Origin of the sequence: Pediococcus cellicola (assembly GCF_001438655.1) — a bacterium.
GTDB classification, from domain to species: Bacteria; Bacillota; Bacilli; order Lactobacillales; family Lactobacillaceae; genus Pediococcus; species Pediococcus cellicola.
Window position 1 is genome coordinate 1 of record NZ_JQBR01000001.1, and the last position, 57,671, is coordinate 57,671.

The following is a 57,671-nucleotide window of genomic DNA, read 5'->3' on the forward strand; positions in this document are numbered from 1 at the left end:
AGATGGGCCAAAGATGCCAACGATTACGGAAACTGATTTGACACAGAAGGTTACTCGCACGATCACTTATAGTTTTAAGGACAGTAATGATCCAAACAAACCAGCGACTCCAACAGCCGTAACGCAAACGACTGAGTACAAACGTTCCGCGTTGGTTGATTCCAAGACCGGTGAGTTACTTGGTTATACAGCTTGGGTCGTTGATGGTACAAACCAGTTTGCGGAGATCACAAGTCCGGTCCTTGAAAACTATCAAGCAAGTCCAACCAGTGTTAAAGCCATGAGCCTTACAAGCAAAGACGTCGAGGCTGTTCGAGCGGGAACCTATGCTAGTTTGAATCAAACTGTTGTTTACACCTTTGTTGGCAAAGTAACGACAACCAAAGATCCTGATGGCGGTACGACAACCGTTACCAAGAATCCAAATGGCGAAGTTACCGATGTAAATAAGACTTGGCCAGATGGTGATAAGACACATGTACATGTCGATGTGGATACCGGTGTCGAGCACGTCACGGAAACGCCTAATGGTAAACAACCATTGCCAATTGTGACGGTTAAACCAGGTCAAACTGTCACAGTTGGAAAGACAAAGATTCATAACGATGAGCCAGATGGTGTTGTGACATTAACGCATGATTCTGGTGATAGTAAGGGATCGTTAGTCACGGTTATCGATAAAAACGGCGAACCAGAATATAGTTACTTGAAAGAACAAACAGGCATTTCTTATAAGCCAGAAGTTCAAAACAGTGGATCTGAAAAAGTGACGCAAGTACCAAAACTTTCAACCGTTAAAGTTACGAAGACTTCTGAAAAGAAGCAGGCAACTACCAAGAAAGCGACGTTACCGCAAACTGATGAACAAACTGATAAGACAAGTGCTGTTGTGGGGATGTCGTTATTAGGCATGATTTTAAGCTGGGTAGGTTTGAAACGTCGAAAACATGACGCAGACTAGTTTCAATTCTCTTAGCATTAAAAATCAAAAAAACAAGTTTGGATGCAAAATCCGAACTTGTTTTTGTATACATATAATTAAATTTTCGGGTAGATTATTTGATTAAAGATGGAAAGATAAACAAAAAGTATGAAAATTGAAGAAAATGCGAGAATCTCTTTATGGTTGTCAGATGAAATACAATAATTCATCTGATAGGCATGGAGGAATATTTATATGCCCAGAGCTAAGTACACAGCTACGAAAAAGTAGGCTATATTAAGGGAATTTAAGCAGTCAGAGGTGGCAATGAAAATACAATTGCAACGGAAGAGAGCAAAAATGATGTCATGAAAATACATTGTATTACAAGTTTAATGTGACGGTCAAGGCTACTAATTGTACGGCAAAAATTAACATAATTCCTTTCGTTTCTATCAAGATTAATGAAGATACTGGGACCTGCTCGATAAAGCTAACCCAAGTGACTTTGAAAAAAGATAATTATACCTTTACGGGTACGAATGTCAATTTGATGAATGTCGGAACCTATACCATTAAATTAACGCAAAGTGCCAATTTAACTGATGTTTCAGGTATGTACACGATTGCGTAACGACCGGCTACCATTACCTTAACTGCAGGGCAAAGTAAGGAGTGCGAAACCAGCGATCCCACTAGTTTTTCATCAACAACAAGTCATGTTTCAGATGACGATCATTTGAATTATGACACCACCTGTGTTCCGGGCAAAAACGTCGGGCATTATGATCTGAATGTGGCATTAGGAAGTAAGCATAACTATGCAGTTAGAGTGGTAGATAACACATTTGTGATCATACCAGTTCAAGTGAGTGCCGTAGTTGTATCTGGATCAAAAATTTATGATTGAAAAACAATTAGTAGTGATTTTACCCCAACGGTCACATTAACGCGAACCGGAAATGGAACTAATTTATTCGCAATTAATTGGGAATATTCTGGCTTTCCCTATAAGAAGATTGCTAAAGTGATCAGAAGTCAACCTTCTCTCCTGATTTCGATTACCAAATTTCGAATACAGAAAAGGGCTGGGAGTTTTTCTCAGCCTTTTTTGTGTGCGTGAAAGTTATTTTTGTTTTCTTTTAAAATGGTTATTTTTTTAAACAATCAGACTTTTTCTTAATTTTTGCCAGCGGTTACGTATGCTATAATGTTCAAAGTTAGCACGTTTATTTTCTCAAATAAGGTGGGTTCTCTTTTAATGAAAAAATTTAAATATTTAGATTATTTTATTTTGGTTCCGTACATTATCTTATGTGTATTTGGCGTTATCATGGTGTACTCTTCTAGTGCTGATTATTATATTATTAATGGAATCCGCGCAAGCAGTTATCTTTTTCGACAATTAGCCTATGTCATGGTTGGTTTATTGATTGCCGGAACTGTATTTATTTTAAAATTAAGCAAATTACGTAGTCCAACATTTATTAAAATATTTACGCTGGCTATGCTAGTGTCATTTTTTTACCTGCTGTTCTTTGGGCGAGTCATTAATGGAGCTAAGGGGTGGATTGAGGTAGGGCCAATCAATATTCAACCTGCTGAGGTTGCCAAAGTTTATTTAACCTTATATTTGGCTGATATGTTATCAAAGCACAATGATCGGTTAGAAAAAGATCCAAAGTCTTATTATCGTGCACCATTGATTATGACTTTAGTTTTTGTGCTTGCGATCCTTTTACAGCGGGATTTAGGTGGTGCAACGATCAACTTTGCCATTGCGCTCATTATCTTTTTTGCGAGTGGTATTGACTACCGCAAGGGAATTGGCACACTTTTGCTTGGGGCTTCTGCATTCATGTTCGTTATTTTGCCGTTAGCATCTAAAATAAATGTCAACACAAAAAATTATATGCTGCAACGAATCGTTGGGTTTGCGCACCCGTTTGAATTAGCCAAAGGAGCTGGCAACCAGTTAGTTAACTCGTACTATGCTTTAGGAAATGGGGGCGTCTTTGGTGTTGGTTTGGGGAACAGTATTCAAAAGAAGGGATACTTACCAGAAGCCAATACCGACTTTATCATGGCGGTGGTTTCAGAAGAACTAGGGTTGGTTACAGTGACCTTAATTCTAATTTTGTTACTGGTCATCGTCGGTCGTGCCATTTGGTTAGGAATTCATGCTCATAATATGTATGAAACTTTGGTTTGTTACGGTCTTGCGACTTACCTTTCTGTTCAAACATTCTTTAATATTGGTGGCGTAACCGGTATTTTGCCAATTACCGGTGTAACTTTTCCGTTCATTAGTTATGGAGGGTCCAGTATGTTAGTACTGTCAGTAGCGATGGGAATCTTGTTAAACGTAAGTGCTAATGTGCAACGAGAACGTATTCCTGACCTTAAATTAGTCCGTGAGTAAGCATTGGAGGGATCATTGTGAAAAAAGTATTAGTTGCCAATCGTGGGGAGATTGCCACACGTATTTTTCGGGCTTGTAAAGAGCTGTCATTACAAACAGTGGCCATTTTTGCAAAAGAAGATGCGCTTTCGGTGCATCGTTTTAAAGCGGATGAGGCCTACGAGGTAGGTGTCGGGAAGAAACCTGTGGAAGCCTATTTGGATATTGAAGATATTATTCGCATTGCAAAGGAAAACCATGTGGATGCCATTCATCCTGGTTATGGTTTTTTATCAGAAAATGAAACGTTTGCCAAGCGCTGTGAAGAAGAAGGCATTACCTTTATTGGGCCTAAGGTCGCCCATTTACAAATGTTTGGCGATAAACTAGTGGCGAAAAGCGTCGCTAATAAGGCGGGGATTGCGACGATTCCCGGCACAAAAGATCCTGTGACTAGTTTTGCGCAAGTCGAAGCTTTTGCTAAACAACACGGGTTTCCCATCATGTTAAAAGCCGCAATGGGCGGTGGTGGCCGCGGAATGCGTATTGTTTATGACCAAGATAGTCTAAAGGAAAATTACACGCGTGCTAAAAGTGAAGCCATGCAATCATTTGGCAGTGATGAATTATACATTGAAAAATATTTACAATCGCCAAAACATATTGAGGTGCAAATTTTAGCTGATTCATTTGGCAATGTGTTGCACTTATTTGAACGCGACTGTTCCGTGCAGCGACGAAATCAAAAGGTGGTCGAAATTGCACCTAGTGTGTCTTTACCAACTGAATTACGGCAACGAATTTGTGCGGCCGCGGTTCGTTTGATGCAGTCTGTGCATTATATCAATGCGGCCACGGTTGAATTTTTGGTTGAAAAAGATCAGTTTTACTTTGTCGAGGTTAATCCACGTGTCCAAGTTGAACATACCGTAACGGAGCTCATTACGGATCGCGATATTGTGCAGTCGCAAATTCTGATTGCACAGGGCAAAAACCTGTTTACGGATTTGCATTTCCCTCAACAAAAGGATTTAACTTATCAGGGTGCGGCCATTCAGTGTCGGATTACGACTGAAGATCCTGCCAAAAACTTTATGCCAGATACGGGTACGATCGAAACCTATCGTTCGCCAGGTGGTAACGGGGTTCGTTTAGACGTCGGTAACGCCTATTCCGGCGCAGTGATTACACCTTTCTTTGATTCTCTGTTGGTTAAAGTCTGTGTGCACGACAGCAATTTCCACAATACGGCCCAAAAGATGCTACGAGTATTAAATGAATTTATGATTAGCGGCGTACATACCAATATTGGCTTTTTAAAAAATGTCATTAGTCATCCTGTTTTTCAATCAGGAGAAGCAACGACCACATTTATCGATGAAACTCCCGAACTATTTGAAATGACAAATCATGCAGACTCAACTAATAAATTGTTGACATATATCAGTGATATCACGGTTAATGGGACGGACGGAGTGCCACGTCATGAAAAGAAATACTATCCAGAAGCACTAGAAAAATTACAAATAAAAACTGAAAAGATGCAGACAGCTAAGGATATCCTAGAATCTGGTGGTGTGTCGCAATTGCAGGATTGGATTCAAGATCAATCGCAGTTATTATTAACGGATACCACGTTGCGAGATGCCCATCAAAGTTTATTTGCGACTCGCATGCGGACACACGACATGCTCCCTATTGCTAACCAGATTGATCGGGGACTACCGCAATTATTCTCTGAGGAAGCTTGGGGTGGTGCTACTTTTGACGTTGCTTACCGCTTTTTACATGAGGATCCGTGGCTTCGGTTACAGGCGCTTCGCAAACGTATGCCGCACACTTTGCTACAAATGTTGTTCCGAGGGAGTAATGCGGTTGGCTATCAAAATTATCCGGATAATGTGATTCAGGAATTTATTCGGCTGGCTGCTAAAAATGGCATTGATGTTTTCCGTATTTTTGACAGTTTGAACTGGGTCCCTCAGTTAGAAACGAGTATTCAGGCTGTCCGCGACACTGGCAAAATTGCTGAAGCCACTATGTGTTACACCGGTGATATTTTGGATGCGAGTCAAAAGACATATACTTTACAATATTATTTAGATTTAGCACAAGAACTTGAAAAAGCAGGTGCCCAAATTCTTGCCATTAAAGATATGGCTGGAGTTTTGAAACCACAAGCGGCGTACCGGTTGATTAGTTCATTGAAAGATCGAATTTCGATTCCGGTTCATTTGCATACGCATGACACAACTGGAAATGGTATTGCCACTTATTTGAGTGCGGCAAAAGCTGGTGTAGATATTGTTGATGTTGCTGCTAGCAGTCTGTCTGGAACAACGAGTCAACCAAGTTTAAGTAGCTTATACTATGCGATGGCTGGTGTTGAGCGTCAACCACAACTTAATATTCGAAATGTTGAAGAGATTAACCGTTACTGGAAAGGCGTTCGTCCGTTTTATCAAGACTTTGAAAACGGGATGACGGGTTCACAAACGGATATTTACCAAACGCAGATGCCAGGTGGTCAATATTCTAACCTGCAACAGCAAGCACAAGCGTTGGGGCTTAAGGGACGTTTTGAAGAGGTCAAAACAGCATATCGCCAAGTAAATCAGATGTTTGGTGATATTATCAAAGTGACACCAAGTTCCAAAGTAGTTGGTGATATGGCCTTATTTATGGTTGAAAATGCCTTAACGCCGGATGATGTGCTTGAATCAGGGGAGCACTTGGATTTTCCGAAATCGGTTGTTGATTTCTTTGCGGGTAATCTGGGTCAACCTGTCAATGGGTTCCCATCGACCTTACAAAAACTAGTTTTGAAAAATACCCCAGCAATTACGGTTCGACCAGGTAGTCTGGCTAAACCAGTCGATTTTGCGGCCGTTAAACAGTCATTAATGGATCACTTGAAGCGTCCAGTGATGGATGAAGAAGTGATTAGCGGCATCCTTTATCCTAAAGTTTTTGAAGATTTTGAAAACTTTGTTGTCCAAAATGGTCCGGTGAGTCGTTTAGACACGCCAACCTTTTTCCAAGGCATTCGGCGTGGCGAAACAATCGATGTTGAAGTTCGGCATGGCTATCATTTGATTATCAAGTTAAATCAGATTGGTGAAGTTGATGAGCAGGGCCGACGTACTCTTTATTTCGAAGTGAATGGTCGTAAACAAGATATTGTGGTTCGGGATCTAAGCGTTCATGAAACGGCAATGGCGAAACGGAAAGCTGAGCCAACGAATCAAAATGAAATTGGCGCGACAATGAGTGGTTCAGTTTTAAGTGTCGCAGTTAAAGCTGGCGATCAGATCGGTAAGGGGACAAATCTGCTGGTCACAGAAGCCATGAAGATGGAGACGAGTATTCAAGCGCCATTTGATTGCGTGATTAAGCATGTTTACGTATCAGCAGGTGATGTGGTAGATACAAATGATTTATTAATTGAGATTGCACCACAAAAACTATGATGTCATACAAGCGAAATAGGAGGCTTTTATGGAATTTGCATTACAGCCAAGAGAAAGTATTACGATTAATCTAGCTAACTTTCGACAAGTGAAACAATTAAAAAAGTTCGGTCATCTAACCTATGTTTCTAAAAGTATGAAATATGCCATATTGTATGCTAATAAAAGTCAAGCTTTGAAAGTGTGTGCAGAAATTAGTAAGTTATCCAGTGTGCGACGGGCAGAAATTTCTCCGCGGGCCTCTTTAAAAGCTAATTTTGATGAAGAACAAGCTGCAGAATTTAAACGAACGAGCGAAGATTAGGTGAAGAAAAATGCGAATTGTATCAGGAGATTTTGGTGGCCGCCGGTTACGGGCAGTTCCAGGTGTAAAAACGCGCCCTACCACTGATAAAGTGAAAGAGTCCATGTTTAATATGATTGGTCCGTACTTCGACGGTGGACAGTCGTTGGATTTGTTTGCAGGCAGCGGTGGCTTAAGCATTGAAGCAGTATCGCGAGGTATTGAAAAAGCTTATTTAGTGGATAAAGCGCGCCCAGCTATTCAAACAATTGAGCAAAATATTGCGGTTACCAAAGCAGTCAACCGTTTTGAAGTGATTCGCCAGGATGCACGACGAGCGTTGAAAATCTTGGCCGAACAACAAGTAAGGGTGGATTTGGTGTTCTTAGATCCACCATATAAATTACAGAAAATATCGAAAAATTTAGCAGAAATGGTCAGTTTGAATTTATTGAACACTGGTGCGGTTATTGTCTGTGAAACGGACCAATTTGCTAATTTGCCTGAAGAGATGCCAAGTTTTCGTCTCTGGAAACGCCAAGATTATGGTATTACTGAAGTGACAATTTATCAGTTTGAAGCGGGTGATTAGATGAAAATTGCAATTTTTCCTGGAAGTTTTGATCCGTTAACGAATGGTCATTTGGATATTATTGAACGATCGGCGAAACTTTTTGATGAATTAGTCGTGGCGGTTGCAATCAATACCAGTAAAAATGCGCTGTTTACGACATCAGAAAAGGTAACCTTGATTGAAGAAGCGACGCACCACTTGGCTAATGTGCAAGTGGTGCCTACTAAGGGACTTACTGTGACTTTGTTTAAACAATTAGGCGCAAGTGTATTGGTACGGGGATTACGAGACGAAGCCGATTACCGTTATGAACGACAAATTGCCGAAATGAATCATCAGCTAGATAAAACGGTAGAAACCATCTTTTTAATGGCAGCTCCGGATAATAGTTATGTCGCCTCTAGTATCATTAAAGAAATTGCCAAAATGCATGGCGATGTGGGGACTTTTGTTCCTCAAAACGTGTGCCGCGCTTTACAGGCTAAATATAAGTAAAGAAGATGTTAATGAATGTCACGAATACGACGATTTTTAAAAAAATATTGGGTGGTGTTCGTTGCCGTCGTCGTTTTACTGGTGTTCTTTTTATGGCCTTTACGTCTGTATGTGGAAGGACCAGGTACAGCAGATCGCTTAAGTCCCTACGTTAAGGTGGCACATAAGCAAGATCACCGTAAAGGCAGTTTTCGGATGACGACCGTTTCTTTAATGCGGGCAACCCCAGCTCTTTATGTGTTTGCCAAGGTGATGCCGGACTATGAAACGGCTTCTACGAGTGAGATCACTGGTAATCAAAACAGCGCTACCTATAATAAGGTACAGACTTTCTATATGAAAAGTGCCATTAATCAAGCCATTTATGCTGCTTATAAGAGAGCTGGTCAATCTGTCCAGGTTCATTTCAAGGGCATTTATGTGCTTGAAATCGAGAAGAATTCTGCATTCAAAAAGGTATTACATGTCGGGGATACCATTACTAAGGTTAACCAGAAAAAGTTAACAAGTGCTGAGGATGCCATGAAAAAAATTCAATCTCACAAGGTAGGAGAGCGCATCACAATTACTTATCGGCACGATGGTAAAACTAAGATCGCCGATGGTAAGTTAGTTCGTCTTTCTACTGGAAAAGCGGGCATTGGCATTGGTCTTACCGACAATAACCGTGTCACAACCAAAATTCCAGTCAGTATTGACCCTCATGGTGTTGAAGGACCTTCTGCAGGCTTAATGTTTAGTTTGCAAATTTACAGTCAACTTACAAAACGAGATTTACGCAAAGGGCGTACCATTGCGGGGACCGGAACGATTGGCATGGACGGATCTGTGGGCGAAATTGGTGGAATCGATAAGAAAATTGTGGCGGCCAAAAAGGCTGGCGCTAGCATTTTCTTTGCGCCATATTTAAAGCCTACAAAATTGGTTGAAAAATATGAGCCGGATCACCTGACCAATTACGAATTAGCGAAAAAAACGGCGAAACGCGTGGCTCCAAAAATGAAAGTGATACCTGTGAAAACGATTGATGATGCCATTCATTATTTGGAAAAGTCAAACTAACATATCCAAAGAGATTTTTATGAATTGTCAAAATGACAATTAAATAAAACATCTCTTTTTTGTTTGCGTATTTTTCAGATGAAGGGGTGTGAAAGGTGTGATTGAAGAAATATGGGAAAACTATAAAAAATATATTTTAATTGGTGCGGGTGTCCTTTTAGTCGGTGTAATTATTTGGGTGGTTACGACCAAGTCGACACAACCAGCAGATGCCAATGCTTTGCTTAGTAGTAGCAATGAGACGAATACAGCAAGTTCACAGAGTGAGTCACAAATGAGTTCAATGAATTCAACTTCGGTAACTAGTAGCAGTTCGGCTAGCTCGGAAAGCAATGCCTATATTTATGTGGATGTAAAAGGGGCGGTTAAACAACCCGGGATTTTCAAAGTGAAAGCTACGATGCGCGTCGATGATGTGATTAATCTTGCTGGGGGAATGGATAAGACGGCGGACCGGAAGCACATTAATTTGGCGCAAAAGCTCACTGACCAACAAGTGGTCTATGTGCCAATTCGAGGAGAGATTAAGGGTGCCCCCACAGGAACAGTGGAAGCACAGATGGACACATCGTCAGCGGAGCCGGCACCTACTGACGCGGCAACAACCAGCAGTAGTGGCACAACGGCGCAGGCCGCCGGGAGTGTCAATTTAAATACAGCTACTAAAGAACAGTTACAGACGTTAACGAATATTGGTGAGAAGAAGGCAGATCAAATTTTACAGTATCGTCAGGCACACGGAAAATTTAAAAGTGTTGAAGAACTTAAGGAAGTCCAGGGAATCGGTGACAAAACATTTGAAACACTAAAGTCACAATTAAGTGTGTAAGTTAGTAGCTTTTTTTTGGTATACTTTAATTTAAAGAAGGAAGGCGTTATGAATGAACGATAAAAGAATTCCATGGGATCAGTATTTTATGACCCAAGCCGTGTTATTATCTTTACGGAGCACGTGCACAAGGCTTTCAGTTGGTGCTACTATTGTGCGTGATAAGCGGATAATTGCTGGCGGATATAACGGTTCCGTATCTGGAGATGTGCATTGCATTGATGAAGGCTGCTATTTAGTGGATGGTCATTGTGTCCGAACGATTCATGCGGAAATGAACGCCATCTTACAGTGTGCCAAGTTTGGGGTTGCTACGGATGGTGCCGAAATTTATGTGACCGATTTTCCCTGCCTGCAGTGTACAAAAATGATTTTACAGGCAGGTATTAAAAAAATTCATTATTTACGTAACTATCATAATGATGCTTATGCGATGAGCCTTCTCAAACGGATGCATGTTGAAGTTCAACATGTCAAGTTTACTGAAGAAGAAATCGCAGCAGTATCGATGGATCGAATTTTACATCAAGATCAACTTTGAAAATTTTCCTTGGTTCTTCATTACGATTTTGGCGGTCTTATTGGATGCCGTAATCACCATTAAATTATGGTTCTTTTTAATTTTTGTCGGTTACTGGGTAATCCGCATTATTGGATTGCGCCAGCAAGGCTTCGTCTATGCTACGCTGATTGGTGGCATGTGCTTCAGCGTGCTATTTTTGTGGCATGCGACTACTTTAAAAAAACAGATTTTGATGCCTCAAAGTGCACGGCAGGTTGAGTTGATCGTCCAACCAGACGAAATTAACTGTCAGGGTGACTATTTTCAATTTGTGGGACGTGACCATCAAAAACATAAATTCAAAGTGACCGGGTATTTTAAAAGTCAAAGGGAGCAACAACAGGTACTTGCTATTAAAAGTTCTGTAGCAATGACAGTTCGCGGAAATATTGTGCTAGTTGATCAGCCAGGTAATTTAAATCAATTTAATTACCGCGCTTACTGTGACTCGCAGGGGATAACCAACTTAATCAATAAAACCAGCCTTCTAAATTGGCAACCAGCTTCTGCCAAAAATCCTCTGACTGGGGTTTTGAATGTGCTTCACGTTTGGCGAAATAATGCCCGGTTGTATTGTGAAAAATTACCGAAACTGATGAACACTTATGCTTTGAGTTTACTGATTGGATTTAAGGATGAGCTGTTTGATGAGAATATGGAAGGTGTAACGACCTTAGGACTGTTGCATTTGTTTAGTTTGTCAGGACTACATGTTTTTTATTTTTGTTGGTTATTGCGGCAAATCTTTTTAAGAGTATGGTTGACAAAAGAGACCACTAATTGGCTTTTGATTTTCTTTTTGCCCGCCTTTTTGATCATTGGTGGGGGATCTGGGAGTTTATTTAGATCGATTATGATGGCGGAACTTGGACTGTTGGGGCAAAAACGGCAGACACAACTGAATGTTTGGAGTATCACGCTCCTTGTCAATTTAATGTTTGATCCGTACGTTATTTTAAGTATGGGAGGACAATTAAGTTATTTACTCTCATTTTTGTTGATATTTGTAAGAGAGGTTTCGTCGTTTAAACGCGCCTGGATCCTGAATTTAGTGAGTTTGCCAATCATTTTGTTTCACACGTATCAGTGGCATTTGCTGACTTCATTTGCCAATTTTTTGATTATTCCTCTTTTTTCGAATTTTGTAATGCCATTAGTCATTGTGAGTGCGGCAACGTTTTGGTGTTTTCCCCAACTTAGCCATATACTGACGTTTGGCTTGACGGGCTTTCATCAGTTAGTGAGCCAATTAAGTCATTTACCGGGCCAGGTGACTTTCGGAAAACCGTCCTTATTCTTAACAAGCTTGTTGTTGGTGATATCCTTATGTTGGCTTGCCTTTCCAAAACTAAAAAAGCACTTTATGTTAAGCTTAATGGGTATCTACTTAGTTGGTTTTGTTTGGATTCATTTTCCGCTTCATGGCGAAGTCACTTTTGTTGATGTGGGGCAAGGGGATAGTATTTTAGTCAGAATGCCATTTAATCGTTCCGTTACGGTAATTGACACAGGTGGTAAGGTTGGTTTTTTAAAACCTGCATGGGCTCAAGGACATCAAAAAAAGCATGAACCACCAGTTCTAAATTATTTACATAGCATAGGTATCGCTAAAATTAATACATTGTGCTTGTCCCATCAGGACGCGGACCACATCGGAGATTCCGGTGTATTACTTGCTAAAATGCAAGTGGACCAGGTGGTGATCCCCAAAGGAATGGAAACGTCACGAGGTTTTCAATCTAAAGTAAAACCTTTTTTGGGAGATGCACGACTTATTCCGGTACTTGCGGATCAAAAAGTATCTCATTTACCGTTGCATATTGTACATCCGTTTGTGACGGGCAAAGGTGAAAATCATGATTCATTGACGCTTTTAGGAAAATTTGGGTCTGATAATTTTATTTTTTCAGGAGATTTAGACCAAGCCGGTGAACGGGATATTGTGGCACGATACCCACAAGCACGAGCTTCAATTGTGAAATTAGGCCATCATGGCAGCAAAACGGCATCTGCCAAAGACTATTTGGCTCAAATTCACGCAAAGATTGGTATTATTTCAGCCGGAAAAGATAATCATTATGGTCATCCTAATCCAGAAACGTTGCAGACACTTAAGGAGTTACATGTACGGGCGTTATCAACGATTGATGAAGGGATGATTCGGTATCGTTTTACCGAGCAAAAATTTAGCAACTGGCAATTTGTACGGAGGAATTATGAAAAAGATTCAATACACGGAATTACTAAAAAGGCTAACCCATAATCAAACGGATTCCATTTATTTAATCCTGGGAAAAGAAGCTTATTTGGAACATCAAATACAGCAAGCTTTTCAAGCCTTAATACCAAAAGAAGAACAAGAAATGAATATTGGCAATTATGACATGGAGGTTGTTTCTTTAGGTGCCGCTTTAGATGATGCGACTTCTGCACCTTTTTTTGGTGAAAAACGGCTTGTGTTTATTAAAAACCCATATTTTTTAACAGGTGAACGTCATAAGGGTGGTCCCAATCATGACGTGGAAGGTTTACAAACTTACTTTGACCATCCAGTGGCTTCAACGATTTTAGTATTGTTGGCGCCGTATGATAAATTAGATGGTCGGAAAAAAATTGTAAAAACGTTGAATAAACAGGCAGATACTGTACAGATTGGCAATTTGAATCAAAATCAGATTAGTCAACTTATTCAAGATCGTCTCCAAGTCAAAAATTATGAAATCTCGGGAGATGCATTAAATCAGCTACTCTTTCGGACGGACTCTAAATTAAGTACAATAATGAATGAGCTTCCAAAATTAATGTTGTACAATATCAAGGACCGTAAAATAACAACAGATTCGATCAATGCACTTGTCAGTAAAAGCTTAGATCAAAACGTTTTTGATTTGAGTAATGCTGTTTTGCAAAAGAAATCAAAACAAGCTATTGATATTTATCAAGAGTTAATAAAGCAACAAGAGCAGCCTTTGCGCATTAATGCCGTATTAGTGGGACAATTTCGTCTTCTGTTACAAGTTAAAATTTTACAAGGAGAGGGATTCTCACAGGGGGACATTGCAGGAACGCTTAAAGTCCATCCTTATCGCGTGAAGTTAGCGATGCAGACAACGCGAAAGTTTTCAATGACGGACTTGAAAATGGGGTACACTGGGTTAGTGGATTTAGATTTGCAGTTAAAATCTACCCAAAAAGATCCTTCGCTTTTATTCGAGTTGTTTCTGTTACAGTTCATTGATCGAAAAATTGCTTAGTTTTTGTATTATAAAAGCCTGAAGATTTTTATCTTCAGGCTTTATATATTTTCTCAATTATTTAGCAAGTTGTTTTGTTAAACGAGATTTAGTACGTGCAGCTTTGTTAGCTTTGATTAAGCCCTTTGTTTTGGCTTGGTCAAGTTTGCTGATTGCTGCAAGATATAGGTCTTGTTTGTCATCAGCGCCTTTAACAGCTGCTGTTTCGAATTTTTTAACTGCAGTACGTAACTTACTTACTTGTGATTGGTTACGTAAAGCTGCCTTTTCGTTAGTTTTTACACGCTTCATTGCGGATTTAATAACTGGCATTTGATTCACCTCCACTAATCTGAAATCAATACTACAACAAGTGTTATTATACAGAAGACGCATATCGAATGCAATAAGAAATTGTCAAGTAACATTACTTGATAGGTGAATTACGACTAATTTTGGTGTGATTGCCAAAAAAATTCCTGTGAGATTCATGTTTGTGACTTGTTTTTCACGAGAAAGTTCGGTATGATGAACCTTGTGCATAAAGCACGAACCCATACTTGGTTTTTCGAATCACCAACGAATTACCCAGTTTCGGGCAATTGATTATAAAGGGGTGAAAATAATGGCTATTTCAAAAGAAAAGAAAAACGAAATCATCAAGAAATATGCACGTCATGAAGGCGATACTGGTTCTACAGAAGTTCAAGTTGCTGTCTTGACTGCAGATATTAATGAAATCAACGAACACATGAGTGTTCATAAAAAAGATTTTCATTCACAACGTGGTTTGATGAAGAAAATCGGTCACCGTCGTAATTTATTAGCATATTTACGTCGTACTGATGTTCAACGTTACCGTGATTTAATTCAATCATTAGGTTTACGTCGTTAAACTTATTAAAAGCAAAGGCATTTGGCCTTTGCTTTTTTTGTACATAAATAAAATAAATACGTCTGCCTTTGAAAATTTTTAAGAACTTTCAAATACATGAGAGTCAACTATCTAGATAAAATGTGTTAAACTTAAAGCAGTTTATACGTCGAGACAGAAGAAATTTCTATAAAGCGCACAGAAAAAGTTAAAAGGTAAGTGAATTTTTAAGCAAAACAGATGCTAAATAGAGTTTATTTAGGTTTGCAAACTAGAAAATTCCGCCAGAATAACTTATTGGGTGAAAAGATTTATCATACGATGACGGTCTTTTAATAATCGTGGTCCAAGCGCATTTTGATAGATAAACAATTGAATTTATGAAAGAAATTAAAAATTTTTTGAGGTGGAATAAATGAGCAATAGTATTAAAATTATCCCGTTTAGTGGGGTTCGTGAAAACGGCAAAAATATGTATGCTGTCGAAGTTAATGATTCAATTTATATTTTAGATTGTGGTTTAAAGTATCCTGAAAATGAATTACTAGGAATTGATGTGGTTATTCCTGATTTTTCATATTTAGAGAATCATCGTGAAAAGATTGTGGGTGTCTTTTTGACCCATGGACATGCAGATGCCATTGGGGCATTGCCATATTTTCTGGACTTGTTCCCAGTACCAGTCTTTGGTTCTGAAATGACGATTGCGTTAGCTAAATTAAATGTTGAAAAAGATCCTAAGTTGAAAAAATTTGATGATTTCCATGTGGTAAATGAAAAAATGGAGATTGATTTTAATGATGTCACTGTATCGTTTTTTAAAACCACTCATTCAATTCCTGAATCCTTGGGAATTGTCTTGAAGACTAGTGAGGGTCAAATTGTTTACACTGGTGATTTTAAATTTGATCAAACAGCGTCTTCAGACTATGCCACAGATTATGGACGTTTAGGACAAATTGGTGCAAATGGTGTCTTGGCCTTACTAAGTGAGTCGGCTAATGATGAAAATCCTAAGCCTTCTACTAACGAACGCGACATTGCTAATTATATTTTAGAGACATTTAAATATCATGAAGGCCGAATCGTCGTTGCTTCGGTTGCTTCCAATATCTTGCGGATTCAACAAGTACTGGATGCTGCTGCACAATCAGATCGAAAAGTTATTTTAACTGGCCACGATTTAGAACGGATCGTAAATACAGCATTACGTCTCAAAAAGCTCCATTTGCCATCAGAAGATATAATTGTCCCTCTCAATAAATTAGGGAGTTTGGACAAAGAAAAAACAGTCATTTTAGAGACTGGCAAAATGGGTGAGCCCATTAAGGCTTTACAAAAAATGGCTAATGATCCCGGTAAGGGTATCCACATTGAGCCTGGTGATTTGGTATTTATTACAACCACACCATCACATGCGATGGAAACCACGGTTGCAAAGACCAAGAACATGATTTATCGGGCTGGTGGCGAAGTGAAGGCCATTTCAGACGATTTAAACGCGTCAGGCCATGCTAGCAAAAATGATTTACAGCTCATGATTAACTTGTTAAAACCAAAGTATTTGATCCCAGTTCAAGGTGAGTATCGTTTGTTAAATACACATGCACAACTTGCTCGAGAAGTAGGGATGGCTGCCGACCACATTTTCTTAACCCAAAAGGGCGATGTTTTAGAGTACAAAGATCATGAGATGCATCTCGCTCAGGGAATTGAGGTTGGCGATACCATGATTGACGGTATTGGTGTCGGTGATATTGGTAATATCGTTTTGCGAGATCGCAAAATTTTATCAGATGATGGTATTTTTATTGCTGTTGTTACAATTGATCGTAAGAAAAAGTTGATTATTGGTGATCCCAAAGTAACTTCGCGTGGTTTTGTTTACGTAAATACCGATCATGATCTGTTGAAGGACAGTCAGGACATTGTGACAGAAGTGGTACAGAACAATTTAGATAACAAGGAATTTGATTGGGGTCATCTAAAACAGGATATTCGCGAAAAAATTAGTCGTTACTTATTTGAACAAACAAAACGTCATCCGGTTATCTTGCCAGTTATTATGGAAGTTAACCAACATCATCGCAAAGCACCTAAAAAGACTGTTGAAAAATAATTGCAACTGGTAATGTTGAAAAATTAACATTACCAGTTTTTAGTTAGGAGAAACAGATGAATGCGGAACAATTAAATAAAATTCAAGCTGCAGTTTCCAAGTCGAACTGGGAAAAGGTATTGACACTCATTGAACCATTTAACGATGAAGCTCAGCAGGATAAGCAATTAAATACCTACTTTGTGCAGGGGTTATTTCAAACAAAACATTACGTAGAAGCTTTGAAGTATGCCAACGATGCGTTGGAATTTTATCTAGATGATGATCAGGGGCGAAGTCTGTATTTTGAAATATTGCTCGCTTGTCAAGATTTTTTAGATGCTTATAAGTTTTTAAAATCTCTGCAGCAACGTCAGATCAGTACCGATCAGTTTGTGACGGCTCTAAGGACCAAAGAAGTCGAGGTGAGTGCTCAGAAAAACACCTTGAAACAAAAAATGAAAAAATTTTATCATGTTGGAGATTTGGATCTTCAAACTACCCAAAATGTTTTAGAAGAAGCTAAACAATTACCTGCGCAAGCCTATTTTGCGGCTGCCAAATTTATTTTTCTGGATCCATTTGTGCATCCGTTAATTCGGGCAACCGTTTTAGAAAATGTGTCGTTCATGAATTTTAACGAAACGATTAAATATTACTGGATTGATGATGCAAATCATGATGTTGCTTTAGGTGGACTTGAGGGAATCTTACACAATAAAGTTGACCAGCAGTTATCAACCGTTCTTCAAAAAAAGCTTGCCAATCAGGACCCAATTTTATTAGACGGAATCACAAAAGAAAAAAACTTATATTTAAGTTATGCGTATCCGTTCGCTGAACATATTTTCGAAACGCCTGAGGACTGGGTAGCTTATTGGCTTGAAGAAAGTTATGGGCGCAATCATTCGACGGTAACAGCAAGTCCAGAAATTGCAAAATGGCAGGCTAAATTTCAAGCTTATACACAACAACTTTTATCTGATCAACATTAAAATAAGAAAAAAGCTATTAATATTCAAACTTTTTTGGCTTAATTGGTTTACAAAACGCGGCGTTCTATATATAATGTTTAAGGATTCTCTGAGGTGAAGCTTTGCCTTTTCATGAGGATGTAGTATAATAGTTTTTAAAGAATCCAGCCACGCCAAGGGCTGAGTAATTCTTACGAAAATACAGGAGGTTCGTATTAATGGCAAAAGAACATTACGAAAGAACAAAACCCCATGTAAATATTGGTACAATTGGCCATATTGACCATGGGAAAACTACTTTGACAGCTGCTATCACAAAGGTTTTAGCTGCTAAGGGATTAGCAAAAGCTGAAGACTATGCAGATATCGATGCTGCTCCAGAGGAACGTGAACGTGGTATTACTATCAACACTGCTCACGTTGAATACGAAACAGAGAAGCGTCATTATGCTCATATTGATGCCCCAGGACATGCTGATTACATCAAGAACATGATCACTGGTGCTGCACAAATGGATGGTGCCATCTTAGTTGTTGCTGCAACTGATGGTCCTATGCCACAAACACGTGAACATATCTTGCTTGCTCATCAGGTTGGTGTTGACTATATCGTTGTCTTCTTAAACAAGACTGACTTGGTTGATGATGACGAATTAGTTGACTTAGTTGAAATGGAAGTCCGTGAATTATTATCAGAATACGATTATCCTGGTGATGATATTCCTGTTATCCGTGGTTCAGCTTTGAAGGCTCTTGAAGGCGACCCAGAACAAGAAAAAGTTATTCTTCACTTAATGGATGTTATCGATGAATATATCCCAACTCCACAACGTGATAATGACAAACCATTCTTGATGCCTGTTGAAGACGTCTTCACAATCACTGGTCGTGGTACTGTTGCTTCAGGCCGTATCGATCGTGGTGAAGTTAAAGTCGGCGACGAAGTTGAAATCGTTGGTTTGAAAGACGAAACTCTTAAGTCAACTGTTACAGGACTTGAAATGTTCCGTAAGACTCTTGATTTAGGTGAAGCCGGCGATAACGTTGGTGTATTGCTTCGTGGTATCAACCGTGACCAAGTTGTTCGTGGACAAGTTCTTGCTGCACCTGGTTCAATCCAGACTCACAAGAAGTTCAAGGGTGAAGTTTATATCTTAACAAAAGAGGAAGGTGGTCGTCATACACCATTCTTCTCAAACTATCGTCCTCAGTTCTACTTCCATACAACTGACGTTACAGGTGTAATTGAATTGCCTGAAAACGTTGAAATGGTAATGCCTGGTGATAACGTTACATTTACTGTAGAACTTATCGAACCAGTCGCTATCGAAAAAGGTACTAAGTTCACTGTTCGTGAAGGTGGACATACTGTTGGTGCCGGTGTTGTTTCTGAAATTGATGACTAATTAATTTTTGAACGCGCAAAAGATCCGGAAAATTTCCGGGTCTTTTTTTGTGTCCAAAAAAGATTTAATGTGTGTTTTATGCCCGATATTAGGAACATAAGCATTTACAATTAGTGTTGTATAAGGTAAACTAGTATCCGTATGCAATACAAATTGTAAAACCACTTTTATTGTCGGAGGGAAAATAATGACTGCAAAATGGGAAAAAAAGGGTGCTAGCGATGGCGAATTAACTTTCGAAATTAGCACTGACAAAATTCATGAAGGTTTAGATAAAGCTTTCCAAAAAACTAGAAAACAATTGAATGTTCCTGGTTTCCGTAAGGGACGTGTCCCACGCCAAATCTTCAACCAGATGTATGGGGAAGAAGCACTTTACGAAGATGCTTTAAACATTGTGTTACCAGAAGCTTATGAAGCTGCTATTGAAGAAACTAAAATTGAACCAGTAGACCAACCAAAAATTGATGTTGACAGTATGGAAAAGGGCAAGCCTTGGGTTTTGAAGGCTGTTGTGACTGTTAAACCAGATGTTAAGTTGGGTGACTACAAGGGTGTTACTGTCGCTAAACAAGCTCACCGTGTAACTTCTAAAGAAGTTGATGCTGAAATCGAAAAGAAACGTGAGCAACAGGCTGAGCTTGTATTAAAAGAAGACAAACCAGCTGAAAATGGCGATACAGTTACGATCGATTTCGAAGGTACAATTGATGGCAAGCCATTTGATGGTGGTAAGGCTGAAAACTATGATTTGGAGTTAGGTTCTAACTCATTTATTCCTGGTTTTGAAGATCAGTTAGTTGGTCATAAATCAGATGATAAAGTTGATGTTAAAGTAACTTTCCCTGACGATTACAATGCTGAAGATCTTCGTGGTAAAGAGGCTGTTTTTGCAGTTACTATTCACGAAATCAAAACTAAAGAACTTCCTGAGTTAGATGATGAATTTGCAAAAGATGTTGACGAAGAAGTTGATTCCTTAGAAGAATTAAAGGCTAAAACTCATGATGAGTTAAAGAGTCAAAAAGATGAGGCTGCAGCTCAAGCTAAAGAAGACGAAGCCATTCAAAAGGCCGTTGATAATGCTGAAGTTAAAGAAATCCCTCAAGCTATGATCGACGAAGACGTTCAGCGTCAACTTGATCAATATCTTGCAAACATGCAACAACAAGGAATTGATCCAAAGACTTACTATAAGATTACAGGGACCTCTGAAGATGACTTGAAGAAACAATTAGGAGAAGGCGCTGAAAACCGCGTTAAAACTAATTTAGTTTTGGAAGCCATCGTTGAAGCCGAAAAGATTGAGCCAACTGAAGATGAAGTTGCTGCTGAAATTAAGGATTTAGCTTCACAATACGGCATGGAAGAAAGTGCCGTTAAAAAAGCACTTTCTGATGACATGTTGAAGCATGATATTGCCGTTAAGAAGGCTGTTGCTGTCATTACAGATTCAGCTATTGAAGAAAGTAAATCTAAAGCTAAAGCAGACACCAAAAAAACCGATACGAAGTAGTTCAATTTAATCGATTTTGAAAAGAATCCATTGATTTATTTGATGGGTTCTTTTTTTAAAACGAGTTGTTAGCTAAATCAGCTATAGTTTGGTATGATGATGCTATAAACATTAGAGAGGTGAGTTGGTTGTTAGATAACACCGATAACACAGGTACAATTACCTGTTCTTTTTGTGGAAAGACTCAGGACCAAGTCAAAAAGATCGTGGCGGGTCCTGGTGTCTATATCTGCAATGAATGTATTGATTTATGTAAGGAAATAATTGATGAAGAAGTTTCTCGTGAGAGTGCAGAGGAATTTTCAGATATTCCTACACCAGCAGAAATTGTAGATAAACTAAACGAATATGTGATTGGCCAAAATGAAGCAAAACGGACCTTGTCTGTGGCTGTTTATAATCATTATAAACGAATCAATCAAATGGAAAATGCGGATGAAGGAGATACAGAACTCCAAAAAAGTAATATTAGTTTGATTGGGCCAACGGGGTCAGGAAAAACTTTCTTGGCACAAAGTCTTGCTCGTATTTTAAACGTACCATTTGCTATCGCGGATGCCACTACCTTAACGGAAGCGGGTTACGTGGGTGAAGACGTTGAAAATATTCTTTTGAAGCTCTTGCAGAATGCTGATTACGATGTTGAAAAGGCTGAAAAAGGCATTATTTACATTGATGAAATCGACAAAATTGCAAAGAAAAGCGAAAATGTTTCTATCACCCGAGATGTTTCTGGTGAAGGTGTGCAACAGGCACTTTTGAAGATTCTTGAAGGCACCATTGCTAATGTACCACCACAGGGCGGACGTAAGCATCCGCAACAAGAGTTTATTCAAATTGATACAACAAATATTTTGTTCATTGTTGGTGGTGCCTTTGATGGGATCGAAGAAATCGTGAAGAGTCGTTTAGGCGATAAAGTCATTGGTTTTGGGACGGATTCGACTAAAGCGGTCGATAAGTCCAAGAGTTTTATGCAACAGGTGATCCCAGAAGATCTGTTACGCTTTGGCTTAATTCCAGAATTTATCGGTCGGCTACCAATTTTGACGGCATTGGAGAAGTTAACAACAGACGATTTGGTTCGTATTTTGACTGAACCTAAAAATGCACTTGTTAAGCAGTATAAGACACTTTTAAGTTTGGATGATGTTAAATTACACTTTACACGCCAAGCTTTGCGGGCGATCGCAGAGGAAGCACTTTCTCGAAATACCGGAGCACGTGGCTTACGTTCCATCATTGAAGAAGTGATGCGTGACATTATGTTTGAAATTCCGTCTCGTGATGATGTTGAACAAGTTACGGTTACAAAACGAACTGTCGTTGACCATAGTGAGCCTGAATTAATTCTTAAAGATAAAAAAGCTTCTTAGGCTTGATTTGATAAGGAATAATGGTTTCTGTAAAGGAAACCATTATTTTTTTACCAAAATTTGTGGCCGTTGTGTGTTAAAATTAAACAAGATTAAAATGAGGTGGTTCAAAAAATGGAAGTTCATAATGTCGAATTAGTCATGAGTGCCGTTGCTCCTGCTCAATATCCAACCACAGGATATCCTGAGATCGCACTTGTGGGGCGTTCAAATGTTGGTAAATCATCGCTAACCAATGTCTTGATTAACCGTAAAAGTTACGCAAGAACCTCTTCTCAGCCAGGAAAGACGCAAACGCTCAATTTCTATAATGTTGAGGATCAATTATATTTTGTGGATGTGCCTGGATATGGCTATGCGAAAGTTTCGCGTAGTGAACGAGAAAAATGGGGTAAAATGATCGAAACCTATTTGACGACCCGTCCTCAGTTAAAAGGCGTAATATCTTTAGTTGACGCGCGCCACGCCCCTAGTGAAGACGACGTTACAATGTATAATTGGTTACGTTACTATGAAATTCCGGTTTTAGTTGTGGCTACGAAGAGCGACAAAGTGGCTAGAGGAAAGTGGAACAAAAGTGAGAGTTTGATCAAAAAAACTCTTCGCTTTAGTGCACCAGATGAATTTCAACTTTTTTCCGCACAGAATAAAATGGGCAAAGACCAGGTTTGGCAGTGGATTGAAGCACGGATGCAGGAGGATTAAGTATGGAGTTTAATGACTATCAGAAAAAGGCAAATCGCACGTTATTTGGAAACGAGCAAGTTCTTACAAATTGTGCCTTGGGTTTGGCCAGTGAAAGTGGTCAAGTAGTTGACCTTGTTAAAAATTATACTTTTCATGGTAAAGACTTAAATCGTGAAGAATTAACAAAAGAAATGGGTGACGTGTTGTGGTATTTATCGCAGGTTGCTCAGTGGGCAGATATTCCATTTGAACAAGTTGCACAAGAAAACATTGAAACCTTGAATAAACGTTATCCTAGCAGTAAATAAAAATGAGTGACCGATTATCGGTTCACTCATTTTTTTGATTTATTAGCCTTTTTTGTGTCTGTTGATCGTTTAAGAAATTTATTCTTTTTTTCGTTTGCCAGCTTATCTTCAGTCGGTGCCACGAATTTATCTAGCATTTTTTCGAGATTCAATTCACGTTTTACTTTTAGGCCCATATTCATCACTCCTTGGGCTTATGATAACAGATTTTATATCATCTGTCAGCAAATCAATAAATATACATTTTAAAATGAATATTTCTTATCATGGTGCATAAATGAGATTTATTTACGAAAATACTTGCATAAATAGTCATTGTGTCTTATACTTCATATATTCTACTTTTGATAGGGAGTTAAGGTTATGAAAAAAAAGTTTTTTGAATTGATTATGTTGATTGGATTGCTGTTTACCGCGTTGCCCTTTAGTCAAGCCAGTGCCGCAACAAATAATACTAAAGCGACGGATACGTCGTTGGCAAAGATCCAAAAAAAGGGTGTGTTGGTTTTAGGAACCAGTCCTGACTATGCACCTTATGAATTTCAGACAACTAAAAATGGTAAAAGTGTTGATGTGGGAATGGACATTAGTATCGCTAAACAAATTGCCAAGGATTTAGGGGTCAAACTTAAAATTAAAAATATGGACTTCGATTCTTTGTTAGTAGCTTTACAAACGGGTAAAGTGGATATGGTGATGGCAGGCATGAACCCGACACCTAGTCGGCGAAAAAGTGTCACCTTTTCAAATGTATACTATAAGGGTGGTCAAGATATTGTCATCAATAAAAAGGATGCGAAACTTTATACAAGTAAGAAATCCTTTGAAGGAAAAACGGTTGGTGCCCAAACAGGTACGATGCAGTACAACATGGCCAAAAAACAAATTGCCAACGTCACAGTAAAGGGGTTTGATAAAGGTGCTGATTTGATCTTAGCACTGCAAACGAATAAGATTGATGGCATTGTCATGGAAAAACCAAGTGCGGAAGCTTACGGTAAGAATAATCCGCAGTTAAGCCTTGTGAATGGACATTTTAATCTGAGTTCTGATGAGACCAGTTCTGCAATTGCCTTCCAAAAAGGTGCCACTAGCTTAGCCGGTGCTGTCAATAAAAGTTTGGCCAAAATTCAGAAAAAGGATTTAATTAATAAGGTTTACTTAAAAGAAGCTGGTAGCCATATGGAGACCAATACTGTTAATACGTCTATGTTCCACTACTGGAAGTATTTTGCAAAGGGCATTGGTTATACGTTGTTGATTTCAGCATTTTCAGTTTTCTTTGGGTTTATTCTTGGCACGATTTTGGCCTTCATGCGCTTGAGCCGAAATAAAATTTTTAAAGCCGTTGCCACTGCTTATATTGAATTTGTTCGTGGGACTCCGTTGATGGTCCAAATCATGTTTGTCTACTTCGGTATTGGGTTAATTATCAACTTGCCGGCCCTAACTTCCGGCATTATCGCTGTTTCGTTAAATAGCGGTGCCTATGTCGCCGAAGTGATCCGAGGCGGAATCAATTCGGTTGATAAAGGACAAACGGAAGCGGCACGAAGTTTGGGTTTATCCAAAAGCGGGACGATGCGATACGTGATTTTGCCACAAGCCATTAAAAATATTTGGCCGGCTCTTGGTAATGAATTCATTTCTTTAATTAAGGAAAGTTCAATTGTTTCAATCATTGGTGTCACAGACTTAATTTATCAATTAAAAATTGTTCAGTCTGATACTTATCGTGGTGTGGCACCGATTGTGGTTGCTATGCTGTTATACTTTATCGTTACCTTTGGCCTTTCCAAGTTGTTAGCTTATTTCGAAGGGAGAATGAAACATGCCAACTAAAATTTTAGATATCCAAAATTTGAATAAAAAGTATCATGATAATGAGGTTCTCAAAGATATTTCAGAGACGGTCGAAAAGGGACAAGTAATTTGTGTTATCGGGCCTTCGGGAGCTGGTAAGAGCACATTCTTGCGCTGCTTAACTTTGCTAGAAAAACCAAGTGAAGGACACATTCTTTTCGAAGGCACAGATTTAACTTCTCTGAAGGAAAAAGAATTAGATGAACTTCGGGAAAAAATGGGCATGGTTTTTCAAAATTTCAACTTATTTCCAAACATGACGGTTTTAGATAATATCAAATTGGCACCAATGAAAGTTAAAAATCTATCTGATGAACAAGCTACTGATATTGCCAAAAAATTACTGACGCAAGTGGGACTGTCTGATAAGGGCACCCAATATCCTCAGAGCTTGTCAGGAGGACAACAACAACGTGTGGCAATTGCACGTGCCTTAGCCATGCAACCGGAAGTCATGTTGTTTGATGAGCCCACATCTGCACTTGATCCTGAAATGGTTGGTGATGTGCTCAAAGTCATGCAGGACTTGGCTAAAGAAGGGATGACGATGGTTGTCGTTACCCATGAAATGGGATTTGCACGTTCGGTAGCGGATCAAATTTGGTTTATGGACGGGGGCTATATTCAAGAAAAGGGCACACCAGAAGATTTCTTTGATCATCCAAAAACGGCACGTGCACAAGATTTTCTTTCAAAAGTACTTGTGCAGTAATTATGAAAGTTCAAAAGAGACACCCTAAAGTCTGTTAAGTGTGAGAGCTTAAACTAATTTGTACATTAGTTAAGTTTTTGCAGTGCCTAACAGGCTTTTTGTGTACCCGAATGTGTGTTTGCCTTTATTGTTGCCCAGAATCTGGAAAGGCGTTATAATGTTACAGACTGATTACGATGCAAGGGGAGGTGAAGTCGGTTGGCTTCGGAACATATTGAGCATAAGTTGGCTTTGTTACCTGACTTACCTGGTTGTTACCAGATGAAAAACATTAATAGTCAGATTATTTATGTGGGGAAAGCTAAAAATCTAAAAAATCGAGTACGCTCTTATTTTAAGAGTTCCCATGATGGTAAAACGGCGCGCTTAGTTTCTGAGATTGCTGATTTTGATTACATTGTGACTTCTAGTGACAAAGAGGCGTTCTTACTTGAAATTACGTTGATTAAGAAATATCAGCCATATTTCAATATTAAATTGAAACGTGGAACGGGATATCCTTACATCAAAATCACCAATGAACGAGATCCGCAAATCTTGATTTCTGGGGATGTCAAAAAAGACGGTGCTTACTACTTTGGACCTTATCCTAATGTGTATGCTGCTGAAGAGACGCTTCACTTTCTGCAAAAGGTTTATCCTTTGCGTCGTTGCAATGGTTTCCAACATCGCCCATGCCTCTATTATCACATGGGACAGTGTTTGGGGGCCTGTTTCAAAACAGTTCCTGAAGAGGCATATGTGAAACAAATTGCCCGAATTAAATCCTTTTTGAATGGAAATGTCAAAAATGCGAAAAAGCATTTAATCGCAACAATGAATGAAGCCGCTCAAAATTTGGAGTTTGAACGTGCTGCTGATATTCGCGATCAAATTCATTACATTGAAGTCACAGTGGAAAAGCAAAAAATCATTTCAAATGATCATACCCCACGTGATTTGTTCAACTTTTATATTGATAAAGGTTGGTTGTCAATTCAAATTTTCTTTATTCGTCAGGCTCGCTTAATGAAGCGTGAAAAAAGATTGTTTCCAGTCGTAAGCACGGCTCCTGAAGAATTGACTTCCTTTATTTTGCAGTTTTATAACCAAAAAAACAATTTATTGCCTAATGAGATCTTGGTTCCAAGTGGTCTCGAAAACCAGGTTATTAGTGATATTCTTAAGGTTCCAGTACGTACACCACAACGCGGGCAAAAACGTGATTTGATGCACCTGGCTAAAGAAAATGCGCAGATAACTTTGGAAGAAAAATTCCGTTTACTTGAATTAGATGATTCTAAAACAGTTGGCGCAATGAAAGAAATCACGGATGCACTTGGAATTCCAGCTGGTCATCGCATTGAGGCCTTTGACCATTCACATATTCAGGGAGCTGACCTTGTGTCTGCGATGGTGGTATTTACGGATGGAAAACCAGATAAGAAAATGTATCGAAAGTATAAGTTAAAAACGGTGAACCATGCTGATGAGGCAGCCAGTACTCGTGAAGTGATTAGGAGACGTTACACACGGCTTCTAAAGGAGCATCAACCGCTTCCAGACCTGATTTTAATGGATGGTGGGGAAATACAACTCAATGCTGTCAAAGATGTTTTAGTCAATGAACTAAACTTGCAAATTCCTGTTGCAGGGATGGTTAAAAATGATAAACATAAGACGGCAGATTTGTTATTTGGTCCCGACGATCGTCATATTTTTCTTGATCCTAAAAGCCAGGGATTTTACTTGGTCCAACGAATTCAAGATGAAGTCCATCGATTTGCGATCACTTTTCATCGACAAGTGCATACCAAGCACTCACTCAGTTCTCGATTAGATGATATTGCTGGCGTTGGTCCAAAAACGCGCAACAAACTCTTACGTAAGTTTGGGTCTTTGCGGCGAATTGCAGAAGCACCTGTGACCGATTTACAAGCACTCGGCATTTCTGAACGAGTTGCAAAGACAATTAAAATTTCGTTGAGTGGGGCAGTTAAGAGCTAAATGTCACTTTATTGAGAGCGATTGCTCAATAGATGAAAGCATTCTTTAAATTTATTATAATTTGAGCTAAATCTCTGCTAAAATAGGGATATTGGAAACTAAAAAGTCATGTTAAAAAGCATTGGAGAAAAATATGTTTGTTGATCAAGTAAAAATTAATATCAAAGCCGGTAACGGTGGTAACGGAGCTGTGGCTTTTCGTCGTGAAAAGTTTGTTCCCAATGGTGGACCTGCTGGCGGTGACGGCGGTCACGGTGGCGACGTAATTTTTAAAGTGGATTCTGGATTACGGACACTGATGGATTTTCGTTATCAAAAAAAGTTTAAAGCTGCTTCTGGTAGCAACGGAATGAATAAGCAAATGACTGGGCGTAGTGCCGAGAATTTGGTTATTAAAGTTCCGGAAGGGACAATTGTTAAAAACACGGAGACTGGTAAAGTTATTGGAGATTTGGTTGACGATCAAGATACTTTAGTGGTAGCTAAAGGTGGCCGTGGTGGGCGTGGCAATATTCATTTTGCGAGTCCAAAGAATCCGGCACCGGAGATTGCTGAAAATGGGGAACCCGGCCAAGAAATTAGCGTGCAATTGGAATTGCGATTATTAGCTGATGTAGGGCTTTTAGGATTCCCATCAGTTGGAAAATCCACACTGCTTTCCGTTGTGACAAGTGCAAAACCTAAAATTGCAGAATATCATTTTACAACGTTGGTTCCTAACTTAGGAATGGTTCAATTAGATGATGGACGTGATTTTGTTATTGCAGATATTCCAGGTCTTATTGAGGGAGCTTCACAAGGTGTTGGTTTAGGATTTGAATTTTTAAGACATGTGGAGCGAACCAAAGTATTATTACATCTAGTCGATATGGGTGGTATTGAAGAGTCAGATCCTTTTGATAGCTATCAAAAAATAAATCAGGAACTTCAAAAATATGATCCAGATTTAATTAAGCGTCGTCAGATTATTGTACCAACAAAAATGGATATGCCTGATGCAAAAAAGAATCTCGAAAAGTTCCGCCAAGCGTTGCAAAAATCCGTTGGTGACCAAGCTGTTCCGGATATTTTTCCGATTTCTGCAGTAACGCATGAAGGGCTACAACCTTTGATGCGTCATGCGGCGGATGTGCTGGAAGCAACTCCAGATCCAATTAAAACACCAGAAGTATCTGATGAGGATTCTGTAACCTATGCATATGAAGCCAAAAAGCCGTTTACAATTGAGAAAGATGAAGACGGTACTTGGGTCTTAGCAGGTGAAAAACTCGAAAGACTATTTAAGATGACTAATACAGAACATGATGACAGTCTCATTAGGTTTGCTCGCCAGATGCGTGGCATGGGCGTTGATGATGCGCTACGAAAAGCCGGTATTAAAAATGGGGATTCGGTTCGTATATTAGATTTTACATTTGAATTTGTTGAATAAGTTAATTTTAAATGAAATATAGAGGAATTGCGTATGGATTCGGAAAGAAATACTTCTACTGAAGTATCAAGAAGGAAAAAAAGTTCCGCTCAACCAGAAAATTTAGTGTCACACAAAGGACATCAAAAACGGCTGAAACACAGCCGATACATAGGCGGGTTTGATGGGTTAAGAACGCTGGCCTTATTAGGTGTTATTTTGTACCACTTACTCCCGTATGACATGAAAGGTGGCTATTTGGGAGTTCCTGTTTTCTTTGCAATTTCGGGATATTTAATTACAGATTTGTTTGTTCAAGAGTGGGATCAAAACGGATCAATTAAAGTATTTAGTTTTTATGGTCGGCGATTGAAGCGGCTGTATCCTACATTAATTGCAGTTTTAGCGGCCAGTACGGCTTACATGACCGTGTTTGCCCAAGATCTCTTGACACATATTAAAGATATTATTTGGACTAATTTAGCTTTTGTCTATAATTGGTGGCAAATTGGGCATGGTCAGTCATATTTTGATCGTTACAACGGGGAATCACCGTTTACACATTTGTGGTATTTATCAGTATTAGGGCAGTATTACTTTGTTTGGCCAATTGTGTTAATTGCGCTTTTGATTACCTTTAAAAATCGTGGGCATATCATGGCACTCTTAAACGGTTTGGCAATTGTTTCTGCGATTCTAATGTTTATTTTGTACGATCCGTCCAATACGAACCGTGTGTATTATGGTTCAGATACTCGAATGACTCCTTATTTATTGGGAGCAGCTTTAGCCTTTTTCTGGCCGTCGACACATTTAAATCCACACTTGAATCGTAATGGTCGCTGGTTGCTGGACTTACTGGGAATTGGATCATTAGGTATAATTATCTGGATGGCTCTGGAAATGAGTGGCACAAGTAGTTTTACATACCATGGTGGTATGTTATTGTTCTCCATTTTTTCAGTTATACTTATTGCCGTAATTGCTCATCCTGGGACCAAGTTTGGTAATCTATTCAGTAATCGTTTGTTTGCATGGATTGGAAAGCGTAGCTATGGTATTTATTTATACCAGTTTCCGGTCATGATTTTTTATGAGAAAGCGGTTGTGAATATTGCAGCTCATCCGGTATACAATGCCTTAGCAGAAGCGGCAATTATTGTGGTAATCAGTGATATTTCTTATCGTCTAATTGAAAACCCGGCTGCTCATTTCGACTATCGGCATCCACTTAAGTTTGTTGGAAACCTGTTTAAAAGGCATTCGGTTTATGGCTGGAAACGACTCTGGGCGCTTCCAGTGATTGCGGTGATTGTCTTGGCCGGATATGGCACAGTTACTGGTGCTAAAAAGACAAACACACATGGCAATGCGTTGCAGCTTAATATTGCTAAAAATGATCGGAAGTCCTCAAAACAGAATAGTAAAGCTTTGGCTGCTCAGAAGAAGGCACGCTTAAAGAAAAAGCAACGTGCGGCAGAGCTAGAAAAGATCAAGAAAGAAAAATCAATTAAATTAACTGCAGCTGAAGAAAAAATTAAGACCAAGTACAACTTGCAACCCTCAGAAGTCAAGATCGCTAAAAAAATGTCCATAACGGGAATCGGGGATTCTGTAATGGCAGATACTTCTAATGATATGCAAGAAGTTTTTCCAACAGCATACATTTCGGCAAAGGTTGGTCGCCAAGTTTACCAAGCGTCTAGTCTATTGAAACAAATGGCTGCTCAGGGAAACTTAAGTGACAACGTGGTCATCAACTTAGGAACTAACGGACCGTTTACGACAGACCAGCTAAAAGGCATTTTAAAGGCCATTGGCGATAAACGTCAGGTGTTCTGGGTAAATGCTCATGTGCCGACTCGTAATTGGGAGTCACAGGTTAACCGAACGCTGCAAGCAGCTTCTAAAAAGTACAAAAATCTTCATGTTGTGGATTGGCATGGTTTGAGTGTGAATCAGTCAGGCTGGTTCTATGAGGATCATGTTCATCCAAATATAGAAGGTAATAAGGCTTATACGACGTTGCTAACCAAGGCAATTGTCAAATACGGAAGTGTCAATTAGAGCTAACCTAATTAAAACAAGCTCGAATTTGCTAATTGCATCACAAAACAAAGAGACGAGATTTAAGAAAGTGTGTCATTTTTCTTAAATCTCGTCTCTTTGTTTTGGCAAAATTTCATTTTAAAAAGTTAATTTAGTAGCTAGAGAATTTTTTGATAGTTCCTGGCCATCAGGACTGTATGCACTAGCAAACTGAAGGGTGCAACTATGCAAGTTGTGGACTAAGTTAGTGGGAACTAAAACGACAGCAGTAGTTGCCATAGTCTTATGAGCACCAATTCTTTTACCGGCCGAACTATCAACTAAGTTTGCAAGTGGTGTGCCTGCGAAGTCGTTAGAAAGCTTTACGTAATTCAGGCCACCAATGACAGCTTGTTGCGTGCCCTTATTTTGAATCGTAAATTTGATTTGCAGAGTATAGTAAGTCGCACTTACGTTAGTGTTATTAAATGCATCGGTGACAACTTGTCGCGCTTTTTTGGTCTTTGCCACATTGGTTAAAAGACGTACTTGCGTGATTCTATATTCAAATGGCCGACTAATAATGATTTGGTCAGCCTTTTTGACTTTGTTGAGTGTTACTTTTGTCCCAAAAGAATCATATGAAAATTGTTTTGGTTGGGTCAAATTGCCATGTGCCACATAATGACTATTTTTTTGAATTTTTGTGGATACTTTATAACTGGAGCTTTTTTGCTTTGCCTGGGATGGTGTAGATTCTTTTTTTGCGCTTGCCTGTGCTGAAGAGTTGTTAGCACGAGCTTGGCTAGATTTTTGATGGGCGTCCTTATTTTGATTCGTAAATGTCGTTTTCCCTTTATCTTGATAATGGGCTTCATGTTTTTCACTGGCACATCCTGCCAAAAGGGTGCTACTTAAGAGAAAAAGAACCATCAATTTCTTCATGACTATTCATCCTTATCCTAAAATTAATTTTGCGTTTCTTAAATGATAACCAAATAATTTTCTGGGTCTTGTTGCCAAGTAGCCCAGCTGCATACGGCCACTAACTGTTTTTGTGCGAGTCTCGAATTGATCCAAGGTTAACGCTGACATTCCTGGGACCACTATAAGCCACGGATCCATAAGTTCTAAAGAACTGATCGGAAGGGGCTTGCCATTTTGCATGACAAAAAGTTTAAGGTGGGGATCAAGTTCGGCTACTGACAAATTAAAATCAACTAATCGCATGATTATTCCTCATTATATCGTTTTAAATCGGTTTATTTGTTACAAATCAATTATAATTGATTATAAGAGACATATGAAGTGCAAACTAAAAGAGTTGGCATAGCAAATTGTGTTAAATTTGTGGTATGGTATTTAGGTAGGATTTATAAACAAGAGTAAATGGGGAACGACGTGTTATGGAATTAGAATTTTTAGGAACCGGAGCAGGTGTTCCCGGTAAATTTAGAAATGTTACGAGTATTGCCTTAAAGCTGCTAGATGAACGTAATTCTATCTGGCTGTTTGATGTTGGCGAAGGTACACAACAACAAATTTTACGAACAAATATTAAACCACGTAAAATTGATAAGATTTTTATTACACATTTGCATGGTGATCATTTATTTGGTTTGCCTGGATTGTTAAGTAGTCGTTCGTTTCAAGGTGGGGAGTCCGAGCTAGTCATCTATGGGCCAAAGGGCATTCGTCAATTTGTCCAGACTGCGTTGCGTGTATCTGATTCGCATCTATCTTATCCGATCAGCTTTGTTGAACTCGGAGATGAGGGTGTTATTTTTGAAGATGCTAAGTTCAAAGTTTCCTTTTTAAGACTGGATCATCGTATTGAAAGTGTCGGTTATCGAGTTGAAGAAAAATCGTATCCGGGACAGTTACAAGTTGAAAAATTAAAGCAGTTGCAAATTCCGTCTGGTCCAGTTTATGGTCAACTGAAAAAAGGCGAAACGGTCACCTTACCTGATGGTCGTCAAATAAATGGTAAGGAATTTTTGGGTGAGCCACAGCCAGGGCGAATTGTGACGATTTTAGGAGATACACGCAAAACTAAGAATAGCTTTCTATTGGCAAAGAATGCAGATGTTTTGGTGCATGAAAGTACGTTTGCTAAAAACGAAAGTAAACTTGCCCGAAATTATTACCATTCCACAAATATTCAAGCTGCAGGAATTGCTAAAGAGGCGCACGTACATCGTTTGATCTTGACGCACATTTCGGCTCGTTACACCGGTAAAATGGCTAATGAGCTTCAAAAACAAGCTCAGACAGTCTTTAAAGCAACTAAGGTTGTTCACGATTTTGATATTATTAATATTCCGCTTAAATAGTTCAGATGAGGGGTGATTCAATGTTGACTCGATTAAAAGAGTTACGTGACCTAGAAGGCAAAATAGTTTTAATTACTGGTGCGTCCAGTGGTGTGGGTAAATTAGTGGCCTTTGAAATGGCTACTCGGGGTGCAACTTTGGTACTTTGCGCACGCCATTTGACAGAGCTACGTAAAGTTGCTCAAAAATGTAAAGAGCTTTCTCAACATGCTGCCTATGTTGTTCAATTAGATGTTTCGGATTCTCAAATGATTGATCAACAATTGATCCATGTTCTCCGTGATATTGGTTCGGTAGATGTGTTGGTCAACAGTGCTGGCTTTGGATTGTTTGAACCATTCGTCGAATTGGATATGGCAACTGTCGAAAAAATGTTTCGGGTTAATGTGTTAGGGCTGATGTATGTCACACAAAGAATCGCGCAACAAATGATTACAGTAAAGCGGGGACAAATTTTCAATATTGCTTCGGTCGCAGGTAAAATTGCAACCCCGAAATCTACAGCCTATTCGGCTACTAAGTTTGCCGTTGTGGGCTTTTCAAATGCACTGCGCCTAGAATTGAAACCATTGGGCATTCAAGTGACCACAGTAAATCCAGGGCCAGTGGAGACCAATTTTTTCAAGACAGCTGATCCCAGTGGAAACTATTTTGATCGTATTAAACTTTTGGCTTTGTCACCAGAAAAAGTTGCACATCAAATTGTAAATGCGGTAGGATACAAACGACGTGAAATTAATGCACCGTTGTATATGGAACTGATTCACCGGGGATATGAGCTGTTTCCTAATTTTGGAGATCAGCTAGCAAGCAGTCAATTATTTAATCGGAAGTAGGGTCTTAAACATGAAAAATCAGTGGAGAGTTCTTGTTATTTTAGTTTTAGTTTTGTTGGTAGCTATATTTGCTATCGTTAATGTCAATGAAGTTCCTTTAAGCCTGGTATTTACAACGGTTCACTGGCCACTTGTACTTGTGATTTTGATTTCCTTGATTGCGGGTGCTTTGATTACCTTTTTGGTTTCCATGGGGACATCGGTGGCAGAAAAAAAACAACATCGGCGTGAAATGGATACAGCAACCAAGCAAATTGATGAATTGCGTGCCGATAACGCGGCATTAAAGCGGCGTGTAAATAACGTCAGTGTGGAAAAAGATTCAAGTAAACAAAAACTTGAAGAGCTATAAATAAGTATGCAAAATAAAATTGTTTAAAAACTGGACGAAAGTGACAAACTCGCAAGAGAAAGCTTTCGTCCACTTCGTTTTTTATTGATTAGACAGGGAAGTGGAGTCTTGTTGAAACCAAAGTATGAATGGCAGCTAGCGGATAAAAAATATACAGCGTTACAAGTGAGTCAATTGGCACAAGCTTGTCAGGTCAGTGAAATTACTGCAGAGGTTTTACTGAGTCGTGGTTATGATACACCAGAAAAAGTTGAAGTTTTTTTAACAGCTGATCCCAAGATGATCCACGATCCATTTTTGCTTCATGATATGAAAAAAGCTGTGGATCGTATTCAACAGGCCATTGTGGCTAATGAAAAAATCGTGGTTTATGGGGATTATGATGCAGACGGTGTGACTAGTACGACTATTATGTTCGAAACGTTAAATGAACTTGGTGCTAATGTGGATTACTTTGTTCCAGATCGTTTTAAAGATGGTTACGGTCCTAATATGGCAGAGTATCAACAATTTATCGAAAATGGTGTGACTTTATTAGTTACGGTTGATAATGGGGTAGCAGGCAATGAGCCGATCGATTATGCCGTAGCGCACGGGATGGATGTAATTGTGACTGACCATCATGAGCTGCCTGAAAAACTACCAAATGCCACTGCGATTGTTCATCCGCGCTATCCCGGTAGTGAATATCCTTTTAATGATCTTTCTGGTGTTGGCGTCGCCTTTAAAGTAGCTTCTGCTTTGTTAGATGAGGTTCCGGAAGAATTTTTAGATTTAGTTGCAATTGGGACAATTGGCGATTTAGTTTCGTTAACAGATGAAAATCGTTTTTTGGTCACCAATGGTTTAAAGCTACTTAGTGAAGGACAGCGTGTAGGTTTAAATGCGTTGTTAAAAGTTAGTGGTTTAGAGAATCAGAAGATCAACGAACAAGATATTGGATTCACCATCGCACCACGCCTAAATGCGGTGGGAAGGATTGGCAATGCTGGTGAGGCCGTGGAATTACTAACTACTTTTGATGAGGAAAAGGCTGACTTGATTGCCAAGCACATTGATTCTGTTAATGATCAGCGCAAACAGTTGGTTGAAGACATTTATGCTGAGGCTATTTTTCAAGCTCAGAATACGGATAATTCAAATCGAAAGACATTAGTGATTACGGGAACGGATTGGCATCAAGGTGTTTTGGGGATTGTGGCGAGCCGCCTTGTAGAAGCGACGGGTAAACCCACAATTGTCCTTAGTGGCAACCATTCAGACAGTGATTTGAAAGGTTCTGGTCGAAGTGTTGCCGCATTGAACTTATTTGAAGCGTTAAATGCCAAACGTGAAATTTATGAAAACTTTGGTGGGCATCACATGGCGGTCGGTTTGACCATTAAAAAAGAAAACATTCCTCAATTGCGAGACCTTTTTGAAGCTGCGGCGGTAGAAGTAAACTTGGATGAACATCAAGCATTGCCACTAAAAATTGACGGCGTGGTCAAAGCAGACCAAGTTTCAGTGACCGCAATTCAAGATTTGAGTAAATTGGGCCCATTTGGTACAGATAATCCGATTCCAGAGTTTGAGATTAAATTTGATCAGATCGCGGATGCAAAGCAAATTGGAGCTAACCAAGATCATTTGAAGTTTCAAATGGCTGGTAAAAGTCAAAAAATTGATGCAATTGCTTTTAAGCAAGGGGCAATGTTACCATACCTTCAAGTACAGCCCGGTGATGTTAAGGTAGTGGGAACATTGGAGCTAAATACTTGGCGTAATCAAACTAAACCGCAAGTTATGGTAAAAGATTTATGTGTCGATGCGGTTCCGGTTATTGATCAACGCACCACCCATTTAAATAAGCAAATGTTCGACCGACAAACAACCTATGTTTTCTTTCATAAGAAGACCTATGAGAAAGTACAGCATTATTTAAATCCGGCTGCGCAAGTGGCTATTTTGAGTGGCGAAAGCACACTTGAAACGGTCTTAGCAGGAGATTTAACCTTGGTGGACTGCCCAGATTCACTTACTAGATTTGCAAATTGGTTGGCTAATCAAAAACCAGACGCAATGACCGTTTATTTTTATCAACGAAACAATGCGTATCTGGATGGGATGCCCACACGTCAGCAAAGTGCCAAGGTATTTAAGTTTTTTGCAAATCACCCGGTTGTGGATTTAAAAAAACAGTTACCAGATGTTGTTGCCCATTTGCATATGGAACAAAATTTATTAGTTTTTCTAATACAGGTGTTTTTTGAGTTAGGATTTGTTAAAATAGACAACGGTCGTGTTTCTTTGGTTCCGAATCCTAAACCACAAAAATTGAGTGTGGCACCGACCTATCAGTTAAGACAACAACAAATCAAAACGCAAGAAAAATTACTATACAGCAAGTCTGCCGCGTTAACGGCTTGGATACAAGCTCGTTTGACAGATAATAATAAAGGAGTTGCTGAATAAATGGCTTTAGATTTACATGATTATGTCGCAAGTATTCCAGATTATCCAGAAAAAGGGGTTATTTTTCGAGATATCTCCCCACTAATGGGTGATGGTGAAGCTTATAAGCAGGCTACAAATGAAATTGTTAACTATGCGCGTGGTAGAGGGGTACAGATGATTGTGGGCCCAGAAGCGCGGGGGTTTATTGTTGGATGTCCGGTCGCCTACGAATTAGGCATTGGATTTGCGCCAGCTCGAAAAAAAGGTAAATTGCCACGCGAAACAGTGAAAGCAACCTATGACTTGGAATATGGCACGTCATCACTTTATTTACACAAGGATGCAGTAAAGCCCGGACAAAAAGTCCTCGTCACCGACGATTTATTAGCAACCGGAGGAACAATTTCAGCAACTATTGACTTAGTTGAAAAGCTAGGTGGTATCGTTGTGGGAACTGCTTTCTTTATTGAGTTAAAAGATTTACATGGTCGGGATAAAATTAAAGACTACGATATGTTATCTCTAATGCAATATTAGAAATAAATTGGGGATTTAAAAAAGAAGCCCAAAGGAATTAAATTCTTCCTTTAGGCTTCTTTTTGTGTGAATTTAATGATCATGTTTATTGTGCCAGTCAGTGATATATGCCAAGCGCTGTTTGAAACGTTTTTCATTTCCTTCTTCACTAGGATCGTAAAAATGATGACCCTCCAGTTCAGGAGGCATGGTCTTCATTGCGGTCAATTTATCCTCGGCAGACTGAGCATATTGATAATTTTTACCATAGCCCAAATTGTCCATCAATTTAGTCGGTGCATTTCTAATTTGTAGTGGTACAGGTAAGTTACCTGTCTTCTTCACTTCTTTTTTTGCTGCAGAACGAGCTTTGTAAACAGAGTTGGATTTTGGTGCTAAAGATAAGTAAATGACAGCTTCAGTTAGATGAACATCGCACTCGGGCATACCAAGAAATTGACATGCCTGAAAAACATTAATGCAAAGCTCTAAGGCTTTAGTATCAGCAACACCGATATCTTCACTCGCAAATCGTACTAGTCGTCGCGCAATATACAAGGGATCTTCGCCACCATCTAACATACGTGAAAGCCAATAAATTGCGGCATCAACGTCACTGTTACGCATAGACTTGTGTAAAGCTGAAATAATGTTGTAGTGTTCTTCACCATGTTTATCATACCGGAGGGACTTGGTGTTGATAAATTGATTCAGATTTTGGTTAGTGATAAGCACATGTTTTTGAGTATGTTCTGCGTTCAAAACAGCCATTTCAAGCGTATTTAAAGCCACACGCGCATCACCATTTGCAAATTGTGCAATAGTTAAAAGTGAATCGTCACTAATTTCAACTTTTAAATTAGGGAAACCCTGAGGATGATGAAGGGCTTTTTTTAAAAGAGACACAATTTCTTTAGAAGTAAGTTCCTTTAGAACAAAGACTTTACAACGAGATAACAGGGCAGAATTTATTTCAAATGACGGATTTTCTGTGGTAGCACCAATCAGAGTGATGCTACCACGTTCAACGAATGGTAAAAAAGCGTCTTGCTGTGCTTTATTAAAGCGATGTATTTCATCGACGAAAACAATGGTTTTTTCACCGAGTTCCCGATTCTCTTCAGCTTCTTCCATGATTTTGCGAATGTCCTTGATGCCACTCGTTACGGCGCTAAAAGTGATGAAATGGGATTTAGTTTTGTGCGCAATGATTTGGGCCAGCGTTGTTTTTCCGACACCTGGTGGTCCCCAGAAGATAATTGAGGGAAGTTGGTCCTGGTCAATAATGTCTCGTAAAACCTTTCCTTTGCTCAACAAATGAGTTTGTCCGGTAAATTCATCAAGTGTTTCAGGACGAACGCGATTGGCCAGTGGACTATTTTGAATATTTTGGTCAGCAAATAGCGATTCTTGTTTCAAGATAACCTCCTTATAAGTCGTTTTGATTCTATTTTAACATTATTATTTTGATAAGCATTGGAACTGCTTTGTTCAATTTCAGAAATTTTGTAATCAAGGATACCGGTAAGAAAATTATATATACGCGCATTCAATTTCCGGCTAGTAATATTCCTTGTGGTAGATGATATACCATTCGGTTATATCAATATGCAAAACTCGAACTACTAATGACATGCATATTTTTTTGTGAAGCGAGGCAGATTAATTGCAGAATTCATCTAGGATGATTACAGTGTAGATGTTATAAAAAAATGTAAGCGCTTAAATGAGGAGATGATTATGTGGCAGTTACTTCTGAATTGAATGTTGCTTTTAGCGATACGTTACAGTTCGATAGGTATCAACCAGCCGATGCTACGCCTAAAGGTCTCGTGATTGACATTCACGGAGGTGGTTGGTTTCGTGGCGACAAGCAAAAAGACCAGGATGTTGCGACCTGGTTTGCGCAGAATGGATATTTGACAATTGTGCCTAATTATCATTTGGTTCCTGAAGGATATTTTCCTGTTCCGCTAGAAGATATGGACCAACTTTTCAAACAGATCAGACAACAGTATCCGAACTTGCCGGTAGCAGTATTCGGTTCTTCTGCTGGAGGAAATATGGCTGTTGAAATGGGAATCAAATATAAAATACCGGTAATTTCATTGTCAGGCATTTTGGATATTAAAAGCTGGTTGGAAACCCATCAAGACGTGGTGGCCAAGCCGGATCAAAAACAAGATTTCAAAAACGCAGCCAGCAGTACAATCAATCAAACAGGCGATGACGATCCGTTTTATAAATGGTTTATTCTGAATTATCTAAAAGATCCGCATTTGGCTGATCAGGCCACTCCGGCATCTCATATTAAGGCCAAGAGTGGGCCAATGTTGTTGGTTAATTCTTTGAATGAATTCGTACCAATTTCTGGAGTATTTCAGGTAAGTACACAACTCGCAAGGTTCCAAACACCTGTCGAAACGATTCTGTTGTCTGGTACAAGGCATGCCAAAGGATACTTGAAAGAAGTACAACCTAATATTTTGTTGTTTTTGAAAAAGTATTTAACAAATAGGAGTGATTAGAATGACAAGCGAAGCAAGAAGAAATCCAGTGGAAGATAAATTATTAACACCTGAAAATTCAGCATTTTTATTAATTGACTACCAACCAACCCAAATCAATTCCATTAATTCGATGAATCGAGCTAAATTAGTCGACAATATTGTGAGTACAGTCGGTCTGATTAAGGCCTTTAAAATTCCAGTTATTTTATCAACAGTCAATGTCCAGACGGGGCGTAATCAAGATACAATTCCAGCATTGAAGCAGTTATTAGCGGATGTACCAAGTTATGATCGAACTACAATCAATGCCTGGGAAGATAAAGAGTTTCGTGCAGCCGTTAAAGAGACCGGCCGCCATAATTTAATTATTGCTGCTCTCTGGACGGAAGCTTGTCTAACTTTCCCAACTTTGGATGCTTTACGTGAGGGATACGATGTTTTCCCAGTTGTGGATGCAGTAGGTGGCACTTCAAAAGTCGCTCATGAGGCAGGATTGAGACGAGTGGAACAAGCTGGTGCACAGCCCACAAGTATTGCCCAATTAGCTTGTGAGTTACAACGCGATTGGCAGCGCACAGATACCGTTGCTGGATTTGTTAAAGGGTTAACTGATGCCGGGATTTTTTTAAGGCTATCCTAAAAGACAACACATCTATGAGGGCACGAGTTGACCGTTGACCGGTAGATAATTGGCATACTATTTTGGATGTAGCAGGTGATGATTTCTAATTAAAGTTGAAATGCACAATTGAAAATTTTTAAAGGGTGCTTAGCCTTTAATTACAATAGTTGCGGGAGATAAAAATAGTGATGGCTTGTTATAGTGCCTTTTTTGGTGCAATCATGGGATCTTTTGGAGACATAGCGCAACACGCGCTTATGTTTCGTGATGTGGGAAACCAATTATCTGCCAATGTCGGGGGAAAGGGACAATTATACGGTGCACGCCACAATGACCTAGTGCAACGGCAAATCAATGTGATGAATTCGAATAGTAAAGACTTTCCATATAAAAATGGATTGAAGAGCTGCAATGGAGTTAGTCGATAAACTGACTGAATTGGAGCTCTTCTTTCTCACTAAAGTTGACCATTTAGAATATCAAAAAACATGGTAATTTTCGTAAGTTGATTCCTTATTTAAATTGTTTTACGGAAACTATCCTTGAGGATAAATAGTGGTGAGTCGTACAGGTGGAGGTAAGTGTTATGAAAATGAGTGTTGTGGTACCAACGTATAATTTGGGATCATATTTAGCGCCTCTTTTACAGGATTTGACTAAACAAACGCACAGTTTTGAGCTTTGGTTGGTTGACGATGGCTCAACAGATGGCACACAAAAACAGATTGTGGACTTTGCGAGAGGAGTTCCAAATTTTCATGCTGTTCAATTAATGCATGAAGGCGTTTCTGTTGCGCGCAACTATGGACTAAAACGAGCAACTGGCGATGGAATTGTCTTTGTTGATGGTGACGATTTAATTACGTCCAATTTTATTGAAATTTTAGCACAAGGCTTAGAACAGGGTGCAGTCCTCGTTTCAGTAGGCTATGAATGGTATCGACGTCCTCAAAATCAAACGGATACTTTTATAGAATTAGATCAAAAGGCCATGTTTGATCAAGCGGCTGTCCATGGTAGTGAGATTGGAGGCTATATTTGGAATAAAGCCTTCAGTCGAAAGGCAATTTTAAAGGCAAATTTGATGTTTGACGAATCCTTGCATATTGCTGAAGATTATTTATTTACAACTACTTTTGTGGCTAAAACACCAGGAAAATATTTATATTGGCCCCGTGTTTTATACACAAAACGAAATAGACCTGACAGTACCTTGCACCGTGCTCAAATGAAAGATCGACAAGAAGAAGATACCGTATTTCAAAGAATTCACAAATTGAAGCAAGCATTCAAGGTCTAAATTAATTTGTAAAATGATTGAGAGGCGTTTTTAATGATTTTAATCATTTGTTAAGCGTTTTTGTAGCTTAGCTTTCTATGCTATGCTGGTAAGGTAAGTCATTCGTAATTGAAATAAAAGGAGATTTGAAAGCATGGAAGCGGATGTGGTGATTGTGGGTGCAGGAGCAGCAGGTATTGGTGCTGCAATTACATTAGCAGATGCCGGTAAAAAAGTCATATTGTTAGAGAAAGGCGATAAATATGGTGGGGCTGGTATGTTCGGTGCACAAGGTCTATTTGCAGTTGAAAGTGACCAGCAAAAAGCTGCTGGTGAACATTATACGATAAAGCAGGCCTATCAGGAGCTTGCAACATATGGGCACTACCGGACAAATTTATCTTTAACAAAATCCATATTACAGCAATCAGCTTCTACGATTAGTTGGTTAGATGATCATGGCTTGAAAACAGAATTGGTGGCTAATACACAAGAGGCCCACCAGCATCATCCACGAGTATATCATCAATATATTGATAAATTTGCTGGTTTTAAACGTTTAATTCGCCATTATCAAACTCATGGTGGTCAATTGCTGCTCAATACAGCTGGTGAAGAGATCCTCCAAAGCGGTCATGAAATCATTGGTGTGAAGGCCAAACATGAAGAAAAAGAATTTATAATTAATTGTTCAGTAGTCATTGTGGCAGATGGTGGTTTTATTGGAAATGCTAAGATGGTAAAAAAATATTTATCAATCGATCCTGATAATTTGTATAGCATGGGTGAAAGGAAAGCGACGGGTGATGGCATCCGAATGTTGGCGCAATTAGGGGCAGATACACGCCATCTAGGAATTTTTGAAAATCATGCGGCTTCGGTGGTCTCCCCAGAAAATCATCGATGGCACAATGATACGATTTTTTCACTTACTAATTTACCGTTTTTGTGGGTGGATCATGCTGGCAAACGTTTTGTGGACGAAAGCGTCTGTTACGATTTTGCTTTGTGGGGGAATGCGACATACGCGGCAGGTGGTTTTTATTATATTTTACTTGATCAACGATTTGTTGATTTTATTTCGAATCACGAATTAAATTGGACTGATGCGTTTGAACGTACTTTTAAAAGTCTTGCACATCAGCAAACATCGCATACAGTAGGGCCATTTTCGCAAATTGATGTTTATTTGGAAGAAGCTATTGAGATGAAAGCGGCCTGGAAGGCTGAAAACGTCGCTGATTTGGCGATGCAGTTACATGTGCCAGCAACGAATTTGCGAGCCACGATTACGCGATACAATTCGTTAATCAAAAATCATGCTGACAAAGATTTTTACAAACCGGCTAATTTTCTCAGATTTCCACTGGTTCAGGGCCCTTTCTATGCGCTGAAAGCTAAATCCACGTCATTGGGGACAATTGGCGGGATTGAAACAAACGAGAAATTAGAAGCTTTGACTGCTGAGAAAACGCCAATACTGGGTGCATTTGTTGCCGGAAATGATGCCAGCGGGATGTATGATACATCATATCCAACACTTGAGGGCATTAGTTGTGCATTTGCATGGAACTCTGGACGAATAGCCGGAAAATCAGCGATCGCTTTTCTGCAAAAGGTATCCTCTGACTCAGTAAAATTCTAACTGATTTTTCTTGCGGTGAGCGGCGTGGCATCTGGACAAGATTTGACTTGAATGCTAATCTAAAAAGGTGAAAGATCAAATGAAAACGAGACCCCGAGACAATTAGTGAGTGAAATCACTGTATGGCTGGGGATTTTTTTATGAAATTGGAGAAATTTTATTATGGATTTAGATCAATTATTTGCGCGTGCGCCGGTTCCAAAAGTTTATATGAAAATTGCTTTGCCAGTCGTTTTAGGAATGGTAGCCAGTATGGTATACAATTTGGCAGACACTTTTTTTGTGGCACAAACAGGAAATGCTAATCTGGTGGCCGGAATTGCTCTGGGAACACCGCTATTTTCGTTTATGTTAGCGATCGGCGATATTTTTGGACTAGGAGGTAGTGCGGCCATTTCACGATTGCTCGGGAAAAAAGAACATATTCAAAGCGCTCATCTCAGTAGTTACTGCTTTTATAGTTCGATCGTTCTAAGTCTTGTCTTAACGGTTCTAATGCTTGTATTTGAAAGACCGATCTTGGGTGTAATGGGTGTGACAGCACAAACTTATTCATATGCGGCGGATTTTTATCGAATGCTTGCAATTGGTGCCGTTTTTATTATTGTATCGCTGGTGCCGGGGAATATCATTCGTACAGAAGGTTTGGCAACCAAGTCGATGATAGCCACTTTGACAGGCACTATATTGACTATTATTTTAGATCCAATTTTTCTTTTTATATTTCATTGGGGAGCTTTAGGAGTTGGCCTAGCCAATGTGTTAGGATACGTGGTCAACACTTCGATATTAGTATATTTCATGATTAAGGACACTCAAATCTTGTCTTTATCGTTGAAAAAAGTTCGCGTTTCCAGAAAAGCGATCCGTGAAATCTTAAGCATTGGCATTCCGGCATCCTTAACGAATTTTATGCAGAGTTTTGGTGTAATGCTCTTGAATAACTATTTGGCTCCATATGGATCGGACGCGATTGCTGCCATGGGGATTGTTTTAAAAATTTATATGGTAGTCATGTTAATCATGGTCGGATTTGCGTTTGGGGCTCAGCCTTTGATTGGTTACAATTATGGTTCAGGTGATCGTGCTCGTTTTAAAGCGGTCGTAAAATTCGATTTTTTAGTTGAAGTGGTGTATGCACTAATTTGTGCGGTAATTTTAATGATTTTTGCACCACAACTAATGGCTTTATTCATGCACAATGCTAGCATTATCAGGATGGGTACCATTATGTTACGTTTGCTGTTGATGACGGCGCCACTTATCGGAGCAATTTTAGTTTTCACAACCATTTTTCAATCTGCAGGAAAAGCTGTGGGAGCGTTAGTAATGTCTATTTCACGACAAGGTGTTATATTTGGAATTGTCATTGTGATCTTAGCGGCTTGGTTTGGGTACACTGGCGTCATTATTGCGCAGCCAGTTGCGGATGTCCTTACCTTTATCATTGGATTTTGGCTCTATAAACAACTTTTAGCACGACGGTAAATTCAAGAGTTTGCCTTTTATGGGTTGGGTAGCGTACACTTGCTTACATAAATTAAGAGGAGTGGTGTGATGATTTCTATTAATCCTGCAGATTTAACAGCCAAAGCAACTTACAAATTAATTAGTGGTAGCCTTATTCCGCGACCAATTGCCTGGATAACCACGTTTAATGCGAAGCGGACTGTAATCAATTTAGCACCATTTAGCTTTTTTAGCGGTGTGGCTGGTAAACTACCGCTTGTGTCGGTTGCCATCTTAAGAAACGATGATGGCAGCATGAAGCACACTGCAAAGAATTTAGTGATTACAAAAGAAGGAGTCATCCACATCGTATCAGAAGGACTTGCTCATCAAATGAATTTAAGCGCTGCTAGCGTCGATGAAGGCGAAACAGAACTTAAAATAACGGAATTGGAGACAACTAAAAGTCAGGTGGTAGCTGTACCGGCACTAAAATCACCAAAAGTGCGTTTTGAAGTTAAATTGCATCAATATGTGCCCATAAAAGATGATCAAGATATGGTTATTTCAGATCTTTTTATTTTGAAAGTTGTTGAAATGCATTTTGATGATGCAGTGATAGACCTTGAACATCATTACATTCAAGCTAAGGCGCTTAAACCAGTGGCACGCTTGGCTGGACCAGAATATGCCAATTTAGGGAAAACGTACAAAATTTCTCGGCCAAAATAAAATACACAAAAACACTCAGTCAATACAACTTTCAGGTCATCTGAATTTTGCTTTGGCTGGGTGCTTTTTATAGGTAAGGAGTGAGCCATTTTTTGGCACTTTCAAGTTCTTGCTCATTGATATTATGAAATTGTTGGTGTTCAAAAATAGTGACCTCGGCATGTGCCTGTTGTAAAGTTTGCATGAGTTGCACGAAATTTGCTTTGGCTACAATGGGATCTTTGGCGCCATGTGAACCCCAAACTTTTACTTGGGACAGGTTTGGTAAAGATTGAGTTGGTTTTAACAACATGGGATGAAACAATATCCCCGTTTTGAAGGTAGCTTGCTTTTCAAGTAGCGCATAAGCTGCCACATTGGCTCCGTTTGAATAGCCAACAACGATCATCTCATCTGTGTTCAATTCATATTTGGAGGCTGTTTGTGCAATGGTGTCCAACAACCAATCAGTTTCTTGAGATAAACTGACAAGGTCAAAGCCGCCATCCTGGGTATGCGTGAAATAACGCGTTTGACCATTTTCTACTAAGCGCCCACGTATGCCCAACTGCGGGCTATCTGGAGCTAGATAACTTACAATTTTTGAAAGGTCTTGCTCATCACCACCAGTTCCATGCAGCATTAGAATTGGTGCAGAAGTTGACTTTCCAGGTTTAAAGAAAATGTGTGTTTGTTCTGGCATTCTTAATCCTCCGATTTTTGTTCAGTATTGAACGCCACCAGATGTGCTTCAATATCAGCACGTTGATCCTCTAAGAATGGTGGAAGCTCTAAATGAACACCAGCTTGCTCATAAGTTTCATCTTGTAAGAATCCAGGTCCATCTGTCGCAATTTCAAAAAGCACGCCACGACCAGGTCGGAAATATTCCGATTTAAAGTAAAATCGATCAACAAATCCCGATTGTGCTAAGCGGGCATTTTGAATACGTTGAATCCACCAGCGCAGACTTTCTTCGTTCTCTGTGCGAAAGGCCATGTGGTGAACAGTTCCAAATCCTTGAAATTGGTCTGGTAAAACAACGCTTGTTTCGGTAATGATTTGTGCACCGTGGCCACCATCATGTAACTCATATAGCGTTTTACCATCCGCTTCGGCAATTTTGGCAAATCCCATGACTTCAGTCAAAACTTTGTGGAGTTGTTCGGGGTAATTGACGGTTACAAACGAAGGGCCTAAGCCACTAATGGCATATTTCGCTGGTACTGTGCTATGTCGATAGGGGTCACCAGATGGGACACCGTGATTATTTTCGTCAGAAACCAATTGATATTGTTGATTATCAAAATCATAAAAATAAAAATATTGCGCACCAAAACGTGTTTTGATTTCATCATGACGAACGTCGAATTCATCAAAACGTTTTTGCCACCACGCTAGGGCTTGGTCATTAGGAACGCGAAAACCAATTCGCGTAATGCCATTGGTGCCTTGACGACCTTTGGGGATACCAGGAAAATCAAAGAAGGTGAGGTCGGTGCCAGGTTTACCCATATCATCGGTAAAATAAAGATGGTAGGTGCGAACATCGTCTTGATTAACAGTCTTTTTAATAAGGTGCAGTCCTAAAATGTCTGTCATAAACTTAAAAATTTTGGGAGCACTAGAAGTGATTGCAGTAATGTGATGTAAACCAATTAAATTCTTGTTCATGATAATGGCCTCCTTGGCACAAAATGAAAAATTGTTATTCACAGTATATATGCTGATCGAAAATAAGAAAAATAATACTAATCTTTTTTGAAATCGTTTACAGGAGAATTATAACAAATTTTTTCGAAAAAGCATTCTAAAAAGATTGAGGTCATTAATTTTAATTTTTTAAAATTTTATGAATATAAAAAAGGTTAGGGGGGAACTCACTCGTTAATTGGTTTTTACCAATCGTATGGAATGAGTTCTCCTCTAACCTGTGCTTTTCCCAAGTCATAATGACTAACGTTCACGGCGAACGGTATTCATAATCATGGGAAAGAATTTTATAGCGTATAACGCACAAATTCCGACGACAATGTAGACAACTTTAGAGAGGATGGCAGTTTGACCACCAAAAATAGTTGCCACTAAGTCAAAATTGAAAAGACCAACTAACAACCAGTTTAGCCCACCAATGATTAATAGACCTAGTGCGATGCTATCAATAGTTTTCATAACAAAGTCTCCTTTCTGAGAGTTCATTGCTTTATGGCACACTTTAAGTTTAACAAGCATGGTGGGGTAAGTTAAAGTTAGATACTCATCAAAATGAAATTTTCAAGAAAAGATACAAAATCTGAATGAAAGAAGCCTAGGTCACACCATTTTTCGAGTGAAACCAGCTTAGATATGAGACGTAATTCAGGAGGCTGACAACGCTTTTTTTAAAGTAGATTTTATTTAATTAGAGCTAGCGTTTGAATGGTAGCAAACAAGTTTCTTTCGCCACGAGAAATCTTAAAACAGTTGTTGTTTTGGATTAATTCGAGATCCTTTTGACGCACATCATGTTGTTGACGCAAAGAAATTATGCACTTTGCCAATTTCGATATTTTTTGGTATACTAACTTAGTACTTTTGGAGAGTTGGCAGAGTGGTAATGCACCGGACTCGAAATCCGGCGAACCGGCTAATACCGGCGCGCAGGTTCAAATCCTGTACTCTCCTTTATAGAATGATATAGGAACTTTTTAAAAATCAGAAATGCCAGTATAAAGGCATTTCTGATTTTTTATTATATAAGAAAGTATGAAAAAAATAATTGCATTTGTCTAACACTTAATACTCAGATTCTTTTTATCAATATAAGATTTGATATTCTACGATTTTTTGACACATTTCTGTTAGATATGTATCATATGTGACATTATTTACGATACTGATTCTTCCTTTGTTGCAATTTTAAACTTATGATAATTTACATAACAAGATTTCATTTTTTAAATTTGGAGGAAGATAAAATTGGAAAAAACAATTAAAATTCACATTATGCATACTGGGTTAGTTCGAGTTGACAAAGCGCTGCCATTTCATGGTTTATACCGAAATCCAATCGCATTTACAGGATTATTTAGAAGTGAAAAAAATAAGATTACGCTTCCCGTTTCTAGTTATCTCATTGAGCATCCTCAAGGAACCGTTCTAATCGATACAGGCTGGAATAAAACCATTCGGAAGAGTAATTGGAAAGAGCTAGGATTACAAGTACAAATCAATACCGGTTACTTGCCAGCTGGCTGGTCTGTCGATGAACGGCTAGCCAAATTCGGTTATAAACCAGAAGATATTGACTATGTTCTCATGAGTCATTTGCATTGTGATCACGCTAGCGGTTTACCATTAATGAAAAATGCAAAACACATTTTGGTTTCAAAACCAGAATGGCAAATTGCGAATCACTTACCACTTGTTTATTTACCCCATGAATGGCGAGGCGTTGATGTTCAAACCTATAACTACCAAAATTCTAATGTTGGCCCATTTCACCGTGCCTTCGACGTTTTTGGAGATGGCTCCATCTTACAGGTTTACACACCAGGACATGCTTCAGGAATGTCATCTACCTTAATCCGCGGTTCAAACGGTAAGTATGTTATATTAGCTGCTGATGTTGGGTATTCAAATGATTCGTGGGAAAAGATGTTAACGCCTGGAATTTGCACGAACCGTAATTACGCGATTCAATCATTAGGTTGGGTAAAAGAAATGGCCCACGACCCTAATTGTGTAGAAGCGCTAGCAAACCATGATACCTCAACAGATCAGCACAGCATTACTTTACCACTTTAGTGGCATAATTTTTGGTTAAATGTTGAAAGATATCATTCATCATATGTGCAATTTGTGGATCTGCACCATATTTTAATGACCAAATAATAGCGGTCATAACATTTGCAGCATATAATTGTTGGATGTAAAGTTCTGGAATTTTAAAGTTAAAATTATGTAAATAATTAGTCATGTGTTTGATCAAGATTTTTTTAAAATTAATTTCCAAAGAACTTTCGTGAAATGATAATTTCAATAAGCTTAAAATGGCGTCTTTGTGTTTATTTAGCCCTGTATAGAGCTCACTCAATAAATCATTATTGATACTGTGTTTCATGCGTTGTGCTAACAAATCATCTAGTATTTGTGAGTATTTTAAAATTAATTTGTTAAGTAAATCATATTTATCTTCATAATAACGATAGAAAGTTGAACGCCCTATCAAAGCTTCAGAACAAATATCCTTAATTGTTATTTTGTCAAAGTCCTTTTGAGTAATAAGATTTATAAATGCCGTTTCTATATCACGTTTACTTTTTATCGCCCTTAAATCGTTAGTATTCATAATATCCTCCACATGATAATTCTTTTTATATATTTTAACATGCCTAGATGGCTAGTTGGCACCGAAAGATTGCGCTATCAAAATGAATAGCGTATGGGTATTAACTTCTATAGCAGATCTATGAAATCCCTTACTTTACTGTCAGGCTGCGATTGCTTTCTTCTAAAATCAAATCTACAATAGAGCTTGTAAGTTAATTTTGGAGGAGGAATGCATATGCATCAAATACCAAAAGACGTCGTGTACTATGAAGCTGGGCCACTACGTAGCAATTTACCAGACCACTTTCTAAGTTCTTACATCATCCGCAGTATCATCCGAGTTGATGGGCAATTATTTCCGCAATCTGGAAGAAAGATTGACAACGTGATGGGACGTGCTATTTTTGCGGGTGTTAAAACCATTTCAACCGCCGTGGTTTCGTTCGATAGTGATCGAATCCGTATTTACAACAGTAACGGTGATAATTTGCGACAGTTGTCCTATCAAATGAGTGAAGCCATTCAGCTAGCACCCATTTTGGGAATGGCGGGTGCCAATTTTGCCACCTCACTTTTGATTACCATTTTTACGACGCAAGAAACGATTGTTTTTGTTAATCCTGGTCTTAAAGCTGCACCATCGTTGTTTAAGTTTTTAAAAACTACTGAACTTAAAATTGAAGATCCGTTTAAACTCCAGGAGCGCCTTGCTAAAAGTTCGGTTATGGACGTCACCCAAAAATATCGGTTTACTTACCCCAAAGAGGCCGAAAAATTAGGTTATCCAGAATTTATAGGAAATGTTGGGGCAATTTGGGGAGAGTAAGGCTAGTAAGTTCGATATTTTAGAGTTGAAACAAACTAATCTAATTTTTGACATAAAAAAGATGCTTATTCACTTTTTGAATAAGCATCTTTTTACGATTGAAATTATAAAAATCACAATTAAAAGACTTATTTACTTTCAGATTTATCATTAATAGCAAATGAAATCAAAAATGCAATAATAGCCAAAATTAATGGGAAGTAAAGACCAAAATGAACCCCGTTTGTGAAAGCATCTTGTGAATTTAAAGGAGCAGATGATGCGTGCTGACCAAGCCCAAGGAGGCTAGTGGCAACCGCTGTTGAAATTGCACCAATGATTTGCTGGAAAGTATTCATTATGGTACTACCATCGCCAGCTGTATGAGCGTCCAAAGCGTTCAGTCCGAAAGTCTGAGTTGGTGACATTGCCAGAGGCGCACCAATCATAATAACAATATGAGCTAAAATGACGTACCAAACTGCTGAATGTGAAGTCGTGAATAACAGCATCACCACGCCGATGATAACAATCAAGAAACCTAACACTGCTAACAAACGAGCTCCAAAACGATCATAGATTCTTCCGGAAATTGCTGAAAATAAAGCATTAACGACACCACCAGGAAGCATCACCACTCCGGTTAAGGCGACAGCAATTGCCAGTCCGTTTTGCCAAAACATTGGTAAAAGATACATAGATGATAGGATGATTTCGAAGTCCAACATGACCAATACGGCACCGATTCTAAAGTTTGGACGTTCAAAAACGCGAAAATTCAAAATTGGTGCATCAACATGTAATTGTCGATAAATATAAGCTGCAAGAACTAATAGGGAAACGACCAAGATGGTCAAGACAACGGCAGAACCCCAGCCATAATTACTTGCCATACTTACTGCTGTGACTAAGCCACCAAAACCAATTGTTGAAAGCAAGATCGAAAAAATATCGATTTTTGGCTTGGTGAGTTTGTTGACATTGGGCAAGTACTTAATGGCAAAGAATGCACCTACAGCTAAGAACGGCACGAAAAGCCAAAAAATCCAACGCCAAGATAAAACACCTAAAACAATACCAGAGAGTGTCGGACCAATTGCGGGAGCAAACATAATAACTAACCCAATAAGTCCCATCGCAGTTCCTAATTTGTAAGGCGGAAAAATTAGAGTTGCAACGGTAAACATTAACGGTAAAACTAACCCAGTTGCAATGCCTTGAATCATACGGCCAATTAATAAAATAGCAAAATTTGGTGCAAGAGCAGAAATAATGGCACCAACAATAAAATCAAATAATCCAAAAATAATTAATTGACGTGTTGAAAACCATTTAGTAAGCAAACTGGAAAGTGGAAGGACAATTCCAATGATCAACATATAGCCTGTTACTAACCATTGAATGGTACCGACACTGACGTTTAACTTAACCATCAGGCTTGGTAAAGCAATATTAAGTGAAGTTTCACTTAACATGCCAACAAATCCACCAATGAGCATTCCCATCATGGCTAGCATGGGGTGCTCAACTGGTACAGCAGCTTGTGGTGCTGTTGTTTTATTTACTGAACTTTCCGACATAATTAAAAACTCCTTTACATTTTTTATCAGACAATTGATTACATTAGCATAAATTTTTTTATCTCGTAAGTTTTTTGTGAAATAAAATGAAAATAAAGTCGTTTTTCATGAAAAAAGAAAAATTGATTAAGCTTACCACAATGATGGCATCTATGAGTTGGGTGGTAAGTGGAAATATGCTAGAATACAAACAGCGTATTTGAAAGTTTGAAATTGGAGGAATTTTACCGTGAAAGTTGGAATTGATCAGATAGGTTTCTACACCCCAAAATGGTATGTGGATATGGCAAATCTGGCGCAGGCAAGGAATGAAGATCCAAATAAATATTTGATAGGTATCGGTCAAAGTAAACAAGCTGTCATTCCTAACTCACAAGATGCGGTAACAATGGCTGCCAATGCGGCTGATACAATTTTAAGCGAAGCTAATCGTGACAAAATTGATCTCATTTTATTTGGGACAGAATCCGGCATTGACAACTCTAAATCAGGTGCCATTTATTTACAGCATCTTTTAGATTTGCCTAATGACGTTCAAAGTGTGGAATTAAAGCAGGCATGTTATGCCATGACGGCGGGAATTCAATTAGCTAAGGACCATGTGCTTGCGCATCCAGACAAGCAGGTTTTGGTTGTCGGTGCGGACATTGCACGTTATGGGTTGCATAGTGCTGGAGAACCTACACAAGGTGGCGGTGCGATGGCTGTGACAATCAGTGCAGACCCAAGAATTTTGGCCATTGAAGCTGAATCTGCACACTATGTTGCTGACATTATGGATTTTTGGCGCCCCTTATACGCTACAGAGGCTTTGGTGGATGGTAAGTATTCTTCTGCACAATATATCGATTTTTTTAAACGTACTCTCACGATGTATCAACAACATACGAATACAGAATTATCCGACTTGTCAGCACTAGTTTTTCACTTGCCTTATACAAAAATGGGGCTGAAGGCTTTAAAGTCAATCTTAAATGAAACTAGTGAGTCACACGCTAACCAATTGATGAAAAATTTTGAAGCATCGCGTGTGTTTAATCGACAAGTAGGTAATCTATATACCGGTTCACTTTACCTAAGCTTATTCTCGCTTCTGGTTAATGCTGATGACCTAAATTCCGGTGATAAAATCGGCTTGTTTAGTTACGGATCAGGTGCAGAAGGTGAATTCTTCGTTGGGACGTTACAAACTGATTACAAAAAAGCCTTACATGCTGACCACATGCAAAACTTGTTGAGAAATCGTGTCGAAGTAACCGTCACTGAATACGAAGCAATGTTTAACTCGCAAATGCCATTGCAAGCCGAAGATTTCGAGACAAATTATCGAGAGGATTCAGCCAAATTTTACTTGGCTGGCCAACAACAACAACAAAGGGTATACCACCAAAAGTAAGCTTAAGACAAACGAAAAACAGAAAGACACCTCTCTCACAAGTACTGACAGTGTGAAAGAGGTGTCTTTTTAGAATCTTATTGAGCAAAATAATTATAGGTGATTTGCCCATCCTTGGCCGTTAAGATTGGTTTGCTGGCATCATTAGGACTCATTAGAGAGACTGAATAACCACTTCCTAAATTCTTTTTCAGCGATAAGGATAGCTTTTTAAAATTAGTGACTACCTGATCAAAATTTGCTTGTTTAGCATTGGCTGGGGTTTTGATTAAAGATTTTAGTGATGACACAAATTTTGAATTTGTGGGGTGAACGTAATAAGTTTTTTGGGATTTTCCAAAGCTAACTGATCCGGTACCTGTATAATTCTTCTTGAGTGAATCAAGAATGCTATTTTCTTTAACTGATTGAGCAGCTTTCTTTTGCTTGGTAGTAGCATCCGGAAAAGCATTGTTATTGGCGTTATTAAAAGATTTGGCGAAATCTTTAGACGATTTAGGCGTGGTTTGCGTAGCCGATGATGTTTGTGCCTGACGATCGGAATGATTCCAAAATGGTAAGTTCAAGCCACTGTATATAATTAAAGCTAAACAAACAATAATAAAAAGAATGGGTGACGTCAATCGCTCACCATTTTGAATAACCATTGTCAATCTTAGAATGGATAAAACTAGTGCAAAAATTGCCATAATGAACAAAAATAACATAATTAATCTCCTCGGTCGTCTTTTTCTTACATTATCACGCAAAATAGTGTAAAGCACAATTGAAAAAGGTAAAGGAAGTATAAGCGTTTTTATGGTGTCTGTATAATCTAATTGTTATCATATGAGTATACTAATAAATGGTGGCGATTAAAATGCTGTCTAAATTTAAAATCGGGATGTTGGTAAAATGTAAACAATGTGATGATTTAGATTATCCCTTTTTGGGACGTGTCATAAATATTTTGAGTAGTAAGCTGGTCGTTGAGATCCTACAATTCAACTATCAAGACCGTTACAAAGCTTCTTTAATCCAGTATAATACAGTTGTAGAAACTAAAAATTGTGTCAGGGTGGAACTTATTCGTGTGAACTCCAAACATGATTCAATCTAAATAATGAAGGTTTTGAAATGAAAATTATTGTAGCTCCAGATTCTTTTAAAAATAGCATGTCGGCTAAATTGGCGACAAAGCAAATCATTGCTGGTATAAAAGAAGGGCGGCCCGAGCTTGATTGTGTTGGTTTACCAATGGCTGATGGTGGTGAAGGAACCATGTCAGTTTTGTTGGCACACATTGGTGGTAAGCTAGTTGAGACCCAAGTCGAAAATGCGTTAGGCAAACCGATACGCGCCCAGTTTGGTATTTCCAAAGATCATAAAATCGCGATGCTTGATATGGCATCTGCGAGCGGCATTGAGCATCTTAGTGAGCAACAATTGAATCCTTTAAAGACTTCTTCGTACGGAACGGGCCAACTGTTAAAGGCCTGTCTAAGGTATTCGCCACAAAGAGTGTATCTTGGCGTAGGAGGTAGCGCTACGAATGATGCTGGTGTGGGTGCCTTGCAAGCGCTGGGATTTCAATTTTTAAATGACCAAGGAAACTCAATTATTCGTGGAAACACTGGTTTATCTGAGCTTGCGCAAATTCAACAGCCACAAAAGACGCTTCATATGCCAGAAATCGTGGTATTAAATGATGTAGCCAATCCTTTGCTTGGCCAAAATGGGGCTTCAAGGGTTTTTGGTCCACAAAAGGGAGCTACCCCCTCAATGATCCAAAAAATGGAAGGCAATTTAACGCACTTAACGGAAGTTGTTTCGCAAACATTTGGCATAGATTATGCTGGTGATTGGGGGACAGGAGGTGCGGGTGGTTTGAGTTATGGGTTGAAAGCCTTTTTGCATGCTAAGTTGCAATCTGGCATTCAGACCATTCTTGAATTCATGCACTTTTCAAAACTCTGCCAAAGTGCGGATTACGTGATCACTGGTGAAGGTTCCTTTGATGCGCAATCTAAATCTGGAAAAGTACCATTTGGAATTGCACAAGCCTGCCTCACAGCGAATCCAAGGTGTCGTGTCATTATTTTAGCAGGTAAAATTGCATCGGATTTAGGAAATTTACCATCTAATATTGAAATGATTAAAAATATCAATGACCTTGCTGCAATAAACCAGAAAAAACCTGACTATGGATCTGAAAATATTAAACGGACAGGAAACTGGCTTGGTAAGTATTTAATAAAAAAAGTCGGAGAAAACTAGTTTTCTCCGACTTAGCTTATAAATGTATAGAAGGCATCTTAGAATTACCTTAAAAACACTTTGAATACCGTCTCTGCAATGCTAATAAATTTGATCGCGGTATAGGCCAACTACGCGGCCAAGAATTGTCACATTATCAAGAATAATGGGTGCCATGGTGTCATTCTCAGGCTGCAAGCGAATGTGATCAGTTTCTTTATAGAATCGCTTGCAAGTTGCCTCATTTTCGTCTGTCATGGCGATGACAATGTCACCGTTGTCTGCTGAAGTTTGTTTACGGACGATCACTTGGTCACCATTCAGGATGCCTGCTTGAATCATACTCTCACCACGAATTGTTAACATAAACAATTCACCATCTTCGTGTTCAAATTCGGGAGGTAGCGGGAAAAAATCGGTGGCATCCTCTACAGCCAAGATTGGTGCGCCGGCAGTAACGGTACCCAATACCGGAATTTTATGAGGAGTCGGGCTGACCCCTAATTCTTCGAGACCTAAAGGCGTTATTTCAAGGGCTCTGGGTTTAGTGGGATCCTTTTGCAAGAGGCCCTTTTTCTGTAACCGTTCAATATGGCCATGAACTGTTGAAGTAGAGGACAATGAAACGGCTTCCCCAATTTCACGAACCGTTGGCGGATATCCTTTTTCATTAACTTTATCATATATGTATCTCAATACGGCGACTTGTTTGCTTTCAGATGTTTTTGACATGTAGAGCACCTCGCATTTTCTTGTTTTTATTTTAACATAGGCTATTTCAGGATTCAAACAAATGTTCGGTTTATATTTTTGAAAAAGTTTTGTCAACAGTGTAGAATCATACTTAAAGATATCGGAGGGGATTATATGGCATCAGACGAAGAATTTCAAAAGCTGATTAAACGCATTAATGAGTTAGCACACAAGGCAAAAAATGAAGGTTTGACTGACCTAGAAATCATAGAACGTAAGGATTTGCGACAACGTTATCTAAAACGATTTCGTGAGGGCTTTAAGAGCCAGGTAGAGATGATGCGTGTTTTTGATAAAAATGGCAAGGAAGTTACGCCAGAAAAAGTAAAAAAAGTGCAACGAAAAAAAGGGTTGCGGGATGATTGAGGAATTTTTGCAATTTATAATTGCGCTTTAATCTTTTCTTATGTAAAATTAATGTTAGAATAAGAGGTACGAGAAATAATTCATGACTGCCTCTTTTATTTTATGGTTTTTTTGTGTACTATTGTATGGTATACATATTTGTTAGGAGGTTAGGACTTTGTCAACAGGAATTTGGATTTTAATCGTGATCATTGCATTATTAATTGGAGCAGTAGGTGGCTTTTTCGCTGCTCGCAAATATATGGAAAGTTATCTTAAAAATAATCCTCCGATCAATGAAGAAATGTTGCGGACTATGATGTTGCAAATGGGACAAAAACCATCGCAGAAGAAGTTACATCAAATGATGAACTCGATGCAAAACCAAGCAAAACATCAAAAATAGTTTTAAACAATTTTATGAATGATAAGGACAAAGATTATTTTTTGTCCTTTTTTTGTTGCCAAAAATCGGAGGCAGATAGCA

At 38.9% G+C, this 57,671-nt stretch carries 56 protein-coding genes and 1 tRNA gene; 45 read left to right on the forward strand and 12 right to left on the reverse strand.

All coding sequences use genetic code 11. The features are described from left to right. The 13 genes from IV80_RS00005 to holA form a co-directional block, all read left to right on the forward strand. Positions 1-961: mucin-binding protein (locus tag IV80_RS00005; protein ID WP_157048819.1), on the forward strand; the 961-nt coding region annotated here is incomplete at its 5' end. 340 nt (positions 962-1,301) lie between these two features. After that, the gene (locus IV80_RS00010; protein ID WP_057747685.1) at positions 1,302-1,556 is read left to right on the forward strand and encodes an MBG domain-containing protein; all 255 of its coding nucleotides are present in this window, start codon (positions 1,302-1,304) and stop codon (positions 1,554-1,556) included. 12 nt (positions 1,557-1,568) lie between these two features. Beyond that, positions 1,569-1,832 (forward strand): MBG domain-containing protein, encoded by a 264-nt coding sequence (locus IV80_RS10250; protein ID WP_162259290.1) that lies wholly within the window; start codon positions 1,569-1,571, stop codon positions 1,830-1,832. Positions 1,833-2,183: 351 nt separating this feature from the next. Beyond that, positions 2,184-3,344, forward strand: a complete 1,161-nt coding sequence (locus tag IV80_RS00015; protein ID WP_083490451.1) for an FtsW/RodA/SpoVE family cell cycle protein — start codon at positions 2,184-2,186, stop codon at positions 3,342-3,344. Positions 3,345-3,361: 17 nt separating this feature from the next. Then, positions 3,362-6,793 carry a pyruvate carboxylase gene (locus IV80_RS00020; RefSeq protein WP_057747693.1) on the forward strand — a complete coding sequence of 1,144 codons (3,432 nt, stop codon included), beginning with the start codon at positions 3,362-3,364 and terminating at the stop codon, positions 6,791-6,793. Positions 6,794-6,821: 28 nt separating this feature from the next. Continuing rightward, the gene (locus tag IV80_RS00025) at positions 6,822-7,097 is read left to right on the forward strand and encodes a DUF2129 domain-containing protein (RefSeq protein ID WP_057747696.1); all 276 of its coding nucleotides are present in this window, start codon (positions 6,822-6,824) and stop codon (positions 7,095-7,097) included. Positions 7,098-7,107: 10 nt separating this feature from the next. Then, positions 7,108-7,668, forward strand: coding sequence for a 16S rRNA (guanine(966)-N(2))-methyltransferase RsmD (gene rsmD / locus IV80_RS00030; protein WP_057747699.1), 561 nt, complete (start codon positions 7,108-7,110; stop codon positions 7,666-7,668). Continuing rightward, a complete protein-coding gene (coaD, locus tag IV80_RS00035; protein ID WP_057747702.1) occupies positions 7,669-8,145 on the forward strand; it encodes a pantetheine-phosphate adenylyltransferase in 477 nt (158 codons plus the stop codon). Between the two features lie 15 nt (positions 8,146-8,160). Further along, complete coding sequence (locus IV80_RS00040; RefSeq protein ID WP_057747705.1) at positions 8,161-9,207, forward strand: SepM family pheromone-processing serine protease; 1,047 nt, start codon at positions 8,161-8,163, stop codon at positions 9,205-9,207. Between the two features lie 97 nt (positions 9,208-9,304). Beyond that, complete coding sequence (locus tag IV80_RS00045) at positions 9,305-10,036, forward strand: helix-hairpin-helix domain-containing protein (protein WP_057747708.1); 732 nt, start codon at positions 9,305-9,307, stop codon at positions 10,034-10,036. 52 nt (positions 10,037-10,088) lie between these two features. Beyond that, positions 10,089-10,577 carry a ComE operon protein 2 gene (locus tag IV80_RS00050; protein WP_057747711.1) on the forward strand — a complete coding sequence of 163 codons (489 nt, stop codon included), beginning with the start codon at positions 10,089-10,091 and terminating at the stop codon, positions 10,575-10,577. Beyond that, positions 10,507-12,861 carry a DNA internalization-related competence protein ComEC/Rec2 gene (locus IV80_RS00055; RefSeq protein ID WP_162259286.1) on the forward strand — a complete coding sequence of 785 codons (2,355 nt, stop codon included), beginning with the start codon at positions 10,507-10,509 and terminating at the stop codon, positions 12,859-12,861. The genes IV80_RS00050 and IV80_RS00055 overlap by 71 nt, the downstream gene beginning before the upstream one ends. After that, complete coding sequence (gene holA / locus IV80_RS00060) at positions 12,815-13,852, forward strand: DNA polymerase III subunit delta (protein ID WP_147186299.1); 1,038 nt, start codon at positions 12,815-12,817, stop codon at positions 13,850-13,852. Before IV80_RS00055 ends, holA begins: the two co-directional genes overlap by 47 nt. Before the next feature lie 57 nt (positions 13,853-13,909). Here holA and rpsT read toward each other — a convergent pair whose 3' ends face one another. Continuing rightward, positions 13,910-14,164, reverse strand: a complete 255-nt coding sequence (gene rpsT, locus IV80_RS00065) for a 30S ribosomal protein S20 (protein WP_057747717.1) — start codon at positions 14,162-14,164, stop codon at positions 13,910-13,912. Between the two features lie 292 nt (positions 14,165-14,456). On the opposite strand from rpsT, the gene rpsO reads away from it, so the two are divergent. From rpsO to IV80_RS00105, 8 genes are all read left to right on the forward strand, one after another. Next, the gene (gene rpsO, locus IV80_RS00070; RefSeq protein WP_057747720.1) at positions 14,457-14,726 is read left to right on the forward strand and encodes a 30S ribosomal protein S15; all 270 of its coding nucleotides are present in this window, start codon (positions 14,457-14,459) and stop codon (positions 14,724-14,726) included. Between the two features lie 394 nt (positions 14,727-15,120). Beyond that, positions 15,121-16,824, forward strand: coding sequence for a ribonuclease J (locus IV80_RS00075; RefSeq protein WP_057747723.1), 1,704 nt, complete (start codon positions 15,121-15,123; stop codon positions 16,822-16,824). A gap of 56 nt (positions 16,825-16,880) precedes the next feature. Beyond that, the gene (locus IV80_RS00080) at positions 16,881-17,798 is read left to right on the forward strand and encodes a hypothetical protein (RefSeq protein WP_057747726.1); all 918 of its coding nucleotides are present in this window, start codon (positions 16,881-16,883) and stop codon (positions 17,796-17,798) included. A 197-nt stretch (positions 17,799-17,995) separates the two neighbouring features. Beyond that, positions 17,996-19,183, forward strand: coding sequence for an elongation factor Tu (gene tuf, locus IV80_RS00085; protein ID WP_057747729.1), 1,188 nt, complete (start codon positions 17,996-17,998; stop codon positions 19,181-19,183). A gap of 187 nt (positions 19,184-19,370) precedes the next feature. Continuing rightward, the gene (tig, locus tag IV80_RS00090; RefSeq protein WP_057747732.1) at positions 19,371-20,699 is read left to right on the forward strand and encodes a trigger factor; all 1,329 of its coding nucleotides are present in this window, start codon (positions 19,371-19,373) and stop codon (positions 20,697-20,699) included. Positions 20,700-20,827: 128 nt separating this feature from the next. After that, entirely contained in the window at positions 20,828-22,075 is a 1,248-nt protein-coding gene (gene clpX / locus IV80_RS00095) for an ATP-dependent Clp protease ATP-binding subunit ClpX (protein ID WP_057747736.1), read from the forward strand. A 114-nt stretch (positions 22,076-22,189) separates the two neighbouring features. After that, positions 22,190-22,780: a ribosome biogenesis GTP-binding protein YihA/YsxC gene (gene yihA / locus IV80_RS00100; protein ID WP_057747739.1), complete on the forward strand. Its 591-nt coding sequence runs from the start codon at positions 22,190-22,192 to the stop codon at positions 22,778-22,780. 2 nt (positions 22,781-22,782) lie between these two features. Beyond that, positions 22,783-23,070 carry a nucleoside triphosphate pyrophosphohydrolase family protein gene (locus IV80_RS00105; RefSeq protein ID WP_057747742.1) on the forward strand — a complete coding sequence of 96 codons (288 nt, stop codon included), beginning with the start codon at positions 22,783-22,785 and terminating at the stop codon, positions 23,068-23,070. A gap of 26 nt (positions 23,071-23,096) precedes the next feature. On the opposite strand, the gene IV80_RS10135 is transcribed toward IV80_RS00105, so the two are convergent. Further along, positions 23,097-23,246, reverse strand: a complete 150-nt coding sequence (locus tag IV80_RS10135; protein ID WP_162259285.1) for an SPJ_0845 family protein — start codon at positions 23,244-23,246, stop codon at positions 23,097-23,099. A gap of 187 nt (positions 23,247-23,433) precedes the next feature. Between IV80_RS10135 and IV80_RS00110 the strand changes: the two genes are divergently transcribed. The 5 genes from IV80_RS00110 (at position 23,434) to IV80_RS00130 (ending at position 31,109) form a co-directional block, all read left to right on the forward strand. After that, positions 23,434-24,912, forward strand: a complete 1,479-nt coding sequence (locus tag IV80_RS00110) for an ABC transporter substrate-binding protein/permease (protein WP_057747745.1) — start codon at positions 23,434-23,436, stop codon at positions 24,910-24,912. After that, positions 24,902-25,645, forward strand: a complete 744-nt coding sequence (locus IV80_RS00115; RefSeq protein WP_057747747.1) for an amino acid ABC transporter ATP-binding protein — start codon at positions 24,902-24,904, stop codon at positions 25,643-25,645. Before IV80_RS00110 ends, IV80_RS00115 begins: the two co-directional genes overlap by 11 nt. A 198-nt stretch (positions 25,646-25,843) precedes the next feature. Continuing rightward, on the forward strand, positions 25,844-27,631 hold the full coding sequence (uvrC, locus tag IV80_RS00120; protein ID WP_057747750.1) for an excinuclease ABC subunit UvrC: 1,788 nt from the start codon (positions 25,844-25,846) through the stop codon (positions 27,629-27,631). A gap of 133 nt (positions 27,632-27,764) precedes the next feature. Then, positions 27,765-29,063, forward strand: a complete 1,299-nt coding sequence (obgE, locus tag IV80_RS00125; RefSeq protein ID WP_057747752.1) for a GTPase ObgE — start codon at positions 27,765-27,767, stop codon at positions 29,061-29,063. A 33-nt stretch (positions 29,064-29,096) separates the two neighbouring features. Continuing rightward, entirely contained in the window at positions 29,097-31,109 is a 2,013-nt protein-coding gene (locus IV80_RS00130) for an acyltransferase family protein (RefSeq protein ID WP_083490453.1), read from the forward strand. A gap of 120 nt (positions 31,110-31,229) precedes the next feature. Here IV80_RS00130 and IV80_RS00135 read toward each other — a convergent pair whose 3' ends face one another. Together IV80_RS00135 and IV80_RS00140 are read right to left on the reverse strand one after the other, a co-directional pair. Continuing rightward, complete coding sequence (locus IV80_RS00135) at positions 31,230-32,015, reverse strand: hypothetical protein (RefSeq protein ID WP_057747754.1); 786 nt, start codon at positions 32,013-32,015, stop codon at positions 31,230-31,232. Between the two features lie 12 nt (positions 32,016-32,027). Beyond that, positions 32,028-32,300, reverse strand: coding sequence for a hypothetical protein (locus tag IV80_RS00140; protein WP_057747757.1), 273 nt, complete (start codon positions 32,298-32,300; stop codon positions 32,028-32,030). 176 nt (positions 32,301-32,476) lie between these two features. Here IV80_RS00140 and rnz point away from each other — a divergent pair, with 176 nt between their 5' ends. From rnz to IV80_RS00165, 5 genes are all read left to right on the forward strand, one after another. Further along, positions 32,477-33,403 (forward strand): ribonuclease Z, encoded by a 927-nt coding sequence (gene rnz / locus IV80_RS00145; protein ID WP_057747760.1) that lies wholly within the window; start codon positions 32,477-32,479, stop codon positions 33,401-33,403. A gap of 23 nt (positions 33,404-33,426) precedes the next feature. Beyond that, positions 33,427-34,239, forward strand: a complete 813-nt coding sequence (locus IV80_RS00150) for an SDR family NAD(P)-dependent oxidoreductase (RefSeq protein WP_162259291.1) — start codon at positions 33,427-33,429, stop codon at positions 34,237-34,239. Between the two features lie 10 nt (positions 34,240-34,249). Continuing rightward, the gene (locus tag IV80_RS00155; protein WP_057747766.1) at positions 34,250-34,591 is read left to right on the forward strand and encodes a LapA family protein; all 342 of its coding nucleotides are present in this window, start codon (positions 34,250-34,252) and stop codon (positions 34,589-34,591) included. A gap of 108 nt (positions 34,592-34,699) precedes the next feature. Beyond that, complete coding sequence (recJ, locus tag IV80_RS00160; RefSeq protein ID WP_057747769.1) at positions 34,700-37,045, forward strand: single-stranded-DNA-specific exonuclease RecJ; 2,346 nt, start codon at positions 34,700-34,702, stop codon at positions 37,043-37,045. Beyond that, positions 37,046-37,564: an adenine phosphoribosyltransferase gene (locus IV80_RS00165; RefSeq protein WP_057747771.1), complete on the forward strand. Its 519-nt coding sequence runs from the start codon at positions 37,046-37,048 to the stop codon at positions 37,562-37,564. A gap of 72 nt (positions 37,565-37,636) precedes the next feature. Here IV80_RS00165 and IV80_RS00170 read toward each other — a convergent pair whose 3' ends face one another. Then, on the reverse strand, positions 37,637-38,962 hold the full coding sequence (locus IV80_RS00170; protein WP_057747774.1) for a replication-associated recombination protein A: 1,326 nt from the start codon (positions 38,960-38,962) through the stop codon (positions 37,637-37,639). A 323-nt stretch (positions 38,963-39,285) separates the two neighbouring features. Between IV80_RS00170 and IV80_RS00175 the strand changes: the two genes are divergently transcribed. From IV80_RS00175 to IV80_RS00205, 7 genes are all read left to right on the forward strand, one after another. Next, entirely contained in the window at positions 39,286-40,071 is a 786-nt protein-coding gene (locus IV80_RS00175) for an alpha/beta hydrolase (protein ID WP_057747777.1), read from the forward strand. 1 nt (position 40,072) lies between these two features. Next, the gene (locus IV80_RS00180; protein ID WP_057747780.1) at positions 40,073-40,693 is read left to right on the forward strand and encodes a hydrolase; all 621 of its coding nucleotides are present in this window, start codon (positions 40,073-40,075) and stop codon (positions 40,691-40,693) included. 170 nt (positions 40,694-40,863) lie between these two features. Beyond that, positions 40,864-41,103, forward strand: coding sequence for a hypothetical protein (locus IV80_RS00185; protein ID WP_147186298.1), 240 nt, complete (start codon positions 40,864-40,866; stop codon positions 41,101-41,103). Positions 41,104-41,261: 158 nt separating this feature from the next. After that, positions 41,262-41,975: a glycosyltransferase family 2 protein gene (locus IV80_RS00190; RefSeq protein WP_057747786.1), complete on the forward strand. Its 714-nt coding sequence runs from the start codon at positions 41,262-41,264 to the stop codon at positions 41,973-41,975. Between the two features lie 133 nt (positions 41,976-42,108). Further along, complete coding sequence (locus IV80_RS00195; protein WP_057747789.1) at positions 42,109-43,599, forward strand: FAD-dependent oxidoreductase; 1,491 nt, start codon at positions 42,109-42,111, stop codon at positions 43,597-43,599. Between the two features lie 162 nt (positions 43,600-43,761). Beyond that, positions 43,762-45,087 (forward strand): MATE family efflux transporter, encoded by a 1,326-nt coding sequence (locus IV80_RS00200; RefSeq protein WP_057747791.1) that lies wholly within the window; start codon positions 43,762-43,764, stop codon positions 45,085-45,087. A 69-nt stretch (positions 45,088-45,156) separates the two neighbouring features. Next, entirely contained in the window at positions 45,157-45,780 is a 624-nt protein-coding gene (locus tag IV80_RS00205; protein ID WP_057747794.1) for a flavin reductase family protein, read from the forward strand. Positions 45,781-45,847: 67 nt separating this feature from the next. Here the strand turns inward: IV80_RS00205 and IV80_RS00210 are convergent, their stop codons facing one another. The 3 genes from IV80_RS00210 to IV80_RS00220 all read right to left on the reverse strand — a co-directional run bounded on the left by IV80_RS00210 (position 45,848) and on the right by IV80_RS00220 (position 47,931). Continuing rightward, positions 45,848-46,462 carry an alpha/beta hydrolase gene (locus IV80_RS00210; RefSeq protein ID WP_057747798.1) on the reverse strand — a complete coding sequence of 205 codons (615 nt, stop codon included), beginning with the start codon at positions 46,460-46,462 and terminating at the stop codon, positions 45,848-45,850. A 2-nt stretch (positions 46,463-46,464) separates the two neighbouring features. After that, a complete protein-coding gene (locus tag IV80_RS00215) occupies positions 46,465-47,433 on the reverse strand; it encodes a ring-cleaving dioxygenase (RefSeq protein ID WP_057747800.1) in 969 nt (322 codons plus the stop codon). 282 nt (positions 47,434-47,715) lie between these two features. Further along, complete coding sequence (locus IV80_RS00220) at positions 47,716-47,931, reverse strand: DUF378 domain-containing protein (RefSeq protein ID WP_057747803.1); 216 nt, start codon at positions 47,929-47,931, stop codon at positions 47,716-47,718. Positions 47,932-48,335: 404 nt separating this feature from the next. On the opposite strand from IV80_RS00220, the gene IV80_RS00225 reads away from it, so the two are divergent. Further along, positions 48,336-48,423, forward strand: a tRNA-Ser gene (locus IV80_RS00225). A 294-nt stretch (positions 48,424-48,717) separates the two neighbouring features. Further along, entirely contained in the window at positions 48,718-49,545 is an 828-nt protein-coding gene (locus IV80_RS00230) for an N-acyl homoserine lactonase family protein (protein ID WP_164481730.1), read from the forward strand. Here IV80_RS00230 and IV80_RS00235 read toward each other — a convergent pair. After that, positions 49,529-50,089 (reverse strand): TetR/AcrR family transcriptional regulator, encoded by a 561-nt coding sequence (locus IV80_RS00235; RefSeq protein ID WP_057747805.1) that lies wholly within the window; start codon positions 50,087-50,089, stop codon positions 49,529-49,531. The two genes, IV80_RS00230 and IV80_RS00235, sit on opposite strands and share 17 nt — an antisense overlap. A 216-nt stretch (positions 50,090-50,305) precedes the next feature. Here IV80_RS00235 and IV80_RS00240 point away from each other — a divergent pair, with 216 nt between their 5' ends. After that, a complete protein-coding gene (locus IV80_RS00240; RefSeq protein WP_057747807.1) occupies positions 50,306-50,896 on the forward strand; it encodes a hypothetical protein in 591 nt (196 codons plus the stop codon). A gap of 128 nt (positions 50,897-51,024) precedes the next feature. Here IV80_RS00240 and IV80_RS00250 read toward each other — a convergent pair whose 3' ends face one another. After that, positions 51,025-52,455 (reverse strand): DHA2 family efflux MFS transporter permease subunit, encoded by a 1,431-nt coding sequence (locus tag IV80_RS00250; RefSeq protein ID WP_057747813.1) that lies wholly within the window; start codon positions 52,453-52,455, stop codon positions 51,025-51,027. A gap of 229 nt (positions 52,456-52,684) precedes the next feature. Between IV80_RS00250 and IV80_RS00255 the strand changes: the two genes are divergently transcribed. Next, positions 52,685-53,851, forward strand: coding sequence for a hydroxymethylglutaryl-CoA synthase (locus IV80_RS00255; RefSeq protein ID WP_057747816.1), 1,167 nt, complete (start codon positions 52,685-52,687; stop codon positions 53,849-53,851). Positions 53,852-53,928: 77 nt separating this feature from the next. Here IV80_RS00255 and IV80_RS00260 read toward each other — a convergent pair whose 3' ends face one another. Next, positions 53,929-54,558 (reverse strand): hypothetical protein, encoded by a 630-nt coding sequence (locus IV80_RS00260; RefSeq protein ID WP_057747819.1) that lies wholly within the window; start codon positions 54,556-54,558, stop codon positions 53,929-53,931. 409 nt (positions 54,559-54,967) lie between these two features. Between IV80_RS00260 and IV80_RS00270 the strand changes: the two genes are divergently transcribed. After that, positions 54,968-56,107: a glycerate kinase gene (locus tag IV80_RS00270; RefSeq protein ID WP_057747825.1), complete on the forward strand. Its 1,140-nt coding sequence runs from the start codon at positions 54,968-54,970 to the stop codon at positions 56,105-56,107. An 81-nt stretch (positions 56,108-56,188) separates the two neighbouring features. Here IV80_RS00270 and lexA read toward each other — a convergent pair whose 3' ends face one another. Continuing rightward, positions 56,189-56,818, reverse strand: a complete 630-nt coding sequence (gene lexA, locus IV80_RS00275) for a transcriptional repressor LexA (protein ID WP_057747828.1) — start codon at positions 56,816-56,818, stop codon at positions 56,189-56,191. 135 nt (positions 56,819-56,953) lie between these two features. Here lexA and IV80_RS00280 point away from each other — a divergent pair, with 135 nt between their 5' ends. Continuing rightward, positions 56,954-57,205: a DUF896 domain-containing protein gene (locus IV80_RS00280; RefSeq protein ID WP_057747831.1), complete on the forward strand. Its 252-nt coding sequence runs from the start codon at positions 56,954-56,956 to the stop codon at positions 57,203-57,205. A gap of 157 nt (positions 57,206-57,362) precedes the next feature. Next, entirely contained in the window at positions 57,363-57,590 is a 228-nt protein-coding gene (locus tag IV80_RS00285; RefSeq protein WP_057747834.1) for a YneF family protein, read from the forward strand. The last annotated feature ends 81 nt before the right edge of the window (positions 57,591-57,671 follow it).

Bases quoted from the DNA above. Each gene is read 5' to 3' on its own strand.
- IV80_RS00110 (WP_057747745.1), top strand. From the start codon at position 23,434: ATGAAAAAAAAGTTTTTTGAATTGATTATGTTGATTGGATTGCTGTTT.
- IV80_RS00155 (WP_057747766.1), top strand. From the start codon at position 34,250: ATGAAAAATCAGTGGAGAGTTCTTGTTATTTTAGTTTTAGTTTTGTTG.
- IV80_RS00115 (WP_057747747.1), top strand. From the start codon at position 24,902: ATGCCAACTAAAATTTTAGATATCCAAAATTTGAATAAAAAGTATCAT.
- IV80_RS00240 (WP_057747807.1), top strand. From the start codon at position 50,306: ATGCATCAAATACCAAAAGACGTCGTGTACTATGAAGCTGGGCCACTA.
- IV80_RS00130 (WP_083490453.1), top strand. From the start codon at position 29,097: ATGGATTCGGAAAGAAATACTTCTACTGAAGTATCAAGAAGGAAAAAA.
- tig (WP_057747732.1), top strand. From the start codon at position 19,371: ATGACTGCAAAATGGGAAAAAAAGGGTGCTAGCGATGGCGAATTAACT.
- IV80_RS00135 (WP_057747754.1), bottom strand. From the start codon at position 32,015: ATGAAGAAATTGATGGTTCTTTTTCTCTTAAGTAGCACCCTTTTGGCA.
- IV80_RS00215 (WP_057747800.1), bottom strand. From the start codon at position 47,433: ATGAACAAGAATTTAATTGGTTTACATCACATTACTGCAATCACTTCT.
- IV80_RS00195 (WP_057747789.1), top strand. From the start codon at position 42,109: ATGGAAGCGGATGTGGTGATTGTGGGTGCAGGAGCAGCAGGTATTGGT.
- IV80_RS00015 (WP_083490451.1), top strand. From the start codon at position 2,184: ATGAAAAAATTTAAATATTTAGATTATTTTATTTTGGTTCCGTACATT.
- coaD (WP_057747702.1), top strand. From the start codon at position 7,669: ATGAAAATTGCAATTTTTCCTGGAAGTTTTGATCCGTTAACGAATGGT.
- rpsO (WP_057747720.1), top strand. From the start codon at position 14,457: ATGGCTATTTCAAAAGAAAAGAAAAACGAAATCATCAAGAAATATGCA.
- IV80_RS00080 (WP_057747726.1), top strand. From the start codon at position 16,881: ATGAATGCGGAACAATTAAATAAAATTCAAGCTGCAGTTTCCAAGTCG.
- IV80_RS00180 (WP_057747780.1), top strand. From the start codon at position 40,073: ATGACAAGCGAAGCAAGAAGAAATCCAGTGGAAGATAAATTATTAACA.
- tuf (WP_057747729.1), top strand. From the start codon at position 17,996: ATGGCAAAAGAACATTACGAAAGAACAAAACCCCATGTAAATATTGGT.
- IV80_RS00220 (WP_057747803.1), bottom strand. From the start codon at position 47,931: ATGAAAACTATTGATAGCATCGCACTAGGTCTATTAATCATTGGTGGG.
- obgE (WP_057747752.1), top strand. From the start codon at position 27,765: ATGTTTGTTGATCAAGTAAAAATTAATATCAAAGCCGGTAACGGTGGT.
- IV80_RS00185 (WP_147186298.1), top strand. From the start codon at position 40,864: ATGGCTTGTTATAGTGCCTTTTTTGGTGCAATCATGGGATCTTTTGGA.
- IV80_RS00210 (WP_057747798.1), bottom strand. From the start codon at position 46,462: ATGCCAGAACAAACACACATTTTCTTTAAACCTGGAAAGTCAACTTCT.
- IV80_RS00260 (WP_057747819.1), bottom strand. From the start codon at position 54,558: ATGTTATTTTTGTTCATTATGGCAATTTTTGCACTAGTTTTATCCATT.
- IV80_RS00235 (WP_057747805.1), bottom strand. From the start codon at position 50,089: ATGAATACTAACGATTTAAGGGCGATAAAAAGTAAACGTGATATAGAA.
- rsmD (WP_057747699.1), top strand. From the start codon at position 7,108: ATGCGAATTGTATCAGGAGATTTTGGTGGCCGCCGGTTACGGGCAGTT.
- IV80_RS00075 (WP_057747723.1), top strand. From the start codon at position 15,121: ATGAGCAATAGTATTAAAATTATCCCGTTTAGTGGGGTTCGTGAAAAC.
- IV80_RS00105 (WP_057747742.1), top strand. From the start codon at position 22,783: ATGGAGTTTAATGACTATCAGAAAAAGGCAAATCGCACGTTATTTGGA.
- IV80_RS00055 (WP_162259286.1), top strand. From the start codon at position 10,507: ATGTCAAGTTTACTGAAGAAGAAATCGCAGCAGTATCGATGGATCGAA.
- IV80_RS00165 (WP_057747771.1), top strand. From the start codon at position 37,046: ATGGCTTTAGATTTACATGATTATGTCGCAAGTATTCCAGATTATCCA.
- IV80_RS00025 (WP_057747696.1), top strand. From the start codon at position 6,822: ATGGAATTTGCATTACAGCCAAGAGAAAGTATTACGATTAATCTAGCT.
- IV80_RS00040 (WP_057747705.1), top strand. From the start codon at position 8,161: ATGTCACGAATACGACGATTTTTAAAAAAATATTGGGTGGTGTTCGTT.
- lexA (WP_057747828.1), bottom strand. From the start codon at position 56,818: ATGTCAAAAACATCTGAAAGCAAACAAGTCGCCGTATTGAGATACATA.
- IV80_RS00280 (WP_057747831.1), top strand. From the start codon at position 56,954: ATGGCATCAGACGAAGAATTTCAAAAGCTGATTAAACGCATTAATGAG.
- IV80_RS00250 (WP_057747813.1), bottom strand. From the start codon at position 52,455: ATGTCGGAAAGTTCAGTAAATAAAACAACAGCACCACAAGCTGCTGTA.
- IV80_RS00200 (WP_057747791.1), top strand. From the start codon at position 43,762: ATGGATTTAGATCAATTATTTGCGCGTGCGCCGGTTCCAAAAGTTTAT.
- rpsT (WP_057747717.1), bottom strand. From the start codon at position 14,164: ATGCCAGTTATTAAATCCGCAATGAAGCGTGTAAAAACTAACGAAAAG.
- IV80_RS00050 (WP_057747711.1), top strand. From the start codon at position 10,089: ATGAACGATAAAAGAATTCCATGGGATCAGTATTTTATGACCCAAGCC.
- rnz (WP_057747760.1), top strand. From the start codon at position 32,477: ATGGAATTAGAATTTTTAGGAACCGGAGCAGGTGTTCCCGGTAAATTT.
- yihA (WP_057747739.1), top strand. From the start codon at position 22,190: ATGGAAGTTCATAATGTCGAATTAGTCATGAGTGCCGTTGCTCCTGCT.
- IV80_RS00140 (WP_057747757.1), bottom strand. From the start codon at position 32,300: ATGCGATTAGTTGATTTTAATTTGTCAGTAGCCGAACTTGATCCCCAC.
- holA (WP_147186299.1), top strand. From the start codon at position 12,815: ATGAAAAAGATTCAATACACGGAATTACTAAAAAGGCTAACCCATAAT.
- IV80_RS00205 (WP_057747794.1), top strand. From the start codon at position 45,157: ATGATTTCTATTAATCCTGCAGATTTAACAGCCAAAGCAACTTACAAA.
- IV80_RS00190 (WP_057747786.1), top strand. From the start codon at position 41,262: ATGAAAATGAGTGTTGTGGTACCAACGTATAATTTGGGATCATATTTA.
- IV80_RS10135 (WP_162259285.1), bottom strand. From the start codon at position 23,246: ATGGGCCTAAAAGTAAAACGTGAATTGAATCTCGAAAAAATGCTAGAT.
- IV80_RS00270 (WP_057747825.1), top strand. From the start codon at position 54,968: ATGAAAATTATTGTAGCTCCAGATTCTTTTAAAAATAGCATGTCGGCT.